The sequence below is a fragment of the Microcoleus sp. S13_C3 genome (assembly GCF_036700905.1).
GTDB lineage: Bacteria > Cyanobacteriota > Cyanobacteriia > Cyanobacteriales > Microcoleaceae > Microcoleus.
Map to the genome: position 1 here is coordinate 2,887 of NZ_JAUBPT010000040.1, position 51,281 is coordinate 54,167.

General features: G+C 45.3%; 50 protein-coding genes. 27 read left to right on the plus strand and 23 right to left on the minus strand.

The genetic code is table 11. From position 1 onward, the window contains the following. Positions 1-235: 235 nt before the first annotated feature. Positions 236-1,258, minus strand: coding sequence for a beta-eliminating lyase-related protein (locus QUA16_RS13405; protein ID WP_333106952.1), 1,023 nt, complete (start codon positions 1,256-1,258; stop codon positions 236-238). A gap of 82 nt (positions 1,259-1,340) precedes the next feature. On the opposite strand from QUA16_RS13405, the gene QUA16_RS13410 reads away from it, so the two are divergent. The 7 genes from QUA16_RS13410 to QUA16_RS13440 all read left to right on the plus strand — a co-directional run bounded on the left by QUA16_RS13410 (position 1,341) and on the right by QUA16_RS13440 (position 6,439). Next, the gene (locus QUA16_RS13410) at positions 1,341-1,553 is read left to right on the plus strand and encodes a DUF2997 domain-containing protein (RefSeq protein ID WP_006633566.1); all 213 of its coding nucleotides are present in this window, start codon (positions 1,341-1,343) and stop codon (positions 1,551-1,553) included. 11 nt (positions 1,554-1,564) lie between these two features. After that, positions 1,565-2,347 carry an XRE family transcriptional regulator gene (locus tag QUA16_RS13415; RefSeq protein WP_333106954.1) on the plus strand — a complete coding sequence of 261 codons (783 nt, stop codon included), beginning with the start codon at positions 1,565-1,567 and terminating at the stop codon, positions 2,345-2,347. Between the two features lie 123 nt (positions 2,348-2,470). Then, entirely contained in the window at positions 2,471-4,135 is a 1,665-nt protein-coding gene (locus QUA16_RS13420) for an Hsp70 family protein (RefSeq protein ID WP_333106956.1), read from the plus strand. Between the two features lie 54 nt (positions 4,136-4,189). Then, positions 4,190-4,447: a hypothetical protein gene (locus QUA16_RS13425; protein ID WP_333106958.1), complete on the plus strand. Its 258-nt coding sequence runs from the start codon at positions 4,190-4,192 to the stop codon at positions 4,445-4,447. 66 nt (positions 4,448-4,513) lie between these two features. Next, a complete protein-coding gene (locus QUA16_RS13430) occupies positions 4,514-4,795 on the plus strand; it encodes a hypothetical protein (RefSeq protein WP_333106960.1) in 282 nt (93 codons plus the stop codon). Positions 4,796-4,823: 28 nt separating this feature from the next. Then, positions 4,824-5,681: a bifunctional class I SAM-dependent methyltransferase/HIT family protein gene (locus tag QUA16_RS13435; protein WP_333106961.1), complete on the plus strand. Its 858-nt coding sequence runs from the start codon at positions 4,824-4,826 to the stop codon at positions 5,679-5,681. A 188-nt stretch (positions 5,682-5,869) separates the two neighbouring features. Beyond that, positions 5,870-6,439 (plus strand): hypothetical protein, encoded by a 570-nt coding sequence (locus tag QUA16_RS13440; RefSeq protein WP_333106962.1) that lies wholly within the window; start codon positions 5,870-5,872, stop codon positions 6,437-6,439. A gap of 91 nt (positions 6,440-6,530) precedes the next feature. On the opposite strand, the gene QUA16_RS13445 is transcribed toward QUA16_RS13440, so the two are convergent. Beyond that, positions 6,531-7,085 (minus strand): GNAT family N-acetyltransferase, encoded by a 555-nt coding sequence (locus tag QUA16_RS13445; protein WP_333106963.1) that lies wholly within the window; start codon positions 7,083-7,085, stop codon positions 6,531-6,533. A 310-nt stretch (positions 7,086-7,395) separates the two neighbouring features. Between QUA16_RS13445 and ilvA the strand changes: the two genes are divergently transcribed. Then, positions 7,396-8,928: a threonine ammonia-lyase, biosynthetic gene (ilvA, locus tag QUA16_RS13450; protein ID WP_333106984.1), complete on the plus strand. Its 1,533-nt coding sequence runs from the start codon at positions 7,396-7,398 to the stop codon at positions 8,926-8,928. 66 nt (positions 8,929-8,994) lie between these two features. Here ilvA and QUA16_RS13455 read toward each other — a convergent pair whose 3' ends face one another. The 4 genes from QUA16_RS13455 to QUA16_RS13470 form a co-directional block, all read right to left on the minus strand. Then, complete coding sequence (locus tag QUA16_RS13455) at positions 8,995-9,342, minus strand: DUF5615 family PIN-like protein (RefSeq protein ID WP_333052757.1); 348 nt, start codon at positions 9,340-9,342, stop codon at positions 8,995-8,997. Further along, positions 9,339-9,674, minus strand: coding sequence for a DUF433 domain-containing protein (locus QUA16_RS13460; RefSeq protein ID WP_333052758.1), 336 nt, complete (start codon positions 9,672-9,674; stop codon positions 9,339-9,341). The genes QUA16_RS13455 and QUA16_RS13460 overlap by 4 nt, the downstream gene beginning before the upstream one ends. Before the next feature lie 14 nt (positions 9,675-9,688). Continuing rightward, positions 9,689-9,871: a hypothetical protein gene (locus QUA16_RS13465; RefSeq protein WP_333106965.1), complete on the minus strand. Its 183-nt coding sequence runs from the start codon at positions 9,869-9,871 to the stop codon at positions 9,689-9,691. A 324-nt stretch (positions 9,872-10,195) separates the two neighbouring features. Then, positions 10,196-10,702, minus strand: coding sequence for a hypothetical protein (locus tag QUA16_RS13470; RefSeq protein WP_333106966.1), 507 nt, complete (start codon positions 10,700-10,702; stop codon positions 10,196-10,198). Between the two features lie 262 nt (positions 10,703-10,964). Between QUA16_RS13470 and QUA16_RS13475 the strand changes: the two genes are divergently transcribed. Continuing rightward, positions 10,965-11,480 (plus strand): hypothetical protein, encoded by a 516-nt coding sequence (locus QUA16_RS13475; RefSeq protein ID WP_333106986.1) that lies wholly within the window; start codon positions 10,965-10,967, stop codon positions 11,478-11,480. 7 nt (positions 11,481-11,487) lie between these two features. Here QUA16_RS13475 and QUA16_RS13480 read toward each other — a convergent pair whose 3' ends face one another. After that, positions 11,488-11,748, minus strand: a complete 261-nt coding sequence (locus QUA16_RS13480) for a ParE family toxin-like protein (RefSeq protein ID WP_333106967.1) — start codon at positions 11,746-11,748, stop codon at positions 11,488-11,490. Continuing rightward, a complete protein-coding gene (locus QUA16_RS13485; RefSeq protein ID WP_333106968.1) occupies positions 11,745-11,942 on the minus strand; it encodes a hypothetical protein in 198 nt (65 codons plus the stop codon). The genes QUA16_RS13480 and QUA16_RS13485 overlap by 4 nt, the downstream gene beginning before the upstream one ends. Positions 11,943-12,153: 211 nt before the next feature. Between QUA16_RS13485 and QUA16_RS13490 the strand changes: the two genes are divergently transcribed. Both QUA16_RS13490 and QUA16_RS13495 read left to right on the plus strand, forming a co-directional pair. Further along, positions 12,154-12,360: a hypothetical protein gene (locus QUA16_RS13490; protein ID WP_333106969.1), complete on the plus strand. Its 207-nt coding sequence runs from the start codon at positions 12,154-12,156 to the stop codon at positions 12,358-12,360. After that, positions 12,360-12,707, plus strand: a complete 348-nt coding sequence (locus tag QUA16_RS13495) for a type II toxin-antitoxin system PemK/MazF family toxin (protein WP_333106970.1) — start codon at positions 12,360-12,362, stop codon at positions 12,705-12,707. The genes QUA16_RS13490 and QUA16_RS13495 overlap by 1 nt, the downstream gene beginning before the upstream one ends. Here the strand turns inward: QUA16_RS13495 and QUA16_RS13500 are convergent. From QUA16_RS13500 to QUA16_RS13510, 3 genes are all read right to left on the minus strand, one after another. Continuing rightward, entirely contained in the window at positions 12,695-12,973 is a 279-nt protein-coding gene (locus QUA16_RS13500; protein WP_333106971.1) for a type II toxin-antitoxin system ParD family antitoxin, read from the minus strand. The two genes, QUA16_RS13495 and QUA16_RS13500, sit on opposite strands and share 13 nt — an antisense overlap. A gap of 291 nt (positions 12,974-13,264) precedes the next feature. After that, positions 13,265-14,125, minus strand: coding sequence for a DUF6920 family protein (locus QUA16_RS13505; protein ID WP_333106974.1), 861 nt, complete (start codon positions 14,123-14,125; stop codon positions 13,265-13,267). Positions 14,126-14,171: 46 nt separating this feature from the next. Next, positions 14,172-14,546: a DUF1257 domain-containing protein gene (locus QUA16_RS13510; protein WP_190743059.1), complete on the minus strand. Its 375-nt coding sequence runs from the start codon at positions 14,544-14,546 to the stop codon at positions 14,172-14,174. Positions 14,547-14,928: 382 nt separating this feature from the next. On the opposite strand from QUA16_RS13510, the gene QUA16_RS13515 reads away from it, so the two are divergent. The 3 genes from QUA16_RS13515 (at position 14,929) to QUA16_RS13525 (ending at position 20,730) form a co-directional block, all read left to right on the plus strand. Further along, the gene (locus tag QUA16_RS13515) at positions 14,929-16,119 is read left to right on the plus strand and encodes a WD40 repeat domain-containing protein (RefSeq protein ID WP_333106975.1); all 1,191 of its coding nucleotides are present in this window, start codon (positions 14,929-14,931) and stop codon (positions 16,117-16,119) included. A gap of 538 nt (positions 16,120-16,657) precedes the next feature. Beyond that, a complete protein-coding gene (locus QUA16_RS13520) occupies positions 16,658-19,030 on the plus strand; it encodes a PAS domain S-box protein (protein ID WP_333106977.1) in 2,373 nt (790 codons plus the stop codon). Beyond that, a complete protein-coding gene (locus tag QUA16_RS13525) occupies positions 19,030-20,730 on the plus strand; it encodes an EAL domain-containing protein (RefSeq protein WP_333106980.1) in 1,701 nt (566 codons plus the stop codon). The genes QUA16_RS13520 and QUA16_RS13525 overlap by 1 nt, the downstream gene beginning before the upstream one ends. 103 nt (positions 20,731-20,833) lie before the next feature. Here QUA16_RS13525 and QUA16_RS13530 read toward each other — a convergent pair whose 3' ends face one another. From QUA16_RS13530 to QUA16_RS13535, 3 genes are all read right to left on the minus strand, one after another. Next, the gene (locus QUA16_RS13530) at positions 20,834-22,159 is read right to left on the minus strand and encodes a J domain-containing protein (RefSeq protein WP_333181168.1); all 1,326 of its coding nucleotides are present in this window, start codon (positions 22,157-22,159) and stop codon (positions 20,834-20,836) included. Between the two features lie 213 nt (positions 22,160-22,372). Further along, complete coding sequence (locus QUA16_RS36910; protein WP_445252164.1) at positions 22,373-22,528, minus strand: transposase; 156 nt, start codon at positions 22,526-22,528, stop codon at positions 22,373-22,375. A gap of 165 nt (positions 22,529-22,693) precedes the next feature. Beyond that, positions 22,694-22,861 carry a hypothetical protein gene (locus QUA16_RS13535; RefSeq protein WP_333181169.1) on the minus strand — a complete coding sequence of 56 codons (168 nt, stop codon included), beginning with the start codon at positions 22,859-22,861 and terminating at the stop codon, positions 22,694-22,696. A 359-nt stretch (positions 22,862-23,220) separates the two neighbouring features. Between QUA16_RS13535 and QUA16_RS13540 the strand changes: the two genes are divergently transcribed. Beyond that, positions 23,221-25,200, plus strand: coding sequence for a CHASE2 domain-containing protein (locus tag QUA16_RS13540; protein WP_333106483.1), 1,980 nt, complete (start codon positions 23,221-23,223; stop codon positions 25,198-25,200). A 23-nt stretch (positions 25,201-25,223) separates the two neighbouring features. On the opposite strand, the gene QUA16_RS13545 is transcribed toward QUA16_RS13540, so the two are convergent. Both QUA16_RS13545 and QUA16_RS13550 read right to left on the minus strand, forming a co-directional pair. After that, positions 25,224-25,883: a response regulator transcription factor gene (locus QUA16_RS13545; RefSeq protein WP_333106482.1), complete on the minus strand. Its 660-nt coding sequence runs from the start codon at positions 25,881-25,883 to the stop codon at positions 25,224-25,226. Between the two features lie 155 nt (positions 25,884-26,038). Beyond that, entirely contained in the window at positions 26,039-26,305 is a 267-nt protein-coding gene (locus tag QUA16_RS13550; protein WP_333106481.1) for a hypothetical protein, read from the minus strand. 392 nt (positions 26,306-26,697) lie between these two features. Here QUA16_RS13550 and polA point away from each other — a divergent pair, with 392 nt between their 5' ends. The 6 genes from polA (at position 26,698) to QUA16_RS13580 (ending at position 36,771) form a co-directional block, all read left to right on the plus strand. Further along, positions 26,698-29,784 (plus strand): DNA polymerase I, encoded by a 3,087-nt coding sequence (gene polA, locus QUA16_RS13555; RefSeq protein WP_333106479.1) that lies wholly within the window; start codon positions 26,698-26,700, stop codon positions 29,782-29,784. Positions 29,785-29,795: 11 nt separating this feature from the next. Beyond that, positions 29,796-30,368, plus strand: coding sequence for a thermonuclease family protein (locus QUA16_RS13560; protein WP_333106477.1), 573 nt, complete (start codon positions 29,796-29,798; stop codon positions 30,366-30,368). Positions 30,369-30,414: 46 nt separating this feature from the next. After that, complete coding sequence (locus QUA16_RS13565) at positions 30,415-31,413, plus strand: hypothetical protein (protein ID WP_333106475.1); 999 nt, start codon at positions 30,415-30,417, stop codon at positions 31,411-31,413. 188 nt (positions 31,414-31,601) lie between these two features. Next, on the plus strand, positions 31,602-32,123 hold the full coding sequence (locus QUA16_RS13570; RefSeq protein ID WP_333106474.1) for a hypothetical protein: 522 nt from the start codon (positions 31,602-31,604) through the stop codon (positions 32,121-32,123). Between the two features lie 709 nt (positions 32,124-32,832). Then, a complete protein-coding gene (locus QUA16_RS13575; RefSeq protein ID WP_333106473.1) occupies positions 32,833-34,548 on the plus strand; it encodes an ATP-binding protein in 1,716 nt (571 codons plus the stop codon). Positions 34,549-35,073: 525 nt separating this feature from the next. Then, positions 35,074-36,771: a calcium-binding protein gene (locus tag QUA16_RS13580; RefSeq protein WP_333106472.1), complete on the plus strand. Its 1,698-nt coding sequence runs from the start codon at positions 35,074-35,076 to the stop codon at positions 36,769-36,771. A gap of 117 nt (positions 36,772-36,888) precedes the next feature. Here QUA16_RS13580 and QUA16_RS13585 read toward each other — a convergent pair whose 3' ends face one another. Beyond that, positions 36,889-37,581, minus strand: a complete 693-nt coding sequence (locus tag QUA16_RS13585) for a DUF2259 domain-containing protein (RefSeq protein WP_333106471.1) — start codon at positions 37,579-37,581, stop codon at positions 36,889-36,891. Between the two features lie 542 nt (positions 37,582-38,123). Here QUA16_RS13585 and clpB point away from each other — a divergent pair. Beyond that, the gene (gene clpB, locus QUA16_RS13590) at positions 38,124-40,739 is read left to right on the plus strand and encodes an ATP-dependent chaperone ClpB (protein WP_333106470.1); all 2,616 of its coding nucleotides are present in this window, start codon (positions 38,124-38,126) and stop codon (positions 40,737-40,739) included. Between the two features lie 97 nt (positions 40,740-40,836). Here clpB and QUA16_RS13595 read toward each other — a convergent pair whose 3' ends face one another. Together QUA16_RS13595 and QUA16_RS13600 are read right to left on the minus strand one after the other, a co-directional pair. Further along, positions 40,837-41,013, minus strand: coding sequence for a ribbon-helix-helix domain-containing protein (locus QUA16_RS13595; RefSeq protein WP_333052781.1), 177 nt, complete (start codon positions 41,011-41,013; stop codon positions 40,837-40,839). A gap of 69 nt (positions 41,014-41,082) precedes the next feature. Then, positions 41,083-41,262, minus strand: a complete 180-nt coding sequence (locus QUA16_RS13600; protein WP_332960054.1) for a ribbon-helix-helix domain-containing protein — start codon at positions 41,260-41,262, stop codon at positions 41,083-41,085. A gap of 204 nt (positions 41,263-41,466) precedes the next feature. Between QUA16_RS13600 and QUA16_RS13605 the strand changes: the two genes are divergently transcribed. From QUA16_RS13605 to QUA16_RS13615, 3 genes are all read left to right on the plus strand, one after another. After that, positions 41,467-41,700: a hypothetical protein gene (locus QUA16_RS13605; RefSeq protein ID WP_333106469.1), complete on the plus strand. Its 234-nt coding sequence runs from the start codon at positions 41,467-41,469 to the stop codon at positions 41,698-41,700. A 228-nt stretch (positions 41,701-41,928) separates the two neighbouring features. Further along, positions 41,929-42,462: a DUF262 domain-containing protein gene (locus QUA16_RS13610; protein ID WP_333106468.1), complete on the plus strand. Its 534-nt coding sequence runs from the start codon at positions 41,929-41,931 to the stop codon at positions 42,460-42,462. A 108-nt stretch (positions 42,463-42,570) separates the two neighbouring features. Next, positions 42,571-43,263, plus strand: a complete 693-nt coding sequence (locus tag QUA16_RS13615; protein WP_333106466.1) for an MAE_28990/MAE_18760 family HEPN-like nuclease — start codon at positions 42,571-42,573, stop codon at positions 43,261-43,263. 166 nt (positions 43,264-43,429) lie between these two features. Here QUA16_RS13615 and QUA16_RS13620 read toward each other — a convergent pair whose 3' ends face one another. Together QUA16_RS13620 and QUA16_RS13625 are read right to left on the minus strand one after the other, a co-directional pair. Then, positions 43,430-44,092: a hypothetical protein gene (locus QUA16_RS13620; protein WP_333106465.1), complete on the minus strand. Its 663-nt coding sequence runs from the start codon at positions 44,090-44,092 to the stop codon at positions 43,430-43,432. A 346-nt stretch (positions 44,093-44,438) separates the two neighbouring features. Next, positions 44,439-45,455 carry a YihY/virulence factor BrkB family protein gene (locus tag QUA16_RS13625; protein WP_333106464.1) on the minus strand — a complete coding sequence of 339 codons (1,017 nt, stop codon included), beginning with the start codon at positions 45,453-45,455 and terminating at the stop codon, positions 44,439-44,441. 249 nt (positions 45,456-45,704) lie between these two features. Here QUA16_RS13625 and QUA16_RS13630 point away from each other — a divergent pair, with 249 nt between their 5' ends. Together QUA16_RS13630 and QUA16_RS13635 are read left to right on the plus strand one after the other, a co-directional pair. Continuing rightward, complete coding sequence (locus QUA16_RS13630) at positions 45,705-46,340, plus strand: hypothetical protein (RefSeq protein WP_333106463.1); 636 nt, start codon at positions 45,705-45,707, stop codon at positions 46,338-46,340. A gap of 552 nt (positions 46,341-46,892) precedes the next feature. Then, positions 46,893-47,879, plus strand: coding sequence for a mechanosensitive ion channel family protein (locus tag QUA16_RS13635; protein WP_333106462.1), 987 nt, complete (start codon positions 46,893-46,895; stop codon positions 47,877-47,879). 240 nt (positions 47,880-48,119) lie between these two features. Here the strand turns inward: QUA16_RS13635 and QUA16_RS13640 are convergent, their stop codons facing one another. Together QUA16_RS13640 and QUA16_RS13645 are read right to left on the minus strand one after the other, a co-directional pair. Next, positions 48,120-49,844 (minus strand): DHA2 family efflux MFS transporter permease subunit, encoded by a 1,725-nt coding sequence (locus QUA16_RS13640; RefSeq protein ID WP_333106461.1) that lies wholly within the window; start codon positions 49,842-49,844, stop codon positions 48,120-48,122. A gap of 111 nt (positions 49,845-49,955) precedes the next feature. Next, complete coding sequence (locus QUA16_RS13645; RefSeq protein ID WP_333106460.1) at positions 49,956-50,591, minus strand: TetR/AcrR family transcriptional regulator; 636 nt, start codon at positions 50,589-50,591, stop codon at positions 49,956-49,958. Between the last annotated feature and the right edge of the window lie 690 nt (positions 50,592-51,281).

Genomic DNA, 51,281 nt, shown 5'->3' on the forward strand with positions numbered 1-51,281 from the left:
AAATCCCCGCGCCTATTTTTCGCATTTAAAATGTAGGGGCGGGTTTCACAAACAATAATTGTAAATAACACACAATCTCTCAAACCCGCCCCCACCTCACGAGAAATCCCCGCGCCTATTTTTCGCATTTAATATAAATCAAGGTTGATGTGGATTATTGATTAGGTGGGGGCGGGTTTCTTAGATTGTTCATAGCTGGTCGGTATTATTTGTAAAACCCGCCCCTACATTTTAATCATTGATGTCGTTTAACCGCTTCCACCAAAGCAATAACATCCGCTTCCAGAGTATTAAAAGCCGTTACCAGTCTAATAGTACATTCATCCCACCGATAAAACAGAAAGCCCTCAGCTAAAACCGCTGCAATTACCGATTCTGGAAGTTGAATAAAAATCTCGTTGGCTTCAACCCGATGGCAAAACTTTGCGCCCTCAACTCCCGCCAAACCGGCGGCTAATTTGGCTGCCATATTATTTGCATGAGCCGCATTCTTCAGCCACAAGTCATCCGTTATATACGCTTCCAACTGCGCCGACAAAAACCGCATTTTCGAGAAAAGATGCCCGCTGCGCTTACGGTAAAAAGGGAAAGTCTTTGCTAATTCTTGATTAAAAAATACCACAGCTTCCGCAGCCATCGCGCCGTTTTTTGTCGCTCCAAACGAGAGAATATCCACACCAGCGCGCCAAGTCACATCAGCAGGAGAACAGCCAAGACTGGCGACAGCATTGGCAAAGCGAGATCCATCCATGTGCAGGTGCAAATTGCGATGGCGAACTACTTCCGAAATATGGGAAATGTCCGCTGGATTGTAGACTGTGCCGGCTTCCGTTGCTTGAGTGATGCTGACGGCTGCGGGCTGTACGTGATGGACGATACCTGCACCAGCGCGATCGAGTATTTTTCCTAAAGTCTCTGCCTCTATTTTACCATGATTTCCTGTTACTGTAACTAACTTGGCACCCCCTGTAAAAAACTCCGGTGCGCCGCATTCATCTACATTAATATGAGATTCCGCGTGACAGTAAACAGCGCCGTAAGGAGGAGTAACAACCGCCAGGGCTAGAGCATTAGCAGCAGAACCGGTTGCTACAGGGAAAACAGTCACCGATGTCTCGAACAAATCCGAAAACTTAACTTGCAAACGCTGTGTATATTCATCATCTCCGTAAGACATCACAGCACCGCAATTAGCCGCTGCAATCGCAGCCATAATCTCCGGCGAAACCCCGGTTGCATTGTCGCTACAAAAATTCATTAGAATAATTGGTAAATAGAATCTATAATATAACTCAACCCTCAACCGTCAACACTCAAGCATTAAACCACGAGGCAGAATTATGGCAGAATACCGCCAAATAGAATACCGCATCGGCAAAGACGGCAAAATTACCGAAACCGTCCTCAACGCCACAGGTTCGAGTTGCACCGAAACCACCGCCGGAATTGAAAAAGCCCTCGGAAAAGTAGAATCTCAAGACTTGCTGCCAGAATACTACCAAGGCGAAGAAAATTTGGTCGTTGAACAAACGCAGACTTTAAAACAAGTTTAGAAAAATTAACAATGTTCTATCTTCTCGGTGCAACAGTTGATGTAACAACAGTGCCTGCCTTCAGCTTCGCGCTAGCTATCGGGGGCATTTTTCTAATTTTAGTCTACGTTTATGCTGCATCTGAGGCGGGAGATGCGATCGAGTTTAAGTACGATACAATTCTGCGGGAACGCATGAATCAGCTAGACATTCTCGATTGGCAAGACTTAGGCGAAAAAGCAGGCTTAAGTCGCTTTGGGGTGCGCTTAGTGCGGCAGGGAGACGTGGGAAAACTCACCCTAGACCAACTGAGGCGGCTGGCAACAGTGCTGAATTTGAATTTCCAAGAGTTCGATCGCACTTTGAGCGCGCTGCCCATATCGGCTACAATCACAACTAATCCCACCGAAATTGAAGAATTGAGGCAGCAGTGTTTCCGGCTGCGGGAAGAACTGCAGCAGCAAAAAGCTCAACTAACTGCCGATTTTCGCCGCGCTACCTTTGAACAGTTGCAAACTTTGTTAACCAACTATCCCGCCGCCCGCAAAATGGCAGAAGCCAAGCCGGATATGCCCGCAAAAAATCTCTCAGCTTTGTTTACTCCCTTAGAAAACCTGTTATCAAGCTGGGATTTTCAAACAATCGGTTCTGCGTGGGAACAAACTGCTTACAATCCGCAGTTGCACCAGCCGGATGTTGAGGATATAACAGAAGGAGAATTAGTTTATATTCGATTTGTAGGCTATCGGGAGGGAGAGCGAATTCTTACTCCTGCTAAAGTTAGTCGCACCCTTCCAGGTGGCATAAAAAATTAAGTAAGGGGTGCAATGCGACCCTACAAATAGAGTAGATGCCTAACTCCTATAAAGTTAGCTGCACCACCCAGGGCTGCAGGAAAAATTAAATCTAAAATCTAAAATCTAAAATCTAAAATCACCATGACTACAGTTGCCATTGACTTCGGTACGAGCAACACGGTTGTCTGCATTCTTAACCCGGATACGCAAACACCAGAAACTTTGAGATTGGGCGAGATGTCCCGCATTTTTAAAACGAATAATTCGGGCGGAGATGTTCGAGAAATCTCTGTAGTGCCGACTTTAGTTTTTGTGAAAAAAGCCGGAGATTTGGTGTTAGGAGAAAAAGTGCGATCGCAGCGTTTGGGACAATCCCAGCCAGACCGCTTTTTCAAAGCTTTTAAACGCAATTTAGCTGCCGATTTTCAGCCGCCGCCCCGCAATATCGACGGCGAAACCTACACAGTCGAATCCGTGGCAGAACAGTTTATCAAAACTATTTGGGAACAATTATATTTACAAAATATACAGGCAGACAAAGTAATTTTTACCGTCCCCGTTGGAGCATTTGAGCGATATCTAGATTGGTTTCGCGACTTAGGAGAAAGTTTGGGAGTTGCGGAAGTTCAGGTAATAGATGAATCCACAGCCGCCGCCCTGGGATATGCAGTACAACGCCCCGGCTCTCTAGTTTTAGTAGTTGATTTTGGCGGCGGAACTTTAGATTTAAGTTTAGTTCGCACTGCTCTAACCCCCCCCTTACCCCCCCTTACCAAGGAGGGGAGAAATCTCGCTTCCCCCCTTAGCAACGCGGGGACAAATCTTGCTCCCCCCCTTACCAAGGGGGGGCTGGGGGGGGTACGTGCCGAAGTATTGGCAAAATCCGATGCTTATGTAGGCGGCGAAGATATTGACATCTGGATTGTCGAAGATTATTTGCGGCAAATTGGTTCGTCGCGGGCAGAAGTCGGCCCAATTGGCTGGCAAAACTTATTAGAAATAGCGGAAAAATTAAAAATTCAACTTTCTCAAGTTAATGAGGCGAAGGAAAGCTGGTTTGACGATGAAAATTTTATGTCTTACGACTTGCAGCTAAACCGAGAGAAGCTTGAAGAAATTCTGGAATCTAGGCAGTTGTTAGAACAGTTGCGGGAAAGTTTAGATGAAGTGCTGAGTATTGCGCTGGGAAAAGGGATCGGCAAAGCAGATATAGAACAGGTTTTGCTGGTAGGAGGAACTTCTTTAATCCCGGCTGTATCTAATTTAGTGGTTTCGTATTTTGGGCGGCAAAAAGTCCAAAGAGACAGGCCTTTTGAAGCCGTGGCGCACGGTGCTTTAGCCTTGACACAATTGGCTAGTGTTGACGATTATTTGCGTCACAGCTATGCAATTCGCCTCTGGGAACCTTATGCTAAAGCTTATGCTTATTCGCCGATATTTAGCAAGGAAATGAAGTATCCCTGTCAAAGTTCCGAAGAGTTGACGCTGCAAGTGGCAATTGAAGGGCAAAGGGAAATTCGGTTAGATATTGGGGAAGTTGCAGAGGTATCGCAAGCGGAGGTTATTTTTAACGAAAAAGGGCAAATGACGAGCAGTTTGCTCAACAAACAGACGGATTTTCGGTCTCTGGAAAGCCACCACCAGCAGGTTTGTGTGGCGCATTTGAATCCGCCTGGGGTATTGGGAATTGACAGGGTTTCGGTGAGTTTTGAGGTGGATGAGAGGCGGGTTTTGTTGGCGACGGTGCGGGATTTGGTGACTGGTAAGGTGTTGGTGGAAAAAGGGGCGATCGCCAAACTGCAATAATGCTAAAATCTCAAGTATTATCGGTATTTTTTAGTTAAGTTAAGGACTTTTAAAATGTCATATAGTGAATTTACTACCATCACCAAAGTGCGTGCAGCATTTAACCTCACTGTTAATGAAAAAACTGTTTTGTTTGCAGATGTAGAATCAATTGCACCTAGCGAATATCTCAAAACAACCCTAGCAGAATATATCCCTCTCGCCAATGCTATCAATACTGAAAAAGCTCGCTCCGAGTTAATTATTGCTCCCGTATTATTAGAAGTACGGCGCATTTTAAACTTCCAAATCGGCTTTTTTTCCGGCACATAATTTAATGCCGATCCCGAAAGTGGACTTAACGGGTACTGCGATTATATCCTCACCGCATCCAGCGATTTGTACGAAATCAGAACACCAGTTGTAACCTTAGTAGAAGCCAAAAATGAAAACATCAAAAACGGATTAGGACAGTGTATTGCTGAAATGTTGGGAGCCCAGCGATTCAATCAACAGCAAAATGATGAAATTGAGGCGATTTACGGAGGTGTTACCACGGGAAATGCTTGGAAGTTTCTCAAATTGGTAAATCAAACAGCTTTTATTGACTTGAACGATTATTATATTAACCAAGTTGACAAAATTCTCGGAATTTTAACAAAACCTTTACGTAAAGACTAAAAACAACGATTGACATCAAATTTCTGCCATGAAAAAGCAACAAAATAAATTCAGCCACCTGACGGCAATGGAAAGAATTTCCCTGTCCTTTCCGGCCAGATTTTTATTAGATAAAAACTTGCTGCAAGGCAAAGTCTTAGATTTTGGGTGCGGCTTGGGCAGCGATGTGAGATTGTTGCAGCAAAAAGGGTTCGAGATTACGGGTTATGACCCTTATTATTTCCCGGAATTCCCCCAAGATAAATTCGACACAATCATTTGCTTTTATGTTTTGAATGTTTTGTTTCCTGAAGAACAAGCTAATGTCCTGATGGAAGTGTCGCACCTGTTGAAACCGGGAGGGAATGCGTATTTTGCGGTGAGAAGGGATATCAAAAAAGAAGGCTTTCGAGAACATTATGTCCACAAAAAACCTACATATCAGTGCATTGTCAAACTTCCCTTTAAGCCAGTTCACCTAGATGAGTCTTGCGAAATTTACAAATACGTGCATTACAACCATCAAAGAAATTCTACTAATAACTGCATATTCTGCAATCCGTATAAAAACCTAATTTTGCTAACTGAATCAGCAACAGCTTATGCGATTTTTGACGGTTATCCAGCCAGCAAAGGTCATGTTTTAATCATCCCCAAGCGTCACGTGGCCAATTATTTTGAACTGCCGTTTCGAGAGCAATCGGCTTGCTGGTTTATGGCTAATAAGGTGCAAGAAATGTTAACGAAAGAGTTTCAGCCAGACGGTTTTAATGTGGGAATCAATATTAATAAAGATGCAGGTCAAACTCGCCGTCATGCGGCTATTCATGTTATCCCTCGTTACAGGGGTGATGCGGCTGGAAATAAGGGTGGGATTAGGTATGTGCTTCCCAAGAGTGAAAAATAAAAGTTAGCAAATTGTCAAAGGAATTATTTTTTACCGCAGAGGCGCAGAGAACACAGAGGGATAGAGAAGAGAGGAATTCATAATTTTTGTAAGGATTGTTATATTTGAGCAAACGGCGAGCCAAATAGAGTTAAAATGTGTTTGCAAGGTCTAAAACTACACATTAGCAGCAATTTGGTGTTCTGTTTATGTCTAAGCGCAAAAAGCAAGCATGGCTCAAGGAAACTCTAGAACTCAAAGAAGACCACAATTGGAAGTCAAAGCCTGGAACTCGAATTTTTGTAGCAGGAAGAGGTGCAGTCCGCTTTGATGTCCCGGAAGATTGGCATTTTGAACCGGATACTAATTCGTTCCGATTTACGGATAAAAAGCCGCCGGATGATGATTGTCGTTTGGAGGTTTCGTTTAATTTGCTACCACCTGGTAACTGGGCAGATTTTCCGCTGGTGCCGCTATTACAGAAGGTGGTTGAAGATGATACGCGAAATCCGATCGCTCCTGGGGACATTATCCAATTGAAGCGGCAAACTGCCCGCGTTGTTTGGACTGAATTTAAGTTTATCGACCCTCCAGAACAGCGGGAAGCTTATTCGCGAATCTGTATTGGATTGGGTTCTAATGTTCAGTGTTTGATTACTTTTGATTACTGGGTTGACGATGCAGAACGTTTGACTCCTGTCTGGGATACGGTGATGGATTCGTTAGTTCTGGGTTTGTTTATCAGCGACCCTCGAACGGGGTTCGCACGTCCAGACTAGACCGATTTTCGGGGAAACTTTCAACAACTAATTTTGCTAAGTGTTGGATTGGCAAGCCACCAGTTAGTAAATTTAGAACCAACATTAAACTTTACAACCGCTTTGCCATGAAAATATCGGGCTTGCCAATTCCGTTGGCGTCGGGCATCACTCCCACAATCGCAAAACCCATTTTTTGATAAAATTCGTAGGGATGACCGCGCAAATTTCTAATTTTGGCGATGTGTTCCCAAACGTTAGGGTAAAGATTGATGCCTGAAAGAGTTGTTTGATTGTCTTCGTCGTCGGTACCCACCCACAGCACGAGCCCTCCCCGGTTTTTAGCTTCTGCTGCTAAATCAGCTACGAGCGATCGACCAATTCCTTGTCCGCGAAATTCTGTTCTCACTACCAGCGGGTGCAGTTCCCAAACATTACCGTCATACTGTTTAATCCCGCCAATCCATCCCAAAACTTGATTGCTGTCGCCCACAGCAATTCGACTGATGCGATCGGCTGCTAAAGATTCTTGCACTTCTTGCAAAGCAGAATTTATATCGGGCCAAGCCTCGGGCCAATGCTCTTTAAAACCTTCAACTATTAATCTAGCTACCTGTTGAATTTTTGGCTCGTCAACCGCACGCAAATCTGTAATTTGTACGTTCATGATTTTACATACTAAATCAAGGATTACGGACTATAGCCTTTCTCAGTAAGATGAGGTTCTCTCGGATCTAGGGCATAGGGCATAGGGCATAGGGCATAGGGCATAGGGCATACCTCATTTTATTGAGAACTGCTATAATACCGCTCACAAACCGGATTTTCTAACCGGGGAAACGGCAAAAACGAATTATTATTCATAGTCTTCAGGCTCCTTATGTTCCCAAGGCGAAAAGTTATTATTGAAAACTTGCGATCGCCAATTCCCCGCAAAATACTAACACAAGTGCCGTACAATTAACCCACCATCCGGCATCAACCAACCTGCTAACCCCATGCTTTGCGATTACCTGGTACAAATCCTCACCGCCCGCGTCTACGATGTTGCTCAAGAAACAGCACTAGAATGCGCCCCGAATCTATCAGCACGGCTCAACAATAAACTTTTGCTGAAGCGAGAGGATATGCAGTCGGTGTTTTCCTTCAAACTGCGGGGTGCCTACAACAAAATGGCGCAACTGTCGCCGGATTTGCTAGCACAAGGTGTCATTGCAGCTTCCGCCGGCAACCACGCCCAAGGAGTAGCCCTCGCCGCCCGTCACCTGGGAACTCGCGCGATCATAGTCATGCCCGTAACGACGCCGCAGGTGAAGGTAAATGCGGTGATAGCCCGTGGTGGAGAGGTAGTCTTGCATGGGGATGCTTACGATGATGCTTACGCCTTTGCGCGCCAATTAGAGGCCCAAAAAGGTATGACTTTTATTCACCCTTTTGATGATCCCTACGTGATTGCTGGACAGGGTACGATCGGCATGGAAATTCTACGGCAACATCAAAAACCAATTCACGCGATTTTTGTGGCAATTGGTGGCGGCGGATTGATTTCGGGAATTGCGGCTTATGTCAAGCGGTTGCGGCCGGAAATTAAGATTATTGGCGTCGAACCGGTGGATTCCGATGCAATGAATAAATCGCTGAAAGCAGGTAAACGGGTGCGTTTGTCGCAGGTGGGTTTATTTGCTGACGGCGTTGCTGTGCGGGAAGTTGGGGAGGAAACTTTTCGGTTGTGTCAGGAGTATGTGGATGAGATTATTTTGGTGGATACGGATGATGTTTGCGCGGCGATTAAGGATGTTTTTGAAGATACGCGATCGATCTTAGAACCTGCAGGCGCTTTGGCGATCGCAGGTGCGAAAGCTTACGTCGAACGGGAACAAATCGCAGGAGAAACATTAATTGCTGTTGCTTGCGGCGCGAACATGAATTTCGATCGCCTGCGTTTTGTAGCAGAAAGAGCCGAGTTTGGCGAACGTCGCGAAGCGATTTTTGCAGTCACAATTCCTGAACAACCGGGAAGTCTCCGCAGGTTTTGCGAATGTCTGGGAAAGCGCAATTTAACGGAATTTAGCTATCGAATTGCGGATGAAAAAGAAGCACATATTTTTATAGGCGTGCAAATTCAAAACCGTGCCGATGCGGTGAATATAGCCGCAAGTTTTGAAGATTGTGGCTTCAAGACTTTGGATTTAACTGATGATGAATTAACGAAATTGCACGTGCGGCATATGGTGGGCGGGCGTTCGATGCTGGCCGATCATGAATTGTTTTATCGCTTTGAATTTCCCGAACGTCCGGGTGCGTTGATGAAGTTTGTCGGTTCGATGAGCCCTAATTGGAATATCAGCGTTTTTCACTATCGAAATAATGGCGCAGATTACGGGCGAATTGTGGTGGGAATTCAAGTACCGCCCGATGAGATGCAGGAATGGCAGGCTTTTTTGGATACGCTGGGCTATCAGTATGGGGATGAGAGTCAGAATCCAGCTTATAAGTTGTTTTTGAGGTAGGGTTTTTTGGGGAAAGGGCGATCGAGTTTAAGGTGCACCAAAGCTCAATTAAACCGTTACAACTCATCATAAAGGGAGATACTGAATTTGTCCTGCCAATTCTCCCTCAAGACTGCACTCCAGAAGGATTAGAATATCCTCAATAACTCGACCAATGGGTGCATCGAAGGTAATTTCAAAAACTCCTGGCATTGACTTACCTGCCGCCATACGTTCATAGGCATAGCGGGTAATAGTAGCAACATCATGGGTTAGTAATATCCGATCTTCTTCGGCCGCCCATTCCAGCACTGTTGGGTCATCTTCACCGGATAAGCCAACGTCTTGGACGCGAACAATGTCAATGTCTGATTTGCGACGCATCAAACCTCTAACAATTGTATTGTCAAAGTTTTCATCAGCTAGGAATTTCATGCCGATTTCTCTGCCTTGCGGGCCAGCAATCTGTCACGCAATCCCTGCGGATCAAACCTTGCCTCATTCATTTTGCGAATCTCTTGTGCTTGTTGCTGTCTTTGCTGCAAATACGTTTCGACTTCCTGCTGATGATTGAGGTAAAAGGCGATGGTGGCATACACGTCAGCTAATCTCAACGACGGATAACGATAAACGATTTCCTCCGCGGTTGTTCCCTGCTTAAACACTGCAATCACGGTATCTAAAGTCACGCGAGTGTTACCGACTCGCACTACGCCGTCAGCATTGGTCTTTAGGGGGGCCTGTTCAGCTACAACTGCTAATGTCATGGCAACCTTAACGCTTACTGTCTGAATTGTATCAGAACTTCGATATGACTTTGAGGGAAAATTTCAGTTAGAGGGGTAATATGGCCAGCAGCGATTTCCTGACGTACTACCTCAGCTATACTATCCCACTGAGCGTCTGTTGTAGCTTCAAATTTAGCATTCCACGCGCGTTCATCACTGATATCTTCTTCCGCCATTAGAATGCGGATTAACTCTCGTTTCTCGATCGCAGACAGTTGTCTAATGGTAGGGAGTAATTCTGTTAGTGCGATCGGTTGTTTTCCTACGATGCGTCTATGTTAACGGTAGCAGGTTAGCGTAGTAATTGCAACTTCCAGGGGAGCTTGACAAAGATAGGCGCGATCGCATCTTAGTTGCGATCGCGCGGCGGTATGATATTCCTAATGTTGAAACGATTTGGTAGTTGCGGGCGATCGCACTTGGGTTTTCTGGTTAGGGCGCTCCGCAAAACATACAATTGCTATAATAACTCTTAGTAATTTGACACTAAAGAGGTAAAATTAAGGAGTACGGTTTCCTGACTTCAATATTGCACCCAGCATAAAAATACCGCCAAAACCCAATAGGTATGGAGGAAAATTTTGGATAAATGAAGCAAGTTCCCGGCTGATTTCTATTCCTTTTGCATTCAAGATATTATCACCCTCTGTTACTAGGATACACGGTTTTACAAGGGCTTCTGGAAAACACAAAACTCGTTCCTTAAAGAACAGACCAGCTCCGCCTGTCATGATGAGGATTACTGCAAGAATAGTAAGCAATTGGGGGAAGTTTACTGCTTCCATTTTGAAATTGAAGCCTACAGTATATCTGGCATCAAACTCTTGATCGGATAGACTATTGAATCGGAAAATATCCCCCAATATGAGAAAGTACCCGACTAAAATAAAACTAGACAATAATACTAATATAGCACCTGGACTATCTCCTATATAAAATCGATGTAATCCTGGTATCGTAAAAAGCGATATAATTGCTACAAGTCTTGCTTTTTTTCTGTTTGACATAATAATTTATTGCTAAGTCAACTAACTCTTGGATAGCCAGCTTTGTATAAACCCATCTCTCACACAGGGAGAATATCAACATCGGGATTTTTTTTGCTACAACCCAATATTCCATACAGTAGACCGATCGCACTAACCCTGTAAAGGAAAAAAAGTTGGAAAAAGTGGGAACTTCCTAAAATTCGGATGCGAAGCCAAAAAAAGTTGGAAAAAGTTGGAAAAAGTTTGGTATAGTAACCATACCTATCTCACCATCCCACCTATGGACAGTCCTCAGATATTGCAATTTGTCGATGAAGCTGTCTATACCAACACAGGTAAACGTCTAAATAACTTGCAGCGGAGGATTATCGCAGGCATACTGAATCGTCAAAGATATGCTGACGTTGCAGAAACTCATGATTATAGCTCCCAGCACGTTAAAAAGGCTAGTCACGAGCTTTTGCAAATGTTATCTGAAGTGTTTGGCGAACAAGTTAAGAAAAGTAATCTTGAATCCGTCCTAGAAAGGCAGATAAATCATAATATAAATCTTGGTAATAAGAATACTTTTAAAAATACTAACAAAATTAGCTACATTAACAATTGTTCTAATCCCTCTACTCCCACGCCAGATGAAAGTCAGCCGGAAACTCCCGACTTGCAGCAGAAAAGCAAAAATCAAACTAAGATTGAAACAATTGATAAATTACGGCAGTTTGGCTTGAGCGACGAACAAATTGCAGAAGCGCTAGATATACCTTTAGAGCAGGTTAAACAGGCGGACTTGGAGGAGTAAGTCGGCGCTATTTACGATCGAGAATCCCATCATAATTACTATGAGAACCTATCCAAAACCACAAAACCCCTTCTGGCTTGTCAAAACCTAACGCCCTGTAGTTTCGTCCTACTCTTACAGACCATAACGTGCCAATCTGCTTGAAGCGCAGTGATGGATGCTTCGGATCTGCCTTAAGCAATTCATAGTTTTTGTCCGCCAATTCTTGAATTTCGATCGGCAGTTGACGGTAATATTCCCAAAATTCAGGTGTTGTGAAATGCTTCAAATTTCCCTACACTTTCCTTCACTAAATGCTTGTTCTGCTTGTCGCATCAAGGTGTCAAATTTGCCTGCGTTCACATCCTCTTCAATTTGCTTATCCCAAAGTGCTTCTTGAAACTTGTCTAGCCATTCGAGAAACTCTGCGAGTTCATTTTGTGAAAGTTCCGTTACTGCTGTCTTGAGTTCTGTAATGTTCATGGGTAAGTATCTTTTTTTCCTAAAATTAGTTTACCAGTTTGCTATAATTATATCGCGTCGAGCGATCTTTGAAACCAGCGATCGGCAAAATTTGGATTTCGAGCTCGACTCCCTACGGGATAGCTTCGCTTCACCCTCTTAGTCTTTTTGTTATAATCATCGAAGGTTGCCTTGTTGAAGTAAAATAAAATATCACCATATTTTTTCAGCTATGAACACAAAACTCATTGAATCCTTAGTACAAATCATCCAGACACTCTCAGAAGACGAGCAATTGCTAATAAAAGCAAAACTATTTAATAACATCCCCTATCCTTCTACTGTGGAAATAACCCAGTTAGCCCAAAGCGGAGGAGTATTTCAATTCCTGCACGACGAACCTGATATTTACACCCTTGAAGATGGAGAGCCAATTTAGTGAAGCTAAAAAAAGGAGATATTGTTTTAGCTGAATTTCCCTTTACAGATTTGAGTCAGAAAAAGTTACGGCCAGCTTTAGTGCTGTGGGCAAGTTCAACCATAGATGAAATTACGATATGCTTCATTTCTTCGCAAAATGTCACTAGCCTAAGTTTAGATGAATTTGCTTTAAATGCTTCAGATCCAGAATTTTATAGCACGGGATTAAAAGTATCTTCTAAAGTTAGAGTGACTCGGATTGTCAGCCTTGAACAGAGATTAATACTGAGACGATTGGGCGAGTTAGGAAGTCAGCAAATGCAGCAATTGAATGCAACTATCATACAAGCATTTCAATTAGTATAGCCTTGTTTACTCTTGCGTACTTGCCGGAAACGATCGCAAATCCCTGCAATAAAGGTTTCGCCATCAATCGGTGGAGTATGTTCGGACATGGCAACAGCAGCATCTATCTTAACTCGTACACCCTCGATCCACTGGCGATCGGCGCGATCGTACTCATCTAACAATCGCAAAGCAACTTCCAGCACTTCTTCGGCAGAACCATATTTACCAGTTTGCAGTTTAGTTTGGATGAATATCTCTTGGGTTTTCGTCAGAGTAATGCTCATAGTATTGATTTACTCGTTTGTTTTAATTATATCGCATCAGTCCTCGAAACCAGCGATCGGCAAAATCTGGATTTTCACTTATCCTACAACTAGGAATTCATTAAACTTATTTTTAAAATCTGACGATACCGTCAACGGCTTGTAAACCTCACCTTCATAGAGTTTCCAGACATATCCCAAACTGAACGCTCGAAAAGTTGGAGGCGAACCAATCGCTTGCCAAATATTATCAAATTGTTCCCATGAAATAGGGGAGAAAATCTCAGACGCGCCCTACAACACAAACTAGAATCATCGTGCAAACTCATAGGCAATATTCGTGATGCGGCCGCGCCAGTAGGGCAATAGCGAGCCATCAAACAGTTGCCACGCCACCTCACCGGAGAGCGGAATCCGCATACCGTCTCGCAATTCGTAGTCCCAGAAGCGGCCTTGCCAGGGCGCAAACACCAGCCCGCCGTTAACTGTACGGGCGCGGGCCTCCGCGCGGATACTGGCGATTAGCCCTGCTTCATCAAAGCGGAAATCCAGGGAAACAGCGGTGTCGCCATCCTGTAGCGTTGCTCTGGCCGAAGAATTGTCGATCGCATCCCAGCGAACACCCTGACTCGGCAGCAGTCTCGTCGGATACCAAGCCGCCTCCGCGAAAAAGCGCATCAGTTCCCCCTGTGCAGCTTCTGGAGTGCCGCGGATATCCGCCAGAGTCACCAGGCCCAGCAGCGCTGCATGGAGGATGCCTTCGCCAGAAATGTAGGCATCATGAACAAACGCATTGATACCGGGCATCATGGCAATTCGCCCCTCCCAGTCAAAGCCAGGGCGCTGAGTAATTACCAATTGAGTTGAGGTGAAGGCGCTCCATTTTTCTGCGGTTTCGCTCATGTTAAACGTGCCTTCGTGGGAAACCCGCGCTGCTGCAATTAGCGGTTGTCCATCCTTCATCACCGCGCGAAAGTAGCGCTGCACGGGCTGGGGTAAATCGGCGATTTCCCGCGCATCAAATGTGAGAGGTTTAATCGGCGATCGCGCAGCTTCCAGAGTGGCTCGCAGTTCCTTGGTACCGAGATGCCAGCGGTATGTTCCAAGGGCGATCGCGCCAACAATGACAACTACAAGCGCCAGGATAATTAGTACGATCGCCGATCGCCACATGGTGATTCCTCTTGATACCTAAAAACGAGTTAATCAAGGGCGAGTCTTAAACCCATCTACCCACTACAACTCTCAGCGTTCCATCTGCCAAAGTTTCCTCTTCTTCAACATGAAAACCCTCTGACTGCACCGCCGCCATCAAACTTTTCCGCGCGTATTTTTGACTAATTGAATTGATAAATTCCTGCTGATTAATTCGAGCGCCCCAAAAATCCGCTACCAATTCGTAATCCTCTCCGCTGCGGCGAAAACCCAAATCGTAACCATTAGATTGCCGAATCACGTACTCGGCATTAGTTTTGTCACCCCGATAACCCCGTACCTGCACATTGGACTCTACTTGATAACCCAACTCTTCCAACACTTGATGCAGCAGTTCGCCGTTCTTGATCTGAACCTTGATAGTTGTGAAGTGTGACATATCACTTTCGGATTTTTGTGTGAAACGCTAATTTGATTATAATACTATAAACTGCAACAGTCAATAAGTTATAAGTTGCGAGCTTAAACCGGGTTTTAGCGTCAGCGAAAGCAGCCCGGTTACAAGCCCCCGGATTCATCTGTGCAGAAATTAAAAACATAGTAGCCGATAACAATTCCCCCGATTGAGCCGTGAGTTCGTTTTCTTCACTCCTCCAATTCTTCAAATCCAAAATCTAAAATCGTATGATAGCCGATAATTGTAACCAACCTAAACAATACGATGTATCCGACAACAATTCCCCCGATTGAGCCGTGAGTTCGTTTTCTTCAATCCTCCAATTCTTCAAATCTAAAATCCAAAATCTAAAATCTAAAATCGTATGATGGCCGACAATTCTAACCAGCCCAGAGAATATGATGCCGTCCTCGGCGGCCAAAGTCAAATCCCGATCGCCGGCGCAGTTTTGGGAGGCATCGCCGGGGTCAAGCAGCGCTTCAACAGTCCCAGTATAGAGCCGCGGATTGCCGCTGTTAAAGATGCTCCTAAATACGGAGGCGCTGGCTTAAATTTAGCAATTGAGGCGCTGCTTGACCCCGCAGCAGAAGTGCAGCGAGTTGCTTATTTAATTTTGCGATCGAGGACAGAACCTCTAGTGCGCCAAACTTTAAAAGAATTCGTGCCTTACAAGCTTTTTGACTGCATCCGCAGTGTGAAAACAGGGACAAATGTTGCTATTAGTCCCGGAGGATCTCGCACCGCGAGTTTGCACGGCAAAATAATTAGAATTTGCGATGTAGATACAGGAGAAATACTCTATACTGTTGACAAGTATCCCCGCGCTCAAGAAACTTTTGTCCTTTGCCAAGAAAGCGAAGTTTTTGTGAGAAGCAGAAATACTCCGAAACACCGTGCGATCGAAATTTGGCAAGGAGGAGAATTGCGGCATACTTCTCTCGGACATGAAGGGGAAATTAGCACAATTGTCATCAGTCCTGACAGTCAAGTTATCGCCAGCGGTTCGGCAGATACTACTATCAAAATTTGGAATTTAGAGACGGGAAAGTTAATCTGTACTTTTGGCAGTCTTTTAACTTGGGGAGCTCATAAAGCAGGAATTGTTAGTCTTGCTTTTAGCCCGATCGCACAAACTCTCGCTAGCAGCAGTTCTGACGGTACAATTAAACTGTGGAACCTCCGCAGCAGAGAATGCTCCCAAACAATTAAGGGTTATGCGAATTGTCTGGCTTTCAGTCCAGACGGGCAGACTTTGGCTACTGGCGGCTGGGACAGAAATATTCAACTGCGGCAGCTATCGAATCCAGATAGTTCCATCACTTTGGCAGGGCATTTTAACTCGATAAATGCGATCGCCTTTAGTGCCGACGGACTCACTGTTGTCAGTGCTAGTGCCGATGGTAATATCAAATTTTGGAATGCCAGTACGGGCGAAAATATTCACACTCTCAGCGGACATCAAAACTCTGTTACTTGTCTTACTTTTAGCAGCGATGGTGAAACTATTATCAGCGGCAGCTTAGACAAAACTGTCAAAATTTGGGGAGTTAATTGAAGGAAGTTCGGCAACGGATTCTGTAACGGATGTAGCGGATGGAAGAAATAGGGCATAGGGCATAGGGCATAGGGCATAGGGCATAGGGCATAGGGCATAGGGCAGAAGGCAGAAGGCAGAAAGAAGAGGGAATCGACTTCATGATTTTCACAAATTAAGTACCTCCTAACCATTCAGGCGCTGCCTATATTTCAATTTTCCCGATTCCCGATTCCTCGGTGCGTGAATCTACGCAAACAAATATAATAAATTTACAATCCACTTCTTGTGCAAGCCGAGGATTGCGGAACTTCTTTTTGCATTACTACAAATAGTGACCGTAAAAATACCGACGAATCGGCCTTATTCAGCTTATTATCAATTTGTGAACAGTCGCCGGAAAGCCTGAGCGAGCCTCAATTTCTGAATCCTTTAAAGTAGCTTTAATATATCGCATCTTGGTCGGAGGAGTATTCCTGCTAATTGTAATATTTGACTTAAAAAGTTTATGCTTAAAAGATAGGCTGAGGTTAAATATACAGTGCGCCCTAGAGTAACCATGTCACACTGCAACCAATCCATCTGTCGTTCCCGCAATCTCCCAGAAATGTGCGACACTGCTGCCAGTTGGCAGCAAAAAGCCGATCGACTAAGGGTAGAATTAAACACCACCCAGGATCTGCTTCACGCAGAAATCGAGAGGCTCAAACAAGCCAACGAAACCCTTCAGGCCGCCGTCAGTTGTGCCCCCGTTTTCCTGTGGGCAACAGACAGAGACGGCAAGTTAACCCTTGCAGCAGGGAAAGGATTAGAAAATTTGGCCCTCAAACCAGGTGCAACTGTCGGGCTGTCGATTGGTGAAGTTTACAGCAGCCAGCCAGATATCTTAGAAAATATTGCCGAGGTACTAGCAGGAAACGATCGCACTTGGAATGCCCGACAGGGGCATTGTATTCACGAAATTCGATCGGCAGCCCTGCGAGATGGAAACGGCGAAGTTGTCGGCGCAGTTGGTGTTTCTACTGAAATTACCGAGCGCGAGCAGTCCATCGCCACTCTGGAAACGGCAAATCAACAATTAGAAGACAGACTTCAGCAGCAAACGGCAGTCTTCAATGCAGCACTTGCCGAAAGCGAAAAAAAGTATCGCAATCTGGTAGAAACCTCCCAAGAATTGATTTGGTCGATCGATATTGAAGGCCTCTTGACTTTTGTCAATTCCGCCGCCAAACGCATCTACGGTTACGAACCGCCAGAAATGATCGGAAGGCGCTTCACCGATTTTTTAGTTCCCGATCAAGAAAGTAGATCAAGAGAAATATTGGCCCAACTTTTAGCGAGAACCAAAATTCAGCCACAAACCGCTAATTCTCCTTACGAAACAGTACACCTTCGCAAAGACGGTACTCCCGTTCACCTGCGCGTCAACAGCATCGTCAACCAAGCTGAAAACGGCGCTATTTTAGGGTTGTGCGGAACGGCGACAGATATTAGCGATCGCAAGCGATCGGAAGAAGCACTCCAAGAAGCTACAGACCAACTTCGCGCCGTTTTGGATGCCGTACCCGGACTGATTTCTTGGATTAGTTCAGATTTGCGGTATATAGGAGTCAACCAGCACTTAGCAACCTCATTCAACCTGTCTCCTGAAAGCTTTGTCGGTCAAGAAATCAACTTTCTCGACAAAGGCTCGACTTTCGGAGAACTGATCCGAAATTTTTTTGACAGTTCATCTCAGCAAACCTGCCAAGAAATAGAAATAGAAATTAACGGTTTCGTCCGCAACTATTTGATAGTAGCTCAGAAATATCATCAGGGAACCGCAGCAGTTTCTGTAGGAATAGACATTACCGATCGCAAGCGTGCCGAAGCTCTCAAGAACCAATTGATATGCTCGCTGCAAGAATCAGAACACAAATTTCGTAGCCTTTATGAAGCCACCAGCGAAGCAGTAATGTTGCTTGACGAAAAGGAATTTTTTGACTGCAACCCCGCTACCTTAAAAATATTTGGCTGTAGCAACAAACAAGAATTTTACGGCAAGCATCCGAGGGAATTTTCCCCGCCATTTCAGCCTAACGGACAAGATTCAGCCAGTTTAGCTTCACAGAAAATGAACATAGCAATGCTCATAGGTAGCTGTCGATTTGACTGGGTACACCAACGACTCGACGGTTCAGAATTTTCCGCAGAAGTTCTGTTAAACGCAATGGAAATTAACGGAAAAAAATTTCTCCAAGCAGTAGTACGCGACATTACAGATCGCAAACGAGATGAGGATCAAATCAAAGCCTCCCTCGCCGAAAAAGAAGTCCTTCTCCAAGAAATTCACCACCGCGTCAAAAACAACCTCCAAGTTATTTCCAGTTTGCTCAAACTTCAGTCACGCTACATCCAAGACAGCCACGTTAGTGAAATGTTAAAAGACAGTCAAAACCGAGTGAGATCAATGGCCCTGGTTCACGAACAATTGTACCAATCCAAAGACTTGTCAAACATTGACTTTGCTGAATACATCCAAAATCTCGCCCACAATTTATTCCAAGCTTATGAAAATCATGCAGAAGGCGTCAAGTTGCAAACAAATATTGCGCCGTGTTCTCTCAATATTGATACGGCAGTTCCTTGCGGGTTAATTATCAACGAGCTTGTGACAAATGCCCTCAAATATGCCTTTAAAGGACAAGTTAAAGGTAAAATTAACATAGATTTAACTTTAGATAATAACAGAGTTTGCGTGCTAACCGTGAGCGACAGCGGAATTGGTTTTCCTCAAGACTTAGATTATCGCAAAGCCAGAACGTTGGGTTTGCGACTTGTCGGGTCTTTAGTCAAGCAAATCCGGGGGAAAATAGAACTGTTAGAAACTGCGGGTACGACTTTTAGAATAACCTTTTGTCAACCAAAATTGCACTCTAAGGAGAAAAATTAGTGTCCAACAAAAAAATTCTGATAGTTGAAGACGAGAGCATCATTGCGGAAGACATTTCCGACAGTTTGATATCTCTAGGATATAGAATAACTGGCATGGTCTATTCTGGAGAAGAAGCGATAGAATCCGCAGCCAAATTGCGCCCGGATTTAGTTTTAATGGATGTTAATCTGCAAGGAGAAATCGACGGCATTACAGCAGCCGAAGAAATTCGCTTGCGCTTTCAAATCCCGGTAGTTTATCTGACAGCTTATGCCGATGAAACTACTTTGCGACGAGTCAATAGTACAAAACCGTTTGGCTATATTGTCAAGCCATTTGAAGAAAAAACCTTGCACACAACTATTCAACTGGCACTCTACCGACATCAGTATGACAGCTTGACAAACCTGCCGAATCGTTCATTTTTGCGAGAAAAGTTAAGTCGAGAATTAGATGGTCAAAAAGAATTGTCAGGAGTCGTTCCAGTTGTCACGCTTAGCTTAGATAAAATCAACCGCATTAACAGTACCTGGGGACACGATATCGGCGAGTCGGTGCTTTGCAGCATCGCCCAGCGGCTAACTAACTGCATGGAAAACATTAATATTGTTGCTCGTTTGGAAGCGGCAGAATTCGCGCTGATTCTTAAACCAGTTGCAAAAAAACAGGATGTGGCTAAGATTGCTCAAAACATTTTAGATATTGTATCCGAAGGTATGATTGTCAAAGATTGCGAAGTCTATGTCACTGCTAGTATGGGTATCTGCTTGTATCCCGGGGACGGCACCGACGGAGATGAAATGCTGAAAAATGCTTATATAGCAATGTATCAATCTCAGCAGAAAGGCGGCAATAATTATCATTTTTATACGGCAAAGAAGGCTAAATTTTTTATCAATACACTTCTTCAAGAAACTTGCTTGCGCCATGCTTTAAAAAGCTCAGAGTTTGAAATTCACTATCAGCCGCAAATAGAAATCAATACAGGTAAAATTATTGGTGCTGAAGCTTTAGTCCGCTGGAATCATCCAGAACGGGGGCGAGTTTCCCCTGGGGAATTTATTCCAATGGCTGAAGAAATGGGCTTGATTGCACCGTTGGGTGAATGGGTATTAGAGACTGCTTGCAGGCAAACTAAAACATGGCAGAGAGCAGGTTTACCGCCCCTACGACTGGCAGTTAACGTGTCAGCCCGTCAATTCGAGCGCAAAAATTTCACGGAAAGAGTCAGGGAGATATTAACAGAAACCGATCTCGATCCCAAGTGTTTGGAATTAGAACTGACGGAAAGTCTTGTTTTGCAAGACGAAATTGCAGCAGCTAAAGCTTTTAGGGTGTGGAAAGATCAGGGGATTAGGATAGCAATTGATGATTTTGGGACGGGATATTCTTCTTTGAGTTATCCAAAACGCTTTCCGTTTGATGCGATAAAAATTGACAAGAGTTTTATTCGCAACATTGCACACGATCGCCAAAATGCAGCGATCACAATAGCGATTATTCAAATGGCACACTGCATGAACATGACGGTGGTGGCTGAGGGGGTAGAAAATGAGCAAGAACTTGATTTTTTGTGCGAGTACGAATGCGACGAAATTCAAGGCCATCTTTTCAGCCCAGCTTTGCCAAGGGCTGAGTTTGAAGCGCTGCTGAAAAGCGATAAGTGCTGGGATTTACATCAATTCCGGTTGCAATCCTCCGGAATTGTTGAGTGTTGACTGTTGGCTGTTGACTGTTGACTGTTGACCGTTGACAACTGACAACTGACAACTGACAACTGACAACTGACAACTGACAACTGACAACTGACAACTGACTAATTCAAAAGATACGATCGCCCAACCAACTTCCCAGCCACAGCCCAAAACCGGAAGTAGCCACCAACAGGATAACCGTGTAAAGCCCGCTGCTGGTGTGGATCAACCTTTCTGCGGCTACCATCCGGGCCACAACTCCAGCAATAATGCCGATCGCAGCCCAAGCCCCATAAACAGCCTTAGATCCGGCGATAGCCAAAGCTTGGACGAGATCCCCCGAACCCGCCCCAGCAAAAACCCCCGCCCACGCCCCAATCCCCAGCCCGATCGCACCTCGGAGCCCGACGGGGCCGCCAGAATTGACGCCTAGTTCCGTCGCCAGCCCGCACATCAAGCCGACAATCGCCCAACACACGGCCGCCACCAACGCCTTAACCCAATTCCCAGAAACCGTTCCCGCCATCAATCCCACCACTGCCACCACTCCCCCTACAGCCAAAACAGCAGCCACAGCCCGATACTGGGCCTCGGAACTGGCGATCGCCCCCAAACCAGCCCCAACTGCTGCCCAAGCAGCCCCTGTGACCCTTCCTCCCGCCTGAAAACCAGCGATCGACCCCCCCACCGCCCCAGCCAAAACTAACGCCGCCAGCCACACTCTAGGCGTTGCCGAACCCTCCGCCAGCAAAATCGCGGCCCACAGCCAATCTGCACCGCAGATTAAAGCCCACATCCACAGCGGGGCCGCTGATTTCGTCAAAATCCAACCGGTCAAAGCGTAACTCGCCACAGCGATTGCCAGCGGCCACCAAGGGAAGCTTGAATAGTGTTGAGATGGCCGCACTTCCCTCGGCGGGATTCGTGGTTTTGAGTATTGAGTTGAAAATTCTGTTTTCCTTCTCGAAGTAAGCTTTCGATAGTTTTGAGATGGCCCTGCTTTCCTCGCAACGATTCGCCCTGGTTGCTTTGTGCCCCGCCACGCTGGGCTATTGTGAGTGGTAAATCGTTTCTTGCTTGAAGAGTTTTTTTGAGTTAGAAATTTTTTGGAGGCGGCTTTTGGGCGGGTTTGACGGCGCTGGGAACCAGGCTTGGCGGCTGATTTTGCAGAACGCCTTCTCAGCGGCTTTTCCGGCGCAGGGGGCGGTGGCTGCTGAAACTGTTGTTCGATCGACCTCGATGATTCAGACTGACTCAGAAACAAGACCAACTGCTGGTAAGCTTCATTAATTTCTGTTAATCGTTGTTGAGCTTTTTGTTGCAGCCTGTCGTTGTGGGCAAACCGATCGGGATGCCACACAAACGCTAAATCCCTGTAAGCGCGCTTAATTTCTTCTAGGGAACTTCCCGGCTCAATTTCGAGGATTTCGTAGCATCGATTAATGTCAGCCATAGGCTTCGGGCAGGTGTTGGTAAATTCGCGTGAAGCGAAGCTATCCCGTAGGGAATCGTACTTAACATCTTGTACTATTCTCAGCCAAGCTGCACAGTCAAGCGATTTGAGATTTGAGATTTGAGATTGGGACTTACACATCACAACCTTCTGAAACCGGGTTTTTTACCGTTTCTGCGAGCTGTAACGAAGTATGATGCAAAAAGCCCGGTTTCAGACCACCCGTGCGTTTACCGCTTGCGAGTCATAGAAGATAACATCCAAGATTTCTCTCTTTGACAGAGTAGGCGGTCTGGTTTTCTTGTTTCGGGGTAATAATGGCTCGATGAGTTCCCACTCTTTATCGGTTAAGCTGCGAGAGTACGACATTTTTTTCAGATATTAGCTCATCATCAGAGAACCCATTTGGGTTCTCTAAGCTTTACAGCTATTTAGGTGTACCTCACCAAACCGTGAATTGCTATATACTGGAGAAGAAAATTCGCCATCAAAGGCCAATGTCAGAATTGTACTATTGAACTAAGAATAAATGGCTCATGCTTCCTTTTGCATCGGGAGCATCTCATATTTGTAAAAATACTTCTTCTGGCTCCTTCCTTCTTCTGGCTCCTTCCTTCTGCCTCTTTCCTTCTGCCTCTTTCCTTCTGCCTCCTGCCTCCTGCCTCCTGCCTCAAAACTCCAATTTCTAGCGGAGGGCTGCAAAGGTGAGATGCTCCCTTTTGCATCTCGTATTGTATGCCAAACTTTACTTTTATTGAGCCTGTTAGATAGATATCCCAGCCACAGCAACCTAAGTCTGGATTGGTGCTGGACGAATTACTGATGGTATTGGACAAGGAGGCTCGGTTAAACTGAAACTATAAATTGACGGCAATAATGTCCGCTCAATATACGGGTTTCATTTTAATGGTACTATCTATGATTGAACGATTAGTACAAAATTGGCTCATGGGCGGTTGAGACAGTGTTCACAATATTTGTGTGTAACTTTAAACCGAATCCGAGCCAAGCCAACAATTTTATATTGACTGCACCGAACAAATAAATAATAGAAACATCGAATGAACACTATCAGATATCGGCAAGCAATAGGTATTGGCTTAGTAACTGCTTGGAGCTTGTTTTACTGTGCAGTATCTAGCAACTTACCTATGCTCAATAAAATGGAACTCGACATTCAGGATCATCTAATACGAATGCATAAACCAGGGCTTATGCCAAAAGAAATTCTACTGCTTAAGATCAAGCAGCCTGCCATTTTAGGATATAACTTTCATAACTTATATAAACTGAATACTTTCTATGCTATTTTAGTGAAAAGCTTAATCAACAGTGGTGCAAAGCTTGTAGTCATAAATTTGCCTACTCAAATGAGCCAGTACATTGAGCTTGATACAGATCCTCAGTTAGAACATCCCTTTCAAGAGTTGATTAGTAAATATTCAAACCAGATTGTTTTGGTGGCTCGTCCAAGTAACTTACCCTCAGAAAATTCAGTCATAAATGATTATCATAATTTACTTCCTTTCGATAAGGAAAGTATAAATCCCTCTATTCCCCCAGAGCAGATAGTAAGTTACTTCAGATATGCAGCACATCCACAAAGCTTAGACAGCCCAGCTCGAAAAGCCGAGCTATTTTCCAATTTTAGCTATGAAGATGATCCAGATATTAATATACATCATAAGGTGAAATCTGTGGCAACGATGGCCTTAGAAAAATTCTATATCAACTCAGGAAATCTCAAAGGTTTTCAAGATCTTACAAATTTACAAACTCTTTTATCTTTTCAAATGAACTTCTGGGGCCCTGCTGATACATTTCCTAGTATTGATATTCATTTTCAATGTCCTTCCTCTCAGCTAGAGATAGAACACTGTAATCCTTCCTTTGACCCCCAATCTCTTCAGAAGATCCATGATAAACTTGTATTAATCGATCTTCCCGAAGGGAAAGGATTTGAAACCTATCGACAACTATCTCCTTTTGGGGAGATGTCTGTTGCAGAAGTAGAAGCTAATCAAATAGCTAGTTTGATGACCCATTCATTTCTGACAAGAATCCCGAATTGGTATGACTACATCATCACAACTTTGGGTCTTGGCTTCATAACCCTATATATACTTAGCCCCGGCAAAAAGCATAAACTTATACCTGTTCATCTGCTGGTTGGCTGGCTTCTTCCGATATTGGTAGGAAGCTATGTAGCTTTAAGTTTTATCTTGTTCTATCAAGGGTTAATCCTTCCATTATCCATCCCAATCTTAGGTTGGGTTGGAACAGGTTCAGGTGTAGCCATTTATTCAATTCTCAGGCAGTCTATCCAACAACAGCAGAAATTAGCTGAGCGACAGGCTGTTCTTTTGCAATCGCGGAAACTCCTCCATCGAGTCGCAACAGACATTCATGATGGCCCACTTCAAGAACTCAAATTGGCTATGGATAGTATTGAACTTCTAGCCCTCAGTCATCCATCTCCCCTGATGAACTCAATCTTAGATCGATTAGAAGCAGTTGGGCTTGCGCTTCGCAATCAGCTCAGCAGCACACGCACAATTGCAGAAAAGCTAGAGATTACACCAGAGCTGCAATATGGACTGGATCGGGGGATACACCAATGGCTCCAAAAACTGATTAACTCAAGAGAATTAACCTTGAGTGTCAAAGAGCATCTACAACCCCTGCGAGAACCCAAATCTGATAGTGCTTGGATTGATTCGAGAGAGGATATATTTCGCTTTTTTCGAGAAGCGATCGCTAATGTGATTCGCCATGCCCAACCTCCAAACGGATCGGCAACGCAAGTTTCAGTCTCGCTTACTCAAAAAGATCATCAGTGCCGATTAGCGATCGAGAATAATGGAACTAGCCTAACCCCTATCTTATTAGATATTACTCACAAAAAACGTCGTAGTGGTGGATATGGCACTAAACTGATGAAAACTATTGCCGCTGAGATACCAAATGGGGCTTGGCAAAGGATTTCATTAGAAGAAGGTGGGATGCGGGTAACACTTGAATGGACGATGGACACCCCATAAGATGATAACAAAGAAGGGTATAACTACCCGATTAACCTACGTTTAATTGCCTCCATGCAAACTGCGATTCTGGTATTAGTAAGTTGACCATCAAGCTGATCGACATTCAGTTTTGCTTTGAGACTCTGGACGTAGTTCTGAGCTGTTTTGAGGGATATATGCATCCGCTCTGCAATTGCCTGATCCGTAAGGGCTTGGTTGCATAACAAGTCCAGTACCGTTCTATCCTTATCAGTCAATGGCATTTCGTTCATTAAATTACGAGGAATCTTACACTGTCCAGCTAAAGCACTACGACCTCCTTCTAGAAAAGCATTCCGTCTTTCCATTTTATTAACGACAGCAAATCCCCCTTGATGTTCAAATATTTGCTTCAGGACTTGCCTTAAATAGCTGGGTTCGCTGGTATAGACGAGAACATTTAACAGAGGGTGACGCTCAAAAATGTGGTTGAGTAGCGCTAAACCTGGCTTGGCTGACTCCTCGCCTGTCAAAGTCCCAAATTGTAAGTCAACTACTACTAAATCTATGTTCTCTTGCTTGAGTTGCTCAATCCCCTCTTCAGGGGTTTCCTGAATAATGCAGGAACACTGAGGGTCTATCATCCTCAAAAAATCACAATTATTGTGACCGACTTCAGGGTGATCCTCAATGACCAGAAAGCGTTGTGTTTGAGAACTCATAGTTTGACCGCCATAACTCTTTTATCATTTCTTCAGCAGACTCGTTTTCACGACTATTTAGACTGCCTATAACGTGAGCTTTTACTGATAATGATAATCATGAGGGGAAAGGCGAGGGCTACTCGCCTTTTCTCTCCCTCCTCTATTGTATAAGTCTACAGAGTTACAATTTTGGCTTTATAACCTTTATGCTCTAGTTTTTGAACCTGTTTGTTAGCAGCTACACGAGTTCGGAAAGTTCCAGCATTTATCCATTTTTTTTGATCGGCGCGGTGATACTGGACGCGGTATTCATGGTGACGTTGGGATTCAAGCGCAACTTTTGTTGTTGGCTTCATAGGCTGAGCATTGGCTTGGAGGGGAACAGCAATGCCTAGCCCAAGGGTAGCTAGAGAAATGAGCGTAACCATTACCTTGTTCATGATTCAGACCTGTTTGTAAAGTTGATAGTTTTATTCTGTCATTCAAGTCTTCCGGTTGATAGGGGAGTAAGCGCAAATAATATTGCGTGTTTACGCAAGTCCGTTCAGGAAACGACTTAGAAGGAGAGCGATTTTTTTCGGGGGAGAGGGGGGCAATCAGGGGTTTGAAAAATTAATCATCCCAAAGACCTTGTAGACAAACCTTTTGAGAGATTTTACTCGCTCGCGTAAAATCGACGCAGAATAGCAAGAATCGTGGCAATTGGTCTGACTTACCCAGATATCTACTCCATACTCCACTGTTTTTTGGCATTACAAGAGTTGGTGCAAAGATGAGCTACTTCAAAACATCAGACATCCTTCTGCTATAGCTACAATGAGAAAATACTTTCGTGCGATCGGGATCTGTGTCTGTGTCGGAAAATCAAGCACCCACCTTCATCTTAGTTGACGGTCACTCCCTGGCCTTTCGCTCCTACTTCGCCTTTGCCAAAAGTCGAGACGGAGGCTTGCGAACTACGACAGGCATTCCCACCAGCGTCTGTTTTGGCTTTCTCAAGTCGCTGCTGGAAGTTATGGCCGCCCACGATCCCCAGTACATGGCGATCGCCTTTGACCTCGCCACACCCACATTTCGCCACGAAGCAGACGACACCTACAAAGCCGGTCGTGCCGAAACTCCCGAAGATTTCATCCCCGATATCAAAAACCTGCAAGAACTCCTCAGCTATTTGAATTTACCTGCAATAACTGCTCCGGGCTACGAGGCCGACGATGTTTTGGGAACTTTGGCAAACAAAGCCAGCGCGGCCGGTTATCAGGTCAAAATCCTCACGGGCGATCGAGATTTGTTTCAATTAGTAGAAACCGAAAAACAAATCAGCGTATTATATTTGAGTACCGATGAACTCAGGCGATCGGGCAAAGGCAAATCCCAAGAATACGGCCCGGAAGAAGTCAAAGCCAAACTCGGCATTTTGCCAGAACAAGTAGTAGATTACAAAGCTTTGTGCGGCGACAAATCCGACAACATCCCCGGAGTCAAAGGCATTGGCGACAAAACCGCCCTGCAATTGCTGGAAGCTTACAATTCCCTTGATGGAATTTATGCAGCCATCGACGAGATTAAAGGAGCAACTAAGAAAAAGCTAGAAGAAGGCAAAGAAGCTGCTTATCATTCTCAACGCATGGCGACAATTGTCCAAGACGTGCCATTAGAAATCAACTTAGAAGATTGCCAGCTTATAGGTTTTGACGAATCAGCCTTGATTCCCATGCTGGAAAAGTTGGAATTTAAAACATTTTTAAGCAAAGTTAAACAAATTCAAAAGCGTTTTGGTGGCGTCGAAGAGAACGAAAAACAAGAAGAACAATCCTCGTTCCCCGGCTCTGCCCGGGAACGCATATCCAGAGGCTCTGCCTCGTCGGAAAACAGCCTAGAACAGCCATTGGAGGGTGTAGAAAAGCCCTTGGAACAGGGCGGGCAAGATGCCCACCCCACAATAGATAAGCCACCTCCAACTTCTGAAAGTTCAGAAGAAAACGCCTTATCCTTTTGGAGTCATGATGATACCAAAGCCGCCCAGCAAGCAAACAAATTACCCATTAAACCCCGAATAATTCAAACAACCGAACAGTTAAACGAATTAGTCGAACTGCTGCAAACCTTCACCGACAAAGCCTCACCCGTGGCGTGGGATACCGAAACCACCGCCATCGAACCGCGAGACGCCGAATTAGTCGGAATTGGCTGCTGTTGGGGAACCGGTGAAGAGGATCTCGCTTACATTCCCACGGGACACAAAACGGGCACAAACTTGGACAAAGCCACAGTTTTAACTGCTTTGCGTCCGATTTTGGAAAGCGAGAATTATCCCAAGGCGCTGCAAAATGCTAAGTTCGATCGATCGATCCTGCGCTGTCAGGGCATCAAACTAGCCGGAGTCGTCTTCGACACCATGCTAGCCAGTTACGTACTCAATCCAGAAAATAGCCACAGCCTCAGCGAATTGTCAAAGAAATACTTAGGCATTGTTGCCCAAACTTACAATCAATTAGTACAAAAAAACCAAACAATTGCTGACATCAGCATTGGAGAAGTAGCTAAATACTGCGGCATGGATGTTTACACTACATTTCAGTTAGTAGGTAAACTTAGAGCAGAATTGAAGGAAGCTGATAAAACTAGCTTTCCCCGAAAAACTTTGGAGGGGTTATTGCTGGAAGTAGAACAGCCCCTAGAACCAGTTTTAGCAGAAATGGAATATTGTGGAATTCGCATTGATTCAGCATATCTGCAAGAACTATCGCAACAGCTAGAAAAGAGCTTAAAAGAAATAGAAGAAAAAACTTATCAAGCAGCCGGGAGAAAGTTTAATTTAGGTTCGCCGAAACAACTCAGCGAAATCTTGTTAGAAAAAATCCCGGATGAGTTTCAGAAAAAGTCTCGCAAAACTAAGACAGGATACTCTACAGACGCCGCTGTATTGGATAAATTGCAAGGAGACCACCCGATTGTAGACGATTTATTAGAACACCGAACATTATCCAAGTTGAAATCAACTTATGTCGATGCTTTGCCACAGTTAGTGCGTGCGGATACCGGGCGAGTGCATACAGATTTCAACCAAGCTGCAACTGGTACGGGTAGGCTTTCTTCTTCCAATCCAAATTTACAAAATATTCCCATCCGAACCGAGTTTTCGCGGCAAATTCGCAAAGCTTTTTTACCGGAGTCAGGTTGGCTGATGGTGTCGGCTGACTATTCTCAAATTGAACTGCGAATTTTAGCTCATTTGAGTCAAGAACCGGTGTTAATTGAAGCTTATCAAAATAACCGAGATGTGCATACCGTGACGGCTCAACTGCTGTTTGAAAAGGAAGAAATAACTCCCGATGAAAGACGGTTTGGGAAAACGATTAATTTTGGGGTAGTTTACGGTATGGGGGCGATCAAGTTTGGGCGATCGATGGGTAAAACTTCAGCAGATGGCAAGGAATTTATTCGCCGATTTAACGAGCGTTACAGTAAAGTTTTTGAATATTTGGAGAAGGTAAAAAAAGAGGCGATCGCCCTCGGATACGTTACCACAATACTCGGCCGCCGCCGTTACTTAAACTTCGAGAGCGAAAGCCTCCGCGACTTAAAAGGCCGCAATCCCCAAGACATTCACTCCGATCGACTTAAATCTCTCAGCAGAGATGACGCCCAATCTTTGCGCGCCGCAGCCAACGCTCCGATTCAAGGCTCTAGTGCTGATATCATTAAACTTGCCATGATTGAAGTACACAAAATATTGCAAAACTATCAGGCGCGGCTACTGCTGCAAGTTCACGATGAATTAATCTTTGAAGTACCTCCCTATGAATGGGAAGAATTGCAGCCTAAAATTAGAAGTGCGATGGAAAATGCTCTGCCACTTAGCGTACCGCTGATAGTTGACATCCACGCTGGGCAAAATTGGATGGAAACTAAATAAAACAGAGAAATATGAGCCAACTTAAAATCGCCATTTTCCCAAAAATAAAAACCTTAAGTGCAGTTGCTCTGCTATTGCTACTATTCGGGTGTCCACAAAAGTTAGCGCCCAACAACTATGTTGTCAAGCGAGTCAGCGACGGCGACACCCTTGTCGCCAGTGATGCCGCCGGGAAAGATATCAAAGTGCGTTTTGCCTGTGTAGATGCACCGGAAGTCGCGCACACAAATGCTGAGAAAAATAGCAAAGCAGCAGCCAATAAAAATCAATTTAAGTGGGGAAATCTAGCGTACCAAAGAATGCAGCAGCTAGTCAAACAAGGGGGCGGGCGCGTTGTTTTGACTGTCACTGATACTGACCGCTACGGCCGCAAAGTTAGCGAAGTTCGCTTGCCCAACGGCACATTTGCCCAAGAAGTTTTGACCCGCGAAGGATTAGCAATGGTTTACCGTCCTTACTTGAAAAATTGTCCGAGTGCAAGTATTCTGGAACAAGCCGAAGCCGAAGCTAAGAAAAAGCGCCGCGGTGTTTGGGGAGATTCCAAGTTTGTGCCAGCGTGGCAATTTAGACAGAACGGCAAATGAGCGAAATTTTGATTTTCTGGTAATTGTTCTTTATCTAAGAATCCCCATGTTAGAAATCACCGTAAAAAACAACGCTCTCTGTTTCGGTAAACACTTCTCCCTGAATTTTCAACGCACTTTGCGGATACCCGACGACGGTAAAACCTATCCCTTACCGCCGGGATTAGGCGAGTTTCCCGTCTGCAAAGTTGATGACTACATTTCTACAGTACCTGAAACTTGGAAAGAACACGGGGGCGTGTTTATTCCCATGTATCAACGGGAAGCTTTGTGGATTTATTTTAGAGGCGTTGATTGGCGGCCCAATGCTGTTAAAATTGCTGTTGGTAAAATCAATGCCGTTTCAGGCAAACCTTGGCAGCAAAAACTGCAAGCTAATGACCAAGATTATGTCATTTGTCCCGCTCAACCCTGGTTAGATGGTATCAATTCTGGTGAAGGTTACATCCGCCAATTTGTTGCTATGCCTCTCGGTATGGGTTACACTGTCGAAGGACAAGTAACTGGTAAAGAAGAATTTGGCGGCATTCAAATCATTGTATTCGATCCGAAACCAGGGTTATTTCCAGAAGAACCGCCGCCCTCACAATTACTGAGAGGTAGAGGCTTTAGTGATTTTGCACCTATCGATTGTATCGCCTTGGGTGGTGCGGAAATGGGATTAGCAGCAGGTGGTAAAATGAAACAAGAAATTTATCCCGATCGTTACGGTATCAACACCTGGGACGAGACAAATTTCGGCAGAGTTTACGTCCACATTGTTAATAGCATGATGTATCGGGAAATCACTGGTAAAGAACCGCCAAACACGCCCATTACTGCCAAAAGTTACAATCAATACGGTCTTCCTTGGTTCGACCTTTACGACGAACAAAAAGGAGCTGTCGCACCCTCAAGTATCCTTTCTCAAGTCAAGTCTGTCAAAGAGATGGACGAAAATCAGGGATTTGCACCGCAGCAAGACGATACATCTGTTGACATTCCTCAAGCACAAATTAAAAAGCTCAAAGTCGATCCCGATGGAGTCAGAGATGGCAATTGGTAGTCTACTAGCAGAATCTCGATTGTATATAGGGACAATTAATCAATTGCCTTTGTAAATAGACAGTGCTGCATCAGGCCTGCTAAATTAGACACTACCTGTCGCAGTAAGGCGCGCCGAGACGTACCCTACCGATAGATTCTTTGTGCAAATCCAATCAATTAGCAAAAAATTAACCTTAAGGGACATCAATGAATTTCAAACATCTGGTTATTTCCGGCATGGCTCTGCTCCTCGGTACTGCAATCGTAGGAAATGCTATTGCTCAAGAACTGACCAACGACCAAAAAACGGTTGTTTGTCGCTTGAAAACCGAAGTTGACCAGCGGAAAGGCAACGGTCAAAAATTAGTATTTGTGCCGTTGCTGGGCCAAGTTCGCAAGCAAGTTTCATCTCCTTTTAGAGCAACACTGCATCCTAATGTGGAGTATGTTTTTGTTGCCACTTGCGACGGAAATTGCCAGGATTTAAACCTAGCTCTCAAGGATGCAAGCGGTCAGGAAGTCGCTGTGAGTCAAAAAACAGGCGAACTGGCGTCAATCTCTTTTACTCCCCCATCCCAAGGCGAATATCAAATCACTGCTAAGCCTGGGGAATGCACGACGGCAGAAGGTTGCAGTTACGGCCTGGGAATCTTCGTTCCAGCAAGTGCTAGCGTACCTAATGCTTCAAGAATTCCTGCTGAGATAGCACAATTTCGACTTTGCCAGTAGGGGAACAGCGATCGAGTTGTGGGTTGCGAGTAGAGTAGAGTTTTCAATCAGAAATCTAACTCATAACTTGCAACTTATAACTCGCGACTTATATCGCAACCACGCCTGACGGTGAGTAGGTTATTAATGACTTCAATTATCTGAAACCATGCCTTTGACCACCAATTTCAAAGGTGGTACCCGCCACGTGATTTATCCGTGGAATCAATCCCAAATCGAAAATCGAAAATCAGAAGAGCCCCCGCATTTATCCGTGGGGTCGCCTCTAAAATCTAAAATCTAAAATCTAAAATCGATTGACCGAAAGCATCCAGGATAGAAGCCCCCGGATTCATCCGTGGGGTCAAGGCTTCAATTCTTTAATCTAAAATCTAAAATCTAAAATCTAAAATCGATTGACTGGTTCTGCCTTCTTGCTTTTTTTTACTCTGAGTGACTTGCCCAGCCCTTCGACTTAGCTCAGGAACCGCGACTTGCCCGATCGCATCGCCGAAGGGAAGGGAGCCGAAGGCAGCCGAAGAGCGTTATTCCTTCTGCTATAATTTGTTACGCATAATTCCTGCAAACTCTCAAGCCGATCGAGCTGTGGAACCCTGCAAAGACCCAATAATTGCCGAAAGCTGGCCCGAAGCCAGAACTTTATTTACCCTCGGGCAGGCATCAATTAGAATATAGATGGTGCCTCTCAAAGGTGACGAGTACATTGCCCATGTCTTTAACCTTAGCTTTGAAAAATCAACTGCAGAACCGTCCTCAAATAGGGTTGAAAAGTCTGTTGGGCCGCTTAGGTATCAGGCAGAAAATCGGCTGCGGATACGCCTTGGTCATTGGTATTGCGGTTTTGGGTGCTGTGGCGGGACGGGGAGTAGAATCCTATCACAAACAGCAAGTTAGAGAAAAACTAGCGCTCGACCGAGATAAAGCGGAAATCCTGACAAACCTCAACAACACGGTGCAGGAAGTCAGAATTCAGCAGCAAGAGCTCGCCAGTCTGACGGCCAAACCGCAAATTTTCGATCGCCAACGCTCGGAATTCCTGACTCGCGTTGCTCAGATGAGCGGCATCCTCGAACAACTGCAAACCTCGTCGCCGACGAAGAATCCCGATATTGCCCAAGACTACGAACTGCTTCAACAGTTCGCTCAAGCCAACGGCAAAACCGTAGAATCCTACTTTCAACAAGTACAAAAATTGTTGGCTGCTGCCAAATTATCTGCTTTGAATCCGCAACAGCAGCAGGCTTTGGGGCGGAATTTGAACAATTTTGTGGCGGGCGAAACTGCTTTGAAACTCAAAGAGTTTTCCGAGGATTCAGCCCAACTGGCCGGCAACTTTCGCGATAAAGCAGACGAGGCATTGAGAACCTACGAAAATGCCGAAAAACTCGGAACTCTCATTATCGTTTGCTCTCTCTTGATATCAGGTGCGATCGCAGCAATTCTAGCAGCATACACCAGCGGGGCGATCGCTCGCTCCTTAGAAGCCACCACCCTCATCGCTCAGCGAGTGACAGAAGAATCTAACTTTGACCTGCAAGTACCAGTCACTACTTCCGACGAAGTGGGAATGCTAGCAATTTCCCTCAACGAACTGATCCAAAGAGTAGCCGAATACACAGAAGAATTGCACGAAGCAAAAGTAGCCGCCGAAGCTGCCAACCGCTCGAAAAGTGCATTTCTCGCCAACATGAGCCACGAACTACGCACCCCCCTCAACGCCATCATTAACTACAGCGAAATGCTGCAAGAAGATGCTCAAGATTCCGGTTCAGAAGACTTTCTCCCGGACTTAGAAAAAATTCAAACCGCAGGCAAACACCTGTTAGATATGATTAGCGATATCCTCGATATTTCCAAAATAGAAGCAGGTCACGTCACCCTTTATTTGGAAAACTTCGACGTGGCAACGATGATTGAAGAAGTGATGACTACGGCTCAACCGCTAGTAGAAAAAAAAGGTAATGCTTTAGCACTGAAAACCAAAGGCGAACTCGGCACAATGTACGCCGATCAACCGAAAGTGCGGCAAATTCTCCTTAATTTGCTCAGCAATGCTGCCAAATTTACCGAAAAAGGCGTCATTACTATCGGCGTGGAAAGAATTAAAATTGAAAAATCAAGACCGGGGAAACAAAATAAAAATAATGATATTCAATCGGGTTCAAGCTACACTTCTCAAGTTGTAATATTTCGAGTCAGCGACACTGGCATCGGCATGACAAACGAGCAATTAGAGCAGATATTTAAACCTTTTACCCAAGCGGATGCTTCGACTACCCGCAAATACGGAGGGACGGGTTTGGGATTGACAATTAGCCAGCGTTTGTGTCAAATTCTTGGCGGCGAAATTAGCGTCGAAAGCGAAGATGGGAAAGGTTCAACTTTTATTGTCAGTCTCCCGGAACGGGTAGTGATGCAGGCATGAAGTCAATCGATTTTAGATTTTAGATTTTAGATTTTAGATTTTAGATTAAAGAATTGAAGCATTGAACCCACGGATAAATACGTTCGGCAAGTTTCATCGGATACAGGTTTTTTATTTCTGGACGGATGAATCACGTGGCGGGTATCTTGGATGCTTGATTGTCAGGCAATATCTGGATTTTGACACGGATATACGGATTAATTATTGAGCATTTGTCAATAGTCAGGAGGCAGATATTCAAGGAAAAAGAAAGAGGGAGGAAGGAAGAGGGAAATTTTAAAATGTATTGATATAGCAAGCGCTTTCGTCGGTTAGGGCATAAAGTGTAAATAGCCCCAATTGCCGTGCGATCGCACAACCCATCTCCAAAGTTGTACTCTTAAATATCAATACTTCGGACAGTTGTTGATTACTAACCGTAGGAGAAGGGTTTCAAGGCTCCAAGGCGATCGAGCTACCAACGGAAAATTGAGGGTTTCAGACTACGAAATAAAAACTGTTCGGACTATTGAAATATCAGGGCTTATGAATATTACTCGCGTTTCAGTTGACTCAGCAGGCAATCAGGGCAATCGAGGGCCATTGGGCACCTTTTCCTCTGCTTCCATTTCGCCCGACGGGCGGTTTGTGGCGTTTGAATCTCCAGCATCCAACCTCGTGCCGGGAGACACTAACGCTAGCGAGGATGTCTTTGTGCGGGACACGCTAGCCAATACCACCACCCGTGTCTCTGTTGACTCAGCAGGCAATCAGACTCTCGGCGACTCCTACAGCCCCTCCATCTCAGCCGACGGGCGGTTTGTGGCATTTTGGTCTGATGCCACAAACCTTGTGCCGGGAGACACTAACAATACAAACGACTTCTTCTTACGGGACTTGTTGACGAATACCACCACCCGCGTCTCTGTTGACTCAGCAGGCAATCAGGTGACGAACAATGCCTCCGGAGGTGGCTCCATCACCCCCGACGGGCGATTTGTGGTGTTTTTTTCTGACGCCTCCAAGCTAGTGCCGGGGGACACTAACAATACAGCCGACATCTTCGTGCGAGACTTGTTGACGAATACCACCACCCGCGTCTCTGTTGACTCAGCAGGCAATCAGGCGAACAGGGAGTCCTACGGCTCCTCCCTCTCAGCCGACGGGCGGTTTGTGGCATTTTCCTCTCTTGCCACAAACCTAGTGCCGGGGGATACTAACAATACAAACGACATCTTCGTGCGGGACTTGTTGACAAATACCACCACCCGCGTCTCTACGAACTCAGCAGGCAATCAGGCGAACGGGGAGTCCTACAACCCCTCCCTCTCAGCCGACGGGCGGTTTGTGGCATTTTCCTCTTTTGCCACAAACTTCGTGCCGGGGGACACTGACAATAACATCGACATCTTCGTGCGGGACTTGTTGACGAATACCACCACCCGCGTCTCTACGAACTCAGCAGGCAATGAGGGGAACAGTAACTCCAACAGCGCTTCCATCTCAACCGACGGGCGGTTTGTGGCGTTTCATTCTAGTGCCTCCAACCTCGTGCCGGGGGACACTAACAATAGAAGCGACATCTTCGTGCGCGACACGCTAGCCAACACCACCACCCGCGTTTCTGTTGACTCAGCAGGCAATCAGGGGAACAGCCTGTCCTTCGAGGCCTCCATCTCTGCAGATGGGGGGAGAGTAGCGTTTTCATCTGATGCCACTAACCTCGTACCGGGAGATACTAACAATAACATCGATGTTTTTGTTTCTGACATCGGTAACATTCCAGGCAATAATCCTCTTGGTAACAACATCAACGGCACTCCCGGCAACGACAACCTGTCTGGCACCAGCGGCAAGGATATCATCAACGGTGTGGAAGGTAATGACGTACTCACCGGTTTGCGGGGCAACGATATCCTTGTCGGGGGCGAGGGCAGCGATATCCTCAATGGCGCCAAAGGTTTTGACACTCTCAACGGCGGTTTGGGAAACGATATTCTAGTCGGCGGCGCGGGCAACGATGTATTTGTTTTAGGTGCGGGATTGGGAGTTGATACGATCGCTGATTTCGCCAGCTCTCAAGATACCGTGCAATTAATCAATGGCTTGACCTTCGGACAGCTATCAATTTCGCCGGGAACTGACGGCACATTAATTACAGTAACCAGCAGCGGTGAAGTTTTAGCTTCTTTGATAGGTGTTGCTCCCAATCTCATCGGTTCTGAAGATTTCCTCTCGGTCTAGAGAGAGTAAAGCGGTCATTGGTGAAATCACTTTTACTCAGGGAACCTGATTAAAATTGGCCAACAATCCTTGTAAGTTTTGATAATTCCCAGGTCAAAAGCTGGGAATATAGCAAGCCTACAGAACAAAGCCTTGTACAACAGTAGTTTTCAAGACTCCTTCAAAAGTGCGTTCTGTCTTGTCCAGCAGGACAACGACATTGCGCCCGTTCGGAGACAAACGAACTTCTCGGATTGAATAAGAGAACACCCAATCTTGAAAATTGTTCAGCGTTCCCAGGACACGCTGCCGGCCGTTATGATTAATTACAAGACGCATGGCCGCGCTTTCTTTGCCAGCAGAAGCATTTTTTTGCCGCTGTTCCAGGCGAATTTGTAAAGGCTTTGCTGTATTGACTTTGACGGCGACGGTCTCGCTTCCATTGGCTCCAGGAGTACGAGAAATAATGTTCCGTTTAGTTCCCGCTTGAGGAGGAGTTAACTTCAAAGTTTGCCTGCTATTCCAACTTTTTTTAAGCAAGTCATCTTCTGCCATTTTAGTGCTTTTATTGGAGTCGGGTTCGCCATATTTAGTTTCGATACACCCATTTCTGATGCAGGAATTTGCAGCAACTTGGACAATTTGCAATTCGGCTTTGGGAATTCCCGCTCCTGTATCTCTGGAACTTTCTAGATACAAGTAGTAATTGCTGTCGGCGGAAAAACCCGACATCCTGTGTGCGGCACGCCAGGTACTTGCCAAAGCTTCAGGGGCTAGTGCGATCGCGGCACTTGCTATAATACCTAACGAAATTAAAGGTACAATTTTCATGGCTATATTTTCCAGTTCTGAGAGTTATAGCGGCTGTTATTGATGAGTAAAACAATAACGCTTTGGGTTTAGCTATAGGACTGTGACGCTTCTCAAGTCCTCTCTCCTATTTACATGAGTGTTTTTCCATTTTCCGCAGCAGGAGATTGTTTAAGAATGTGCCGTTTTTTCAAGTGGCACTAGAAAGCATTTTTAATGTGAGATTTGGTCTTATCTCACATCTTGCACTCTTCTCAAGAACAGGGAAGATGCCTGTTCCACAAGAAGAAAATTCACTCTTTGTGGAACAGGCCGAAAAGCCTGTTCATAAAAGCTTATTGACAATGGTGCAACATCTCAGTCTTATCCAAGAGTCCAACTTTTAGGCGCGGCAGTTTGCTTTTCCTTGCGAGAGACTGCTACACAGGACGGAAATACCTATCTCAAGATAGGGGAACACCGATCCGCCCCCCCTCCGCAACTCCCTACAATGACAATTGTACGGGCGATCGAGCAATTGCCTCTACAGCAGTCATCATTTTTAATGCAGGGAATTAAAATTTATGCAACCAAATAATCCAAACCAATTTACCGAAAAAGCCTGGGAAGCCCTCGCCCGCACCCCCGAAATCGTCAAAGCAGGTCAGCAGCAGCAGCTAGAAAGCGAACATTTGATGAAAGCTTTGCTGGAACAAGAATCGGGACTCGCTAGCAGCTTATTTAACAAAGCTGGAGTTTCTGTAGCAAAATTGCGCGATCGCACTGATGAGTTTATCAGTCGTCAGCCCAAAATTACTGGAAGCGGCGGCAACGTTTATCTAGGTCGTTCTCTCGACACTTTGCTCGATCGCGCCGAAACTTATCGCAAAGAGTACGGCGATGAATTTATTTCGATCGAGCATTTGATACTAGGTTACGTTAAGGACGATCGCTTTGGCAAAAATCTACTACAAGAATTTAAACTAGATGAAGCCAAGCTTAAAGATATCATTACCCAAGTCCGGGGGAAGAACAAAGTGACCGATCAAAATCCAGAAGGCAAATACGAAGCGCTGGAAAAATACGGCCGAGATTTGACTGAAGCCGCGCGTCAAGGCAAACTCGATCCGGTAATCGGACGGGATGACGAAATCCGTCGCACGATTCAAATTTTGAGCCGTCGCACCAAAAATAATCCGGTATTGATTGGGGAACCGGGAGTCGGCAAAACTGCGATCGCCGAAGGACTCGCCCAGCGAATTATCACCGGAGATGTGCCGCAATCTCTCAAAGACAGACAATTAATTAGCTTAGATATGGGCGCTTTAATTGCCGGGGCAAAATTCCGGGGAGAATTTGAAGAACGCTTGAAAGCGGTGCTCAAAGAAGTGATGGATAGTAACGGCAAAGTCATCTTATTTATTGATGAAATTCACACCGTTGTCGGTGCCGGCGCAACTCAAGGCTCGATGGATGCAGGCAACTTACTTAAACCCATGTTAGCGAGGGGAGAATTGCGCTGTATCGGTGCTACAACTCTCGACGAATACCGCAAGTACCTCGAAAAAGATGCGGCACTAGAACGCCGTTTTCAACAAGTTTATGTTGATCAACCAACAGTTGAAGATACTGTCTCGATTTTGCGGGGCTTGAAAGAACGGTATGAAGTTCACCACGGGGTTAAAATTTCTGACAGCGCCCTAGTGGCGGCGGCTACTTTGTCTACTCGATATATTAGCGATCGCTTCCTTCCCGACAAAGCCATTGACTTAGTTGACGAAGCAGCCGCTAAACTCAAAATGGAGATTACCTCGAAGCCGGAAGAACTAGACGAAATTGACCGCAGGATTTTGCAGCTAGAAATGGAAAGACTGTCGCTGCAAAAAGAAAGTAACTCTGCTTCGATTGACCGCTTGGAAAGACTGGAAAAAGACTTAGCAAACCTCAAGGAACAGCAAAGCGCTTTGAATGCCCAGTGGCAATCGGAAAAAGGTGTCATCGGAAACATTCAAAAGATTAAAGAACAGATTGACAAGGTTAACATTGAAATTCAGCAAGCTGAATTAAAATATGACCTCAACCGCGCTGCTGAGTTGAAATATAGCAAGTTAACTGAATTGCAAAAACAATTGCAAGAAGCAGAAGCTCAACTTTCAGCAACTCAAACCACAGGTAAAACTTTGCTGCGGGAAGAAGTCACGGAAGCTGACATTGCCGAGATTATTTCTAAGTGGACGGGAATTCCCATCAGCAAGTTAGTTGAATCGGAAATGCAGAAACTTCTGCACTTGGAAGATGAACTGCACAAGCGGGTAATTGGACAGGATGAAGCGGTGACGGCTGTTGCAGATGCAATTCAACGATCGCGCGCAGGTTTAGCCGATCCCAATCGTCCGGTTGCCAGTTTTATCTTCCTCGGCCCCACGGGTGTTGGCAAAACCGAATTAGCCAAAGCATTAGCGGCTTATCTGTTCGACACCGAAGAAGCGATCGTGCGAATTGATATGTCGGAATACATGGAAAAACACGCGGTTTCTCGGTTAATTGGTGCGCCTCCGGGATATGTTGGCTACGATGAAGGTGGACAATTAACTGAGGCTGTGCGCCGCCGTCCTTACTCCGTGATTCTATTCGATGAAATCGAGAAAGCGCACCCGGATGTCTTCAACATCATGCTGCAAATTCTGGATGACGGCCGCGTTACCGATGCTCAAGGTCACACGGTAGACTTTAAGAATTCTGTGATTATTATGACATCGAATGTCGGCTCTCAATACATCTTAGATGTGGCGGGAGATAACGAACAAATGCGGAGTCGGGTGATGGAAGCGATGCGGGGAACTTTCCGCCCGGAATTCTTGAACCGGATTGATGAGATGATTATCTTCCACGGTTTGAGTAAGACGGAACTGCGGCAGATTGTGCTGTTGCAAGTTAAGCGCTTGGAAAAACGGTTAGCCGATCGCAAAATGTCTCTGAAATTGTCGGAATCTGCGATCGACTTCTTAGCCGAAATTGGTTACGATCCGGTTTACGGTGCGCGGCCTTTGAAACGGGGAATTCAGCGCGAGTTGGAAACGCAAATGGCGAAGGGCATTTTGCGGGGAGATTTTGCTGACGGCGATACCATTTTTGTGGATATCGAGAATGAAAGGTTGGCGTTTAAGCGGCTGCCGGCGCAGTTGGTGACTGCTAAATAATTTGGGTAGGGTGGGCTGCGGCCCACCTTATTTTTTTGAGGCGATGGTTCTTTTTTTGACTGCTGATGGACGCGAATGGGATTGCGGGCGATCGTTCTTAAGGGCGATCGTTTTCTGATTTATCTTTTTTGAGCTCTTGGCGATCTCTGACTGCTTTAGCTGCGACATGGGAGAGAAGGTTTGCGAGGGTTCTATCTTCTTCTTCGGCCCATTCGGACAAGGCTTGATGAACGTCTTCTGGCAGTGTAACTGTAACTCGCATTCGTGAAGGCATAGGTGGGCAGGGTTTTACTTCAATTGTCTTAAATTTTACACTGCAAACCCTTTCAGTATGGCGCCGTCTTCAACTCGGGCGATCGCTCCGGGATTGGTCCTTTTTCTGCTCTTGGCGCTCTCTAACAGATTTCGTCAGCAGGTAAGTTGTCAAACTGCTAACGGATCTGCTTTCTTCTTCTGCCCATTCTTCCAGAGCTTTTTGAATCTCCTCTGGCAAGTATGCGGTAACTCGTCCCCGTGAAGCCATTCGTTGCACTGCAAAACATCTCAACACACTCCATCTTACGCTGTTTTGAGTTAAGACCGATAAAAATATTTCGTTTTAAGTCAATTTATATTATTGTACGTCATTATGTGTTATATTGGCACCTGTAAACAGTCAAAAGCCAGCCCCTTACTGTCGAAGGTTCCGGGCTGGCTCTGGCTCCAACATTCAATGGAGACGAATTCTATGATGACATACAAAGAACGCTTGTGTTGTTGGGCGATCGCCCGTCTGTTACCCTCTGAGCAATGGATAATTGTTGCCCGCTTCCGCAGTCGTTCAGATGCAGACGGGCATTTTCAGTTTTTGCGACAAACTATACCTCACGTTAAGTTTGAGGTTGTGTTCGATTCCAGTGGGGAAAGTCACCGTTTATCGGCGTTGGGCTGCCCTTCCAATTACGTCAGCAGCGCGTTATAAATGGTAAATTTCGCGGCGGTTTCAGTTAACTAAACATTGGCGATTCCCTACGGGATAGCTTCGCACGCGCGTACTTTTTTTGATAAGTGCGATCGGCCGTACCCTCTCAGCCAAATCAGAATTTATACTGGGGTTGCCTCAAGACTAAAATTCTCCGAACAGGAATTTATCAACCTTGGGCTGTGGTAAAATGATCGTATCCACACCACTTTCTCGTTACTTAAAAATATGCGATCGCAACTAGAACAAATTACGCTTCAAGACAGAAATGCTGCTGAAATGGAAATTCGCGACAAGCAGAAGCAAATTAATTACGATACGAGAGACTATCCCCTCGAAATACTTGTTAAAAAATATATGGAAGGAATTAACGATGATACTAATAAGTTGTTTATTCCCGACTACCAACGCGAACTTGTTTGGGATGAAGCAAGGCAATCAAAGTTTATCGAATCGGTAATTTGGGGGCTGCCAATACCTTCTATATTCGTTGTTGATATCGGCCATGATGAAAATGATGAACCACGTTTAGAGATCGTATACGGTGCACAACGCATTCTTACCCTAACTAGATTTGTTAACAACGAATTAACCTTAATTGGACTCAAAAAAATAGAGCAGTTAAATGGATTTAAGTTTAGTGATTTACTCATGCCTCGCCAGAGGAACTTCAACCGAAAGACAGTTCGGACTATCCAATTAACTGAAGCTGCGAATGAGGAAGTCCGAAGAGATTTATTTGAACGGATACAATCCTTTTAATGGCAATGTAAATTCATTTTACCTACTGTACAAAATCTGAGGCAACCAGTTTAATAAATGTAGTGGCGCGTATTGAATATTTCCGCAATTAACTGCCATGTCACACTCATGAATACTGTATTTTTAGACTTTAATACACGCGCCAAAGAGGTGAACGATTACTTCATTTTTTTGGAAAACTTGGAAAAACAGACAACGAAGTTAGCTTTATTCGATACTCGTGGCAAATACCAAATTCAAAGCCTCGCTCCAGAGTTAGCAAAAACTCTCAAAGCTAATGCTTTTTTGTTGCTGTATAATTTAGTTGAATCCACTATGCGAAATGCGATTGAAGCCATATTTGAGGAGTTTAAAAATAAATCCATCTCATTTGACCAACTCCAACCTGAAATTAAACTGATCGTCCTCCAAAATCTTAAAAATCGTTCTCCTAAGAAAATTTATTTAACAATTAATCAACTCTCTACTGATATCATCACAGCTACATTTGAACGTGAAGAACTGTTTTCGGGGAATGTGGATGCTAGGTTAATTAAAGAAATAGCAGACAAATACGGTTTTTCATATCAAACAGACTTTGCTAAGACAAAAAACGGGCAAAATCTTGTAGTGATTAAAAGTAATAGAAATGACTTAGCGCACGGCATTAAGTCTTTTGAGGAAGTAGGGCGAGATAAGACCATTAAGCAACTATTAGAAATGAAGGAAGAAGTCGTAGAGTATTTGACGCAAATACTGGAAAATATCAGAGATTATCTTGACAATGAAGAGTATTTGGAGTTACCCACAGGTAATCCTTAATTTTTGTTTTCTTCAGTCCGCGCAGGTGTCCAGAAACCGGGTTGTGGCGAGAAGACTTCCTACAGCCTGCAGAAAAAGCAAAAAACCCGGTTTCTCGCGCTCGCCATCAACCGAAAAGGACGCAATTACCTTAAAAAACCGGGTTTTGGCGGCCAGGACTACTAACTTACTTCCGCACCATCACAGAGCGAATCACAGCATTCGGGTGATACTTGTTAGTCTGATAAAATCCCCCTTGACCCGCGCCATAAACTCCCCCAAATTGTTTGCCTTCAGCCTGGGGAACAAACATAATGTTTCTAGTGGGTTGCTTGGCAAATACAACCCCTTCTCTCATTTCATTATCCACGTTATAAGATAAAGTAGCCTTACCGTAAATTGCCTCAGCTTGTTTCAGAGTCATTCCCGGCCCGACGCCCTGAACTGTTTTATAATTAGAATTCTCAGTCATCAAAAGTTCAATGACATCGGTATCTTTTAGCTTTGTACCCGCAGCGTAGATAATCCGATATTGCACTTTTCCCGACTGGCTGACAGCCACAGAATCAAAGTCTACCATAAAAGGAGACTCTACCTTAAACTGCGCCGTGGAACCCAGAGCCTTTTTCAATTGTCCGAAAGTCATCCCCACCTTCGCCGCTCCAATTGTGCGATCGGAAATTGTTAAACTTGCAGAAGGTGTTTTTTGAGCAGCATTTGCCGTTTCCCCCAGCTTATTTGCACCCCCAAGCGCAACAGCGGAACCCGGAACCGAAATTAAAGTGAGGTAACTGCCGATCGCCAACAAAGCAGCTATCATTGATCCAGACAAAACTTTAATATTCAACATGACTAATTCTCCTAGATTTCAAATGCGACTGTCTACCCGCATCTTTTTGACTATCCTGGGTCTCACCCTCCTAGTTTGGATTCTCAGAGGTGTTGGGATATTGACATTCATTCCCGGTGGTGTTATCTGGATACTCATTTTTCTGTCTTTTGTTGCGGGTATCCTCAGCACTTTACTCCGCAGGTAAGCCGGCATCCGGTAATTAATAATAGTTTTTTGACTGTTCACTGTTCACTGTTCACTGTTCACTGTTCACTGTTCACTGTTGTCATAACAAATAACAAATAACAAATGCCCAATGCCCTGTTTGGCCAATGCCCTGTTTGGCCAATGCCCTGTTTGGCCGTTATTTTAGTTTCATTGCCTTTCCGACTGTTACATTCAACTGAGCGCCGATGAGCATGACCAAAGAAGAAAGATCGAGCCACAGCAGCAACACAATAAAAGTTCCGATCGTGCCGTAAGCCCAACTAAAATTGCCCACATGCAAAACATAAAACCGAAATAAAGCTGAAAATAGTGCCCACAAAATAGCAGCAAAAACAGCTCCTGACAAAATAGGAATATCTGGTTGACGGCGGCTCGGCCCGTAGCGGTAAACAAAGGCAAAGGCAAGTGATACAATTCCCAAAGAAATCGGCCACCGCCACAGCCGCCAAACATCTAAGAGTTGCGACTCCAAAGGGCAATTGCCGGCGAGCAGCAAGCAATTTTGAACATCTTTTAAATTGCAATTGGCGACGGACTCCAGCAGGCAACTCTGGCGGGCAATAGCTTGTACAATTAAGTCGCTGACAAATACTACTCCCGATGCCAGAATTAATAGTATAATTGTACCGACACTCAGCGCCAGAGAAATAAGTTTTGCTTTCCAAAATGGTCGAGTTCGAGCGCAGGGGATTTCATGGATGCGATCGAGTGCAGCCATCGCCGCGCTCATTACTCCAGAAAATGCCCAAATCGCCCCAAGAAAGCTCACCGAAAACAGCCCTTTACTGGGAGTTAACAGAATTTCTTTGATTAAGCCACCAATCAAATTCCGAACGTTATCGGGTATAACTTCGCCCAAAAGACGGGCGATTTGATAAAGTGTTGACTGCAAAGGTTCAAAGAGGGCGATCGCAGATAAGATCGCCAACAGCCCCGGAAACAGCGCCAGCATAGAATTGTAGGCCATTTCCGCAGACAGCCCCGGCAAGCGCTGTTCTCCCGCCTTCGCGGCGACTTCCTTGAGTGTCCCCCAAGTCAAACACCGACAAAACAGCCAAAACCCCCCAAATTTCCGTTTGAGAGCTCGAAGCAGCCTCAAAAATGCCTGAAACAAAGCTAAAATCAGGTAGCGCAACCAGTAAAAAATGTTCATAGCGCACAGGCAATGGGGCGAAAGATGAGGTACACAAGTCGTTAATTAATTAATATCAAATCCGGTTGCATCGGAATTATTCCTCTCTGTATTCTCTCCCTCTGCGTTCTCTGCGCCCTCTGCGGTTAAATCATTCCGATGCAACCGGAAACGATATAAGCCATTATCAACTCGCAATTGCCAATTCTCAATTGCCAATTCCCAATTCCCCAATCTAAAATCTAAAATCTAAAATCTAAAATCAATATTATGGCTCAGGATGTCAGACAGTGGTTAGATGAAATCAAGCGGCTGCAACAGCAGTTAACAGAAGTTTCGCGCGATCGCGATGAGGCCGGTGAAAGTGCCGCTCAGTGGCGCCAACTCTACAATACCGAAGCCGAGCAGCGGCGGAATGATGCTAAATTAACTCAGCAAACCATCGCTTCTCTGGAAGCACAAATACAGCAATTACAAAATTTTTCCCCCATTATGCCCGAAGGCGACGATGCTGGAGTTGCTCGCCAGCAGGAAGTCGAACAACTGCAAACTGTAGGCGAACTTAAAGCTAAGTTAACAGAAGTTCTTCAAGAGCGCGATCGGGCGATCGAACAAGTTAAACAACTCACTCAAGCCCTCAAACAAGAAGAAGCCCGTCACGCCGAAACTAGCAAAAATTTAACTAGCGCCCTCGGAGATGCCGTTGACTTGCTCACGAAAGCCCAAAATCCTGCCCCTGCAAAAACCGAGACAGTATATTCTTTGGAGATAGTACCTACTCGCACTGCAAATCCTGGCGAAACTGCTCTGGAAATACGCCAAACTTCAGCCCAAACAGGCAAAAATCCCGCCCAACTTCCACCTTCTAAAAATCAGTTACTCGATCTACCGCCCTTTGGCAATTAGGAGTTAAAAATTCAGGAATTTTCGGCATGGCGAGTCCCTTTAGCAGATGGGATTTAGTCAGGGATGCGTTGTTTTTGCCTTAACTGCAATTAGGCTGCATTAATTTATCAGCTTCTTTAGGATATTCAATTCCGCTTATATCGGAATGATTAAACCACAGAGGACGCAGAGGACGCAGAGGAAGGGAAGAGAGATGAATAATTCCGATGAAGGGCTGAGTTGGTATTATTCCGCATCTACGGATGGTCTACTAATCGATGTAACTGTACTATAGCAATCCTCGCATCAGTTGTACAAATAAGTAGGGGTAGTGCTACCCCTACTCCCCGTGCCTACCCCCCACGGATCGGGGCAACCACGGGGGGTTTGCCCCTACAAAAATTACACAATTCATTTAGAATTGCTATATATTTCAACCTATAATCTGCATTCAAAATTTTGAGGACTGCCACAAAATCTTGCTCGCGTCGTACCAACCTACAGTCTTTAGATAGAACTTAACCGAGCTAAATTTTAGTAATATCGACAACGACTGATACGCGAGGAAACTTCATGAAGGCAGAGATATCCGCAGTCTGGGTAAAGATTCAGAGCATGATCGACGGCTTGATTATCCTGTTGCCCAATATGGTGCTGGCGTTAATTGTCTTTGCAATCTTTTTCTTTTTTGGCAGGGCAATTAAAAGAGCGGTCAGGCGGCTTACTCGCAACCACCACCAAGCACGAAATTTGGGGCTGGTGTTAGGACGGTTGGCGCAGGGTACGATCGTTCTAGTTGGCCTGTTTGTTGCCCTTTCGATTGTAATTCCCACATTTAAAGCTGGGGATTTGATTCAATTGCTGGGAATTAGTGGGGTGGCGATTGGTTTTGCCTTTCGCGATATCTTGCAAAATTTCTTAGCCGGTATCCTAATTCTGTTAACTGAACCGTTCCGAATCGATGACCAGATTGTGTTTAAAAACTTTGAGGGAACGGTAGAAAATATTGAGACGCGCGCTACAACAATCCTAACCTATGATGGTCGCCGGATTGTCATTCCCAATGCCGAATTGTTTACGAATTCGGTGACAGTGAATACTGCTTTCGATAAACGCCGCACGGAATACGATTTTGGTATTGGTTACGGCGACGATATTGACCGCGCCAAGCAGTTAATGCTGGAAGCATTGTACAGCATAAAGGAGGTGTTGAAAGATCCTGCACCCGATGTGCTGGTGGTTCAGCTAGCAGAAAGTACCGTCAATATCCGCGTTCGGTGGTGGATTACTCCGCCGCGCCGAATGGACGATATGCGATCGCGCGACAAGGTAATTTGTGCTATAAAAAAAATGCTTGTGGAAAACGGCATCGATTTGCCTTATCCCACGCGACAAATTTTGTTTCATGACCAAACCGAAGAGACCGATGGCGATCGCTCCCTGCAGCGCGAAGGATGGCCCGCCGGCAAAAGTAAAGTTCCGAAACCTCGCCCTATTGGGGGTTCTGTGGGAAAACTGGCCTTTGGGCGATCGCAACAAGACGACAACGGAAAATCTTAACAGCATCACCAGTCATGAAAAATATCAAGTTGAGAAAACGGCGTTGCTGAATACAGGTATGAATTCAAGATTTCCCAATGGCTATAGGCCCGCTTGAGGGTGAGTTTTGTAACATCAAGCGAAAAGGTGATTCATACCATGAATCAGCAACGCCACAAATTGGTTGTTTGAGGCAAGCGAGCTCAAAGTCTATCCAACCGGAGGCTGTGGAGTAATCGCTACAGAATTACAACCAAGCAATTAGTGAGCAGCAGGTGCTTTGGCTCCAGCGCCTCCCTTGCCGAGAAACAGCAGCAATGGCAGCGAGCAGAGAAAGACAATGCCGACAAAGCGAAAAATGTCTGCGTAGGATAGAACGGCTGCCTGCGTATTGACTAATTGGGAGAGCGCGGCGAGGGCTTGTTGTTGGGCAGTTGCGGCATCAAAACCCCGACTCTGAAACAAACCAGTAAGTGCACTGAGCCGCTCAGTTGTTTCTAGATCGTAAGGCGTTAAGTTTGCCAACAAAATGGCTCGATGAAAAGCCTCTCGTTGAGCCAGTAATGAGGTCAGAATGGCAATGCCAATACTACCACCGAGCTGACGAGTCAAGTTATAGAAGCCAGATCCAGCCGATACATCTTCTTTGGGGATGGAACCCAATGTTGCCAAACTCAGGGGCAGGAACATCAAAACCGTAGTTGCACCGCGCCAGATTAGGGGCCAAAACAAATCATCAGTTCCGGTTTGGGGCGTGATTTTTGCCAGCTCGAACATGACGGCTGCCGTTCCACCTGCTCCCAGCGCAATTAAAATGCGGGCATCCACCTTAGTCGAAATTTTGCCCAGTAAAACCATGATGATGGCGGACGCTAAAGCTCCCGGAGCGAGTAGAAATCCGGTTTGCGTTGCCGAAAAGCGCAGCACGCCTTGAGCAAACAGCGGTACAGCAAACAAGGCTCCGTACAACCCCATGCCCAAAATACCAGAGTAAAGGCTACCGGCTGCCAGGGATTTATGCCGCAGAACCCGCAAGTCAACTGCTGGTGCTTTTGTGCTGAGTTCTCGCCAGATGAACAGAAACAGCCCCATAACCGCCACAAACGCCAGAAGCGTAATGAAACCCGATTCAAACCAGTTTTCTTTTTCCCCTTCTTCCAAAAATCCTTGCAAACTACCTACCGCAATACACAGCAGTACAATTCCTGTCCAGTCCACTTTCTGCTGGCTCCGTCCGTGTGGCTTCGAGTCTGGTCGGAGAAACACGATCGCCATGATGACAGCCACAATGCCGACGGGCAAATTGATAAAGAAAATCCAGCGCCAGCCTAATGTATCGGTCAGATAGCCGCCTAGGGTGGGGCCAATAGCCGGACCTGCAATCACCCCAACTCCAAACACCGCCTGCGCTAACCCCTGTTCCGCAGGCGGAAAAGTTTCAAACAGAATCGCTTGCGCTTTTGCCAACAGTCCGCCTCCGCAAAAGCCTTGAAGAATTCGAGCTAGCACCAGCACCGGCAGGTTGATGGATAGACCGCATAACATCGATGCGGCTGTGAACCCGATCATGGAAAAGACAAAGTAGGTTTTCTTGCCGAAGAAGTCCCCCAACCAAGCCGAGAGCGGAATCATCACAACGTTGGCGATCGCGTAACCCGTTACGACCCAAGCAATTTCAGTCACGGTTGCGCCTAATGTCGCCTGCATATCTGTTAAAGCAACGTTCACAATGCTAGTATCAATGACTTCTAGAATGGCTCCCAGAGAAGCCGTCAGGGCGATCGCCCACTTGAGCGGTCCCTGCACATACCCGGCTGCATCATAGGCAGATTGTTTCAATTTTTTTAATGGTTTTGCTCGCTTTTGTTGAGCGTTTTGTTGAGCGTTTTGCTGGTCTTGAGGCTCAGACTCTTCCGAATCGGTAAAAGCCTGAATATCAATAGAATCTCGTTCAGTTGCATGACTCTGTATTTGAGGGCGTTCCATCTTTAGTCTCTACTTCTGCGATCGCTCACGGCAGGTGCTTCGCACCACCGCAACGGCTTAGGGTGCTTCAATCCGAAAATGCCAAATTCATACGAAAATTGTCAGAAACCTTTATTCTGGAGACGAAGTACGACTTACAGAAGACGCTGCTGTGCTGACTCCCCGCACCCATAAATCCACACACCCTTCGATGTATCGTTTACGGCTGTAGCCCCGGTTTACTTGAGAAACATGGCGGCGAATCATACCAGACAGCAGCATTCCAGTTAATTGATCCACTGCTAGTGGCAGGTCAACATTCGGACGAATACTGCCGCGTTCAACACAGGTTTGTAGATAGGAAATTAGTTTTTCACGCAGCGGTAAAAATGATTGCTGAAGCACCTCCAGCGCTTCTGTCGGATGCCGGTGAGCTTCACCAATAAACATCCGAAATAGAGCTTCGTACTCCTCCAGCATGTCGTCGTGGAGCTTTGCATAATGCAGGAGATCGCGGCGTAGGTCATAAGTCCATTCGTCTTGATGCGCCAACGCCTCCGTCCGCAATGCTGTAATGTGGTGGGCAACCGCACTCAACACTTGCTCTTTGCTCTGAAAGCGGCGAAATAAAGTAACTTCACTCACATCTGCAACACGAGCAATTTCACGAGTTGTCGCTCCAACGTAGCCTTCTGTAGAGAAAACTTCAATCGCGGCTTTCAACAGGCGATCGCGGGTTTCTGCTGCACTTCGATTCGTTCTACTCATCTCAATTAATGTAAGCACTAACTTACATATTCTAGATCGCCAAAGGGTTGTAGCTTCAGCAGAAAGACGGATTTCTGAGACACTTTGGGTGGGATTTACGCTTATATGCCGAGAAACTAGGAAAAATCCTCGCGCTCCGAAACTAGAGATCGCAGCAAGAAACCCGGTTTCTGGGGTAAAGCCGAGAGAGAGGTAGAGTTGAGGGGAGTGTTGCCACTCCACCCCTCTGTTCCGAAACCGCGCTTGCGATTGTTCACTGCACAGGTTGACGGGGTGACAATTCCGTCAAAAGCCTTACCTGTAGCCTAGGAGCGAAACTCGCAGCTCAAAAAAGATGGGCTAAAATTCACTTATTCGCCCTATTCAGTAATTCTGTGCGTGCCGAGCTGTGCGATCGCGTTAAGAATTTTAGAGTTCTGATTACCATTCTGAATATACATATCGGCAATCTATCAGAGTACGTTTTAATTTAAGCCTTTTTAGGTGTTCTAATATTGCTTGAACATCTTGATATGAAGCAGGTTTCACAGCAAACTGCTGTACTCTTTTGTGAAAGATTGCATAGTACCGCTGATCGCCGCTATTATTTTCATTTAAATCAACCCATTTGACATAAGTAGGTAGGCGTAAAAAAACCAAATCATGTTAAGATAAGTAAACACTCAAGATTTGATTTACAAAATCAACAAA

Bases quoted from the DNA above. Each gene is read 5' to 3' on its own strand.
- QUA16_RS13415 (WP_333106954.1), top strand. From the start codon at position 1,565: ATGTTCTATCTTCTCGGTGCAACAGTTGATGTAACAACAGTGCCTGCC.
- QUA16_RS13560 (WP_333106477.1), top strand. From the start codon at position 29,796: ATGAGCCAACTTAAAATCGCCATTTTCCCAAAAATAAAAACCTTAAGT.
- QUA16_RS13580 (WP_333106472.1), top strand. From the start codon at position 35,074: ATGAATATTACTCGCGTTTCAGTTGACTCAGCAGGCAATCAGGGCAAT.
- QUA16_RS13520 (WP_333106977.1), top strand. From the start codon at position 16,658: ATGTCACACTGCAACCAATCCATCTGTCGTTCCCGCAATCTCCCAGAA.
- QUA16_RS13405 (WP_333106952.1), bottom strand. From the start codon at position 1,258: ATGAATTTTTGTAGCGACAATGCAACCGGGGTTTCGCCGGAGATTATG.
- QUA16_RS13440 (WP_333106962.1), top strand. From the start codon at position 5,870: ATGTCTAAGCGCAAAAAGCAAGCATGGCTCAAGGAAACTCTAGAACTC.
- QUA16_RS13410 (WP_006633566.1), top strand. From the start codon at position 1,341: ATGGCAGAATACCGCCAAATAGAATACCGCATCGGCAAAGACGGCAAA.
- clpB (WP_333106470.1), top strand. From the start codon at position 38,124: ATGCAACCAAATAATCCAAACCAATTTACCGAAAAAGCCTGGGAAGCC.
- QUA16_RS13620 (WP_333106465.1), bottom strand. From the start codon at position 44,092: ATGTTGAATATTAAAGTTTTGTCTGGATCAATGATAGCTGCTTTGTTG.
- QUA16_RS13540 (WP_333106483.1), top strand. From the start codon at position 23,221: ATGAACACTATCAGATATCGGCAAGCAATAGGTATTGGCTTAGTAACT.
- QUA16_RS13575 (WP_333106473.1), top strand. From the start codon at position 32,833: ATGTCTTTAACCTTAGCTTTGAAAAATCAACTGCAGAACCGTCCTCAA.
- QUA16_RS13455 (WP_333052757.1), bottom strand. From the start codon at position 9,342: ATGAAATTCCTAGCTGATGAAAACTTTGACAATACAATTGTTAGAGGT.
- QUA16_RS13510 (WP_190743059.1), bottom strand. From the start codon at position 14,546: ATGTCACACTTCACAACTATCAAGGTTCAGATCAAGAACGGCGAACTG.
- QUA16_RS13630 (WP_333106463.1), top strand. From the start codon at position 45,705: ATGGCTCAGGATGTCAGACAGTGGTTAGATGAAATCAAGCGGCTGCAA.
- QUA16_RS13465 (WP_333106965.1), bottom strand. From the start codon at position 9,871: ATGGCGGAAGAAGATATCAGTGATGAACGCGCGTGGAATGCTAAATTT.
- QUA16_RS13545 (WP_333106482.1), bottom strand. From the start codon at position 25,883: ATGAGTTCTCAAACACAACGCTTTCTGGTCATTGAGGATCACCCTGAA.
- QUA16_RS13570 (WP_333106474.1), top strand. From the start codon at position 31,602: ATGAATTTCAAACATCTGGTTATTTCCGGCATGGCTCTGCTCCTCGGT.
- QUA16_RS13625 (WP_333106464.1), bottom strand. From the start codon at position 45,455: ATGAACATTTTTTACTGGTTGCGCTACCTGATTTTAGCTTTGTTTCAG.
- QUA16_RS13500 (WP_333106971.1), bottom strand. From the start codon at position 12,973: ATGAGCATTACTCTGACGAAAACCCAAGAGATATTCATCCAAACTAAA.
- QUA16_RS13600 (WP_332960054.1), bottom strand. From the start codon at position 41,262: ATGGCTTCACGGGGACGAGTTACCGCATACTTGCCAGAGGAGATTCAA.
- QUA16_RS13475 (WP_333106986.1), top strand. From the start codon at position 10,965: ATGGACAGTCCTCAGATATTGCAATTTGTCGATGAAGCTGTCTATACC.
- QUA16_RS13490 (WP_333106969.1), top strand. From the start codon at position 12,154: ATGAACACAAAACTCATTGAATCCTTAGTACAAATCATCCAGACACTC.
- QUA16_RS13485 (WP_333106968.1), bottom strand. From the start codon at position 11,942: ATGAACATTACAGAACTCAAGACAGCAGTAACGGAACTTTCACAAAAT.
- QUA16_RS13645 (WP_333106460.1), bottom strand. From the start codon at position 50,591: ATGAGTAGAACGAATCGAAGTGCAGCAGAAACCCGCGATCGCCTGTTG.
- QUA16_RS13640 (WP_333106461.1), bottom strand. From the start codon at position 49,844: ATGGAACGCCCTCAAATACAGAGTCATGCAACTGAACGAGATTCTATT.
- QUA16_RS13585 (WP_333106471.1), bottom strand. From the start codon at position 37,581: ATGAAAATTGTACCTTTAATTTCGTTAGGTATTATAGCAAGTGCCGCG.
- QUA16_RS13470 (WP_333106966.1), bottom strand. From the start codon at position 10,702: ATGTCAAACAGAAAAAAAGCAAGACTTGTAGCAATTATATCGCTTTTT.
- QUA16_RS13505 (WP_333106974.1), bottom strand. From the start codon at position 14,125: ATGTGGCGATCGGCGATCGTACTAATTATCCTGGCGCTTGTAGTTGTC.
- QUA16_RS13615 (WP_333106466.1), top strand. From the start codon at position 42,571: ATGAATACTGTATTTTTAGACTTTAATACACGCGCCAAAGAGGTGAAC.
- QUA16_RS13530 (WP_333181168.1), bottom strand. From the start codon at position 22,159: ATGGCTGACATTAATCGATGCTACGAAATCCTCGAAATTGAGCCGGGA.
- QUA16_RS13420 (WP_333106956.1), top strand. From the start codon at position 2,471: ATGACTACAGTTGCCATTGACTTCGGTACGAGCAACACGGTTGTCTGC.
- QUA16_RS13515 (WP_333106975.1), top strand. From the start codon at position 14,929: ATGATGGCCGACAATTCTAACCAGCCCAGAGAATATGATGCCGTCCTC.
- QUA16_RS36910 (WP_445252164.1), bottom strand. From the start codon at position 22,528: ATGTCGTACTCTCGCAGCTTAACCGATAAAGAGTGGGAACTCATCGAG.
- QUA16_RS13605 (WP_333106469.1), top strand. From the start codon at position 41,467: ATGATGACATACAAAGAACGCTTGTGTTGTTGGGCGATCGCCCGTCTG.
- QUA16_RS13550 (WP_333106481.1), bottom strand. From the start codon at position 26,305: ATGAACAAGGTAATGGTTACGCTCATTTCTCTAGCTACCCTTGGGCTA.
- QUA16_RS13435 (WP_333106961.1), top strand. From the start codon at position 4,824: ATGAAAAAGCAACAAAATAAATTCAGCCACCTGACGGCAATGGAAAGA.
- QUA16_RS13445 (WP_333106963.1), bottom strand. From the start codon at position 7,085: ATGAACGTACAAATTACAGATTTGCGTGCGGTTGACGAGCCAAAAATT.
- QUA16_RS13595 (WP_333052781.1), bottom strand. From the start codon at position 41,013: ATGCCTTCACGAATGCGAGTTACAGTTACACTGCCAGAAGACGTTCAT.
- QUA16_RS13610 (WP_333106468.1), top strand. From the start codon at position 41,929: ATGCGATCGCAACTAGAACAAATTACGCTTCAAGACAGAAATGCTGCT.
- QUA16_RS13635 (WP_333106462.1), top strand. From the start codon at position 46,893: ATGAAGGCAGAGATATCCGCAGTCTGGGTAAAGATTCAGAGCATGATC.
- QUA16_RS13425 (WP_333106958.1), top strand. From the start codon at position 4,190: ATGTCATATAGTGAATTTACTACCATCACCAAAGTGCGTGCAGCATTT.
- QUA16_RS13565 (WP_333106475.1), top strand. From the start codon at position 30,415: ATGTTAGAAATCACCGTAAAAAACAACGCTCTCTGTTTCGGTAAACAC.
- QUA16_RS13460 (WP_333052758.1), bottom strand. From the start codon at position 9,674: ATGACATTAGCAGTTGTAGCTGAACAGGCCCCCCTAAAGACCAATGCT.